The sequence below is a fragment of the Caballeronia udeis genome (assembly GCF_001544555.2).
Lineage (GTDB): Bacteria > Pseudomonadota > Gammaproteobacteria > Burkholderiales > Burkholderiaceae > Caballeronia > Caballeronia udeis.
In genome coordinates this window covers 1-57671 of sequence record NZ_FCOK02000061.1, presented here as the reverse complement: position 1 = coordinate 57671, position 57671 = coordinate 1, and the positions used below count along the sequence as shown (strand labels likewise).

The 57671-nt window shown below is 60.3% G+C and carries 51 protein-coding genes and 1 pseudogene (1 of these 52 running past the window's edge); 32 read left to right on the top strand and 20 right to left on the bottom strand.

Annotated elements, in window-relative coordinates; translation table 11 throughout:
• Positions 1–1066 carry the 5' portion of an AbrB family transcriptional regulator gene (locus tag AWB69_RS32385; RefSeq protein WP_062090903.1) on the bottom strand. 50 nt of this gene lie to the left of the window's left edge, so 1066 of the gene's 1116 nt are visible here — the first part of the coding sequence; its start codon is at positions 1064–1066; its stop codon lies off the left edge, out of view.
• Positions 1067–1365: 299 nt separating this feature from the next.
• Here AWB69_RS32385 and AWB69_RS32380 point away from each other — a divergent pair, with 299 nt between their 5' ends.
• The 15 genes from AWB69_RS32380 (at position 1366) to AWB69_RS32305 (ending at position 15740) form a co-directional block, all read left to right on the top strand.
• Positions 1366–1995: a TetR/AcrR family transcriptional regulator gene (locus AWB69_RS32380; RefSeq protein ID WP_062090902.1), complete on the top strand. Its 630-nt coding sequence runs from the start codon at positions 1366–1368 to the stop codon at positions 1993–1995.
• Between the two features lie 170 nt (positions 1996–2165).
• The gene (locus tag AWB69_RS32375; RefSeq protein WP_062090901.1) at positions 2166–2636 is read left to right on the top strand and encodes a ribonuclease; all 471 of its coding nucleotides are present in this window, start codon (positions 2166–2168) and stop codon (positions 2634–2636) included.
• A 245-nt stretch (positions 2637–2881) separates the two neighbouring features.
• Positions 2882–3382 (top strand): VOC family protein, encoded by a 501-nt coding sequence (locus AWB69_RS32370; RefSeq protein WP_062090900.1) that lies wholly within the window; start codon positions 2882–2884, stop codon positions 3380–3382.
• A gap of 225 nt (positions 3383–3607) precedes the next feature.
• Positions 3608–4576: an ABC transporter substrate-binding protein gene (locus tag AWB69_RS32365; RefSeq protein WP_062090899.1), complete on the top strand. Its 969-nt coding sequence runs from the start codon at positions 3608–3610 to the stop codon at positions 4574–4576.
• Between the two features lie 106 nt (positions 4577–4682).
• Positions 4683–6197 (top strand): sugar ABC transporter ATP-binding protein, encoded by a 1515-nt coding sequence (locus AWB69_RS32360; protein ID WP_062090898.1) that lies wholly within the window; start codon positions 4683–4685, stop codon positions 6195–6197.
• Positions 6194–7231, top strand: a complete 1038-nt coding sequence (locus tag AWB69_RS32355; RefSeq protein ID WP_062090897.1) for an ABC transporter permease — start codon at positions 6194–6196, stop codon at positions 7229–7231. The genes AWB69_RS32360 and AWB69_RS32355 overlap by 4 nt, the downstream gene beginning before the upstream one ends.
• Positions 7228–8322 (top strand): galactofuranose ABC transporter, permease protein YjfF, encoded by a 1095-nt coding sequence (gene yjfF, locus AWB69_RS32350; RefSeq protein ID WP_062090896.1) that lies wholly within the window; start codon positions 7228–7230, stop codon positions 8320–8322. Before AWB69_RS32355 ends, yjfF begins: the two co-directional genes overlap by 4 nt.
• Positions 8323–8479: 157 nt before the next feature.
• Positions 8480–10222, top strand: a complete 1743-nt coding sequence (locus AWB69_RS32345; RefSeq protein WP_062090895.1) for an IlvD/Edd family dehydratase — start codon at positions 8480–8482, stop codon at positions 10220–10222.
• 64 nt (positions 10223–10286) lie between these two features.
• On the top strand, positions 10287–11216 hold the full coding sequence (locus tag AWB69_RS32340; protein WP_062090894.1) for a Gfo/Idh/MocA family protein: 930 nt from the start codon (positions 10287–10289) through the stop codon (positions 11214–11216).
• 588 nt (positions 11217–11804) lie between these two features.
• Positions 11805–12326, top strand: coding sequence for a PAAR domain-containing protein (locus AWB69_RS32335; protein ID WP_082913674.1), 522 nt, complete (start codon positions 11805–11807; stop codon positions 12324–12326).
• Positions 12327–12380: 54 nt separating this feature from the next.
• Positions 12381–12629, top strand: a complete 249-nt coding sequence (locus AWB69_RS50925) for a PAAR domain-containing protein (RefSeq protein ID WP_063977959.1) — start codon at positions 12381–12383, stop codon at positions 12627–12629.
• 304 nt (positions 12630–12933) lie between these two features.
• Positions 12934–13590 carry a M35 family metallo-endopeptidase gene (locus AWB69_RS32320; protein WP_062090892.1) on the top strand — a complete coding sequence of 219 codons (657 nt, stop codon included), beginning with the start codon at positions 12934–12936 and terminating at the stop codon, positions 13588–13590.
• Positions 13580–14014, top strand: coding sequence for a hypothetical protein (locus tag AWB69_RS32315; RefSeq protein WP_062090891.1), 435 nt, complete (start codon positions 13580–13582; stop codon positions 14012–14014). Before AWB69_RS32320 ends, AWB69_RS32315 begins: the two co-directional genes overlap by 11 nt.
• A gap of 606 nt (positions 14015–14620) precedes the next feature.
• Positions 14621–15073 carry a hypothetical protein gene (locus AWB69_RS32310; protein WP_156529034.1) on the top strand — a complete coding sequence of 151 codons (453 nt, stop codon included), beginning with the start codon at positions 14621–14623 and terminating at the stop codon, positions 15071–15073.
• Positions 15074–15212: 139 nt separating this feature from the next.
• On the top strand, positions 15213–15740 hold the full coding sequence (locus tag AWB69_RS32305; protein ID WP_156529033.1) for a hypothetical protein: 528 nt from the start codon (positions 15213–15215) through the stop codon (positions 15738–15740).
• A 94-nt stretch (positions 15741–15834) separates the two neighbouring features.
• On the opposite strand, the gene araH is transcribed toward AWB69_RS32305, so the two are convergent.
• From araH to AWB69_RS32275, 6 genes are all read right to left on the bottom strand, one after another.
• Positions 15835–16839 (bottom strand): L-arabinose ABC transporter permease AraH, encoded by a 1005-nt coding sequence (gene araH / locus AWB69_RS32300; protein ID WP_062090888.1) that lies wholly within the window; start codon positions 16837–16839, stop codon positions 15835–15837.
• 68 nt (positions 16840–16907) lie between these two features.
• Positions 16908–18416 carry an L-arabinose ABC transporter ATP-binding protein AraG gene (araG, locus tag AWB69_RS32295; protein WP_062090887.1) on the bottom strand — a complete coding sequence of 503 codons (1509 nt, stop codon included), beginning with the start codon at positions 18414–18416 and terminating at the stop codon, positions 16908–16910.
• A gap of 91 nt (positions 18417–18507) precedes the next feature.
• Positions 18508–19512, bottom strand: a complete 1005-nt coding sequence (locus AWB69_RS32290) for an arabinose ABC transporter substrate-binding protein (RefSeq protein ID WP_062090886.1) — start codon at positions 19510–19512, stop codon at positions 18508–18510.
• Positions 19513–19618: 106 nt separating this feature from the next.
• Positions 19619–19921 carry a hypothetical protein gene (locus tag AWB69_RS32285; RefSeq protein ID WP_062090885.1) on the bottom strand — a complete coding sequence of 101 codons (303 nt, stop codon included), beginning with the start codon at positions 19919–19921 and terminating at the stop codon, positions 19619–19621.
• 253 nt (positions 19922–20174) lie between these two features.
• Positions 20175–20432 carry a hypothetical protein gene (locus tag AWB69_RS32280; RefSeq protein WP_062090884.1) on the bottom strand — a complete coding sequence of 86 codons (258 nt, stop codon included), beginning with the start codon at positions 20430–20432 and terminating at the stop codon, positions 20175–20177.
• Positions 20433–20465: 33 nt separating this feature from the next.
• Complete coding sequence (locus tag AWB69_RS32275; protein ID WP_062090883.1) at positions 20466–20963, bottom strand: lecithin retinol acyltransferase family protein; 498 nt, start codon at positions 20961–20963, stop codon at positions 20466–20468.
• A 596-nt stretch (positions 20964–21559) separates the two neighbouring features.
• Here AWB69_RS32275 and AWB69_RS32270 point away from each other — a divergent pair.
• Entirely contained in the window at positions 21560–21844 is a 285-nt protein-coding gene (locus AWB69_RS32270) for a hypothetical protein (protein WP_062090882.1), read from the top strand.
• Positions 21845–21965: 121 nt separating this feature from the next.
• On the top strand, positions 21966–22745 hold the full coding sequence (locus AWB69_RS32265) for a PP2C family protein-serine/threonine phosphatase (protein WP_062090908.1): 780 nt from the start codon (positions 21966–21968) through the stop codon (positions 22743–22745).
• Here the strand turns inward: AWB69_RS32265 and AWB69_RS32260 are convergent.
• From AWB69_RS32260 to AWB69_RS32215, 9 genes are all read right to left on the bottom strand, one after another.
• On the bottom strand, positions 22742–24034 hold the full coding sequence (locus AWB69_RS32260) for a sigma-54 interaction domain-containing protein (RefSeq protein WP_062090881.1): 1293 nt from the start codon (positions 24032–24034) through the stop codon (positions 22742–22744). The two genes, AWB69_RS32265 and AWB69_RS32260, sit on opposite strands and share 4 nt — an antisense overlap.
• Positions 24031–27090 carry a peptidase domain-containing ABC transporter gene (locus tag AWB69_RS32255; RefSeq protein ID WP_062090880.1) on the bottom strand — a complete coding sequence of 1020 codons (3060 nt, stop codon included), beginning with the start codon at positions 27088–27090 and terminating at the stop codon, positions 24031–24033. Before AWB69_RS32255 ends, AWB69_RS32260 begins: the two co-directional genes overlap by 4 nt.
• A 28-nt stretch (positions 27091–27118) precedes the next feature.
• Positions 27119–27871 (bottom strand): peptidylprolyl isomerase, encoded by a 753-nt coding sequence (locus AWB69_RS32250; RefSeq protein ID WP_062090879.1) that lies wholly within the window; start codon positions 27869–27871, stop codon positions 27119–27121.
• Between the two features lie 66 nt (positions 27872–27937).
• A complete protein-coding gene (locus AWB69_RS32245; RefSeq protein ID WP_062090878.1) occupies positions 27938–29311 on the bottom strand; it encodes an HlyD family efflux transporter periplasmic adaptor subunit in 1374 nt (457 codons plus the stop codon).
• Complete coding sequence (locus AWB69_RS32240; RefSeq protein WP_062090877.1) at positions 29289–31823, bottom strand: FHA domain-containing protein; 2535 nt, start codon at positions 31821–31823, stop codon at positions 29289–29291. Before AWB69_RS32240 ends, AWB69_RS32245 begins: the two co-directional genes overlap by 23 nt.
• Before the next feature lie 255 nt (positions 31824–32078).
• The gene (locus AWB69_RS32235) at positions 32079–33554 is read right to left on the bottom strand and encodes an efflux transporter outer membrane subunit (RefSeq protein ID WP_082913675.1); all 1476 of its coding nucleotides are present in this window, start codon (positions 33552–33554) and stop codon (positions 32079–32081) included.
• 172 nt (positions 33555–33726) lie between these two features.
• Positions 33727–33993, bottom strand: coding sequence for a hypothetical protein (locus AWB69_RS32230; protein WP_062090876.1), 267 nt, complete (start codon positions 33991–33993; stop codon positions 33727–33729).
• A gap of 276 nt (positions 33994–34269) precedes the next feature.
• Positions 34270–34704: a DUF4399 domain-containing protein gene (locus AWB69_RS32220; RefSeq protein ID WP_062090874.1), complete on the bottom strand. Its 435-nt coding sequence runs from the start codon at positions 34702–34704 to the stop codon at positions 34270–34272.
• A 59-nt stretch (positions 34705–34763) separates the two neighbouring features.
• On the bottom strand, positions 34764–35159 hold the full coding sequence (locus AWB69_RS32215) for a DUF4399 domain-containing protein (protein WP_231937306.1): 396 nt from the start codon (positions 35157–35159) through the stop codon (positions 34764–34766).
• A 447-nt stretch (positions 35160–35606) separates the two neighbouring features.
• Here AWB69_RS32215 and AWB69_RS32210 point away from each other — a divergent pair, with 447 nt between their 5' ends.
• Entirely contained in the window at positions 35607–37496 is a 1890-nt protein-coding gene (locus AWB69_RS32210; protein ID WP_062090872.1) for an SUMF1/EgtB/PvdO family nonheme iron enzyme, read from the top strand.
• Between the two features lie 13 nt (positions 37497–37509).
• On the opposite strand, the gene AWB69_RS32205 is transcribed toward AWB69_RS32210, so the two are convergent.
• Complete coding sequence (locus AWB69_RS32205) at positions 37510–39612, bottom strand: protein kinase domain-containing protein (protein ID WP_062090871.1); 2103 nt, start codon at positions 39610–39612, stop codon at positions 37510–37512.
• Positions 39613–39991: 379 nt separating this feature from the next.
• Between AWB69_RS32205 and AWB69_RS32200 the strand changes: the two genes are divergently transcribed.
• The 7 genes from AWB69_RS32200 to speG all read left to right on the top strand — a co-directional run bounded on the left by AWB69_RS32200 (position 39992) and on the right by speG (position 45235).
• The gene (locus AWB69_RS32200) at positions 39992–40258 is read left to right on the top strand and encodes a hypothetical protein (RefSeq protein WP_062090870.1); all 267 of its coding nucleotides are present in this window, start codon (positions 39992–39994) and stop codon (positions 40256–40258) included.
• An 81-nt stretch (positions 40259–40339) separates the two neighbouring features.
• Positions 40340–40615, top strand: coding sequence for a hypothetical protein (locus tag AWB69_RS32195; protein WP_062090869.1), 276 nt, complete (start codon positions 40340–40342; stop codon positions 40613–40615).
• Positions 40616–40751: 136 nt separating this feature from the next.
• Complete coding sequence (locus AWB69_RS32190; protein ID WP_062090868.1) at positions 40752–40973, top strand: hypothetical protein; 222 nt, start codon at positions 40752–40754, stop codon at positions 40971–40973.
• Positions 40974–41228: 255 nt separating this feature from the next.
• The gene (locus AWB69_RS32185) at positions 41229–42623 is read left to right on the top strand and encodes a selenium-binding family protein (RefSeq protein ID WP_062090867.1); all 1395 of its coding nucleotides are present in this window, start codon (positions 41229–41231) and stop codon (positions 42621–42623) included.
• A 49-nt stretch (positions 42624–42672) separates the two neighbouring features.
• Positions 42673–43314 carry a hypothetical protein gene (locus AWB69_RS32180; RefSeq protein ID WP_062090866.1) on the top strand — a complete coding sequence of 214 codons (642 nt, stop codon included), beginning with the start codon at positions 42673–42675 and terminating at the stop codon, positions 43312–43314.
• Between the two features lie 330 nt (positions 43315–43644).
• Positions 43645–44616 carry a LysR family transcriptional regulator gene (locus AWB69_RS32175; protein WP_062090865.1) on the top strand — a complete coding sequence of 324 codons (972 nt, stop codon included), beginning with the start codon at positions 43645–43647 and terminating at the stop codon, positions 44614–44616.
• A gap of 76 nt (positions 44617–44692) precedes the next feature.
• Complete coding sequence (gene speG, locus AWB69_RS32170) at positions 44693–45235, top strand: spermidine N1-acetyltransferase (protein ID WP_062090864.1); 543 nt, start codon at positions 44693–44695, stop codon at positions 45233–45235.
• Positions 45236–45308: 73 nt separating this feature from the next.
• Here the strand turns inward: speG and AWB69_RS32165 are convergent, their stop codons facing one another.
• Complete coding sequence (locus tag AWB69_RS32165; RefSeq protein ID WP_062090907.1) at positions 45309–46442, bottom strand: glycosyltransferase; 1134 nt, start codon at positions 46440–46442, stop codon at positions 45309–45311.
• Between the two features lie 420 nt (positions 46443–46862).
• Between AWB69_RS32165 and AWB69_RS50920 the strand changes: the two genes are divergently transcribed.
• Together AWB69_RS50920 and AWB69_RS32155 are read left to right on the top strand one after the other, a co-directional pair.
• Entirely contained in the window at positions 46863–50147 is a 3285-nt protein-coding gene (locus AWB69_RS50920; protein WP_062090863.1) for an autotransporter outer membrane beta-barrel domain-containing protein, read from the top strand.
• 272 nt (positions 50148–50419) lie between these two features.
• Entirely contained in the window at positions 50420–51364 is a 945-nt protein-coding gene (locus tag AWB69_RS32155; protein ID WP_062090862.1) for a cupin domain-containing protein, read from the top strand.
• On the opposite strand, the gene AWB69_RS32150 is transcribed toward AWB69_RS32155, so the two are convergent.
• On the bottom strand, positions 51361–52332 hold the full coding sequence (locus AWB69_RS32150) for a LysR family transcriptional regulator (RefSeq protein ID WP_062090906.1): 972 nt from the start codon (positions 52330–52332) through the stop codon (positions 51361–51363). The two genes, AWB69_RS32155 and AWB69_RS32150, sit on opposite strands and share 4 nt — an antisense overlap.
• A gap of 516 nt (positions 52333–52848) precedes the next feature.
• Between AWB69_RS32150 and AWB69_RS32145 the strand changes: the two genes are divergently transcribed.
• The 5 genes and pseudogenes from AWB69_RS32145 to mug all read left to right on the top strand — a co-directional run bounded on the left by AWB69_RS32145 (position 52849) and on the right by mug (position 56041).
• Positions 52849–53559 (top strand): SDR family NAD(P)-dependent oxidoreductase, encoded by a 711-nt coding sequence (locus AWB69_RS32145; protein WP_062090861.1) that lies wholly within the window; start codon positions 52849–52851, stop codon positions 53557–53559.
• A gap of 59 nt (positions 53560–53618) precedes the next feature.
• Positions 53619–53855 (top strand): tautomerase family protein, encoded by a 237-nt coding sequence (locus tag AWB69_RS32140; RefSeq protein ID WP_062090860.1) that lies wholly within the window; start codon positions 53619–53621, stop codon positions 53853–53855.
• A gap of 508 nt (positions 53856–54363) precedes the next feature.
• Positions 54364–55284, top strand: a complete 921-nt coding sequence (locus AWB69_RS32135) for a LysR family transcriptional regulator (RefSeq protein ID WP_062090859.1) — start codon at positions 54364–54366, stop codon at positions 55282–55284.
• A gap of 8 nt (positions 55285–55292) precedes the next feature.
• Positions 55293–55487, top strand: a pseudogene (locus tag AWB69_RS49740) (GlxA family transcriptional regulator); the annotation flags it as partial.
• Between the two features lie 8 nt (positions 55488–55495).
• Entirely contained in the window at positions 55496–56041 is a 546-nt protein-coding gene (gene mug, locus AWB69_RS32125; RefSeq protein WP_062090857.1) for a G/U mismatch-specific DNA glycosylase, read from the top strand.
• A 286-nt stretch (positions 56042–56327) separates the two neighbouring features.
• Here the strand turns inward: mug and AWB69_RS32120 are convergent, their stop codons facing one another.
• Entirely contained in the window at positions 56328–57188 is an 861-nt protein-coding gene (locus AWB69_RS32120; protein ID WP_062090856.1) for a class I SAM-dependent methyltransferase, read from the bottom strand.
• Between the last annotated feature and the right edge of the window lie 483 nt (positions 57189–57671).

The window sequence follows — 57671 nt, the reverse complement described above, 5'->3', positions numbered from 1 at the left end:
CGAGGAATCTCGCGGCGACAGGGCCAATGGCCTGCACGGCCACGAAGCGCGCCATCTGCATGGCCATCACGAAGTGGACATCGACGTTGCTCGACGCCGCGATGATCGCGACCGAATCCGCGCCTCCAGGGCTCGTCGCCAGATAAGCGGTCAGCGGGTCGACGCCGGCCACCGCGACGAGCGCCACCCCGATCCCACCGCACGCAGCAATCAAGGCCAACGAGCATGCAAGGATGCGAGGCAACGCCCTCGCCGCGTGCGCGAGGAGCGGACGCGTAAATCTCAGGCCGATCCTCCAGCCCACGAACGCATAGGCAATGGCCAGCAACCAGCGTGGCAGTTCAATCGTCAGCCAGCCATGGCGAACCAGGACGACACCCGCAACGAGCGTCACCAGCATTGAGCCCATGGGGATTCGCAACCGTCGTCCAAGGAGAGACCCAAGCACCGCGAGGGCAAGCGTCTTGATCAACGGCAACCAGGCAAGCGCAGGAAACCACGTGATCGCCGCGGCGACATGATGCAAACCTGCGCCGCTTACTTTGGCCACGACAGAGGCGACTGCCGCGACCATGAGAACCCGCAGGTATTGCATGACTGCAACCAACTGCGCGTCCGCACCGTAGGCCTCGGCCATCAGTGTCATGACGGTTGCCGCGCCCGGACTGACTCCCCACAACGCGGTGGTGCCCGGCAGGACTCGCATGCGGACCAGCAGCCATCCGAGGACGCCGCTTGCCACAATGACGGATAGAACGCCGGCGGCAAAAACGGGCCAATGGATACCGAACTCGCCTGCGATCGACGACGGCAGCATCCTGGCGATCATGCAGCCGATAAGCCCCTGGACCGGGACGAAAGCGTGCGGCGTGAGCCGTAGTTTCCCGCCGCTGCCGCTGATGACGATCCCGGCAAGCAGGGGACCTATCAACAGGGCCGCGGGTACGCCAAGCAAGGAGAGAAAGCCGCCAAAGCCGACCGAGAGACCGATGAGCGCGGTCCACTGGAAGGCCGGCGTTGAACCCTCGATCCACCCCGAAGGCTGGTGAAGCGTTTCATGAGTCATGACGGGTGAGGTGCGTGTTATGCCACCGCGACGCACGCGGATGCGAACGTAAGGCAACAGATAAACAATGTGGTCAGGCGTCGAAGTTCGGCGAGGGAAAGTGGTCAGCCTATCGAAATGATGGCAACGCACTTTTGAGAGGATATTCTCTCAAAAAATAATAGAGGACACCCTCGCATATGTCAACAGCGATGACAAAAGCCTTAAATTTGAGCCAATTTAGTGAATAATCCTCGAGTTTTGTGCCGTGTTATTATGCGAGGAATTCCTCTCAAATACTCGCATATCGGTCCGCCAGAATGATCCCGCCTACACACGTCCCAGACGCCCCGCGCGGCTCCGAACCCAAGAGGGAAAAGGGACGCCTGCGCGTCGCCGCGATCATGGAGGCCGGGGTTCAAGTGTTCACGGAAAAAGGTTATGACGCGGCGACAATGACGGAGATCGCGGCCCGATCCGGGACCGCAATCGGCTCGCTCTATCGATTTTTCCCGTCCAAGGAGTCACTCGCCGATGCGCTGCTGCTTCGTTACGCGCTTCACGTCAAGAATGGACTCGCAGAGATGGCGCAGCAGGTGGCCGACCTGGCGCTTGAAAGCGTGGCCGATGCGTTTGTCGACTTCATGTTCGTGCTTCAGTCGCAGCGCAGCTTTGCGATCGCTCTCGTGGATGCGCGTGGGGGCAGCGTTGACGAACGCGCGCGGTTTCGCGAAGTGATGCGCGGCGGCGTGGCGGACATCCTGCGCAAGGCGGTTCCCGGCATAAGTCGGGCAAAGGCCAAGGTCATGGCGATCGTTCTGCTCCAGACGCTTAAGGGAGTGATCAGTACCGCCAACGAAGAGCCTGCCATGCAAGCCATGATCCTGGCTGAAATCCGCGAACTGGTGCGCACGTATCTCGCGTCGGCATCCGGGCGGAAAAGTAAATAAGCTTCGATATGCCGATCTGCCGCTTTGCAGCAAGTTGAAGGTCTTTCATCGGCCTGGTTGTCGAGTAAAAAATTCCTATGTCCGCCGAAGATTGATTCGCTCTGCCGTTAGCGATACCCTTAAAACGTTCGTGATCGTCGAATGCTGGTCAACCCGGAGGCGACCGTATCGTGAAGCGAGCGTGGGCTTTCTCCTGCATCCTCGCCTTGAGCGCGATCCTCGACGGATGCGGCAAGAACGGATCGCAAAACGCTACTCAGGAACCGGCTGCGTCCGGGAGTCAGGCGCCGGTTCAGCTTGGGCAGGCCGCGAGCGGCACACCCGCCGCATCGGGCGCGCAGGAGCGGAGCGCGCCGGCCGCCATCACTAAGGCGCAGTTGCCGGGGGAAGCAACCGAAACACTGCGTCTGATCAAAGCGGGCGGCCCCTTCCCTTTTGGCGAGGACGGTGTCTTGTTCCGCAACAGCGCGGCATTGTTGCCGCAGCATCCACGCGGCTACTATCACGCATACACAGTTCGCACGCCTGGCTCGGCGGATCGCGGGCAGCGCCGCATCGTATGTGGTGGACCGCGCAGGCAGACCAGCGACTGCTACTACACCGACGATTACTACGCCAGTTTCAAACGCATTGCACAATAACTTGAGCCAATTAAAAACGCCCCTGGCCTCCTGTAAAGCAGGCGCCGGGGCGTTGTATTTTCAGAGACTGACCTTGGGAGCGAACCAAGCGACCGAAATGGGTCCCGTACGGCGGTTCGGCCGCCGGCAGAAAAGTGAAATTTTTCTTCCCGGCCTGTCAATTTTGATGGTCTTCCTTCGTCGTCTCAATGGAGGCATGCGGATTGCCTCCACATTTAGCCGCCACTACTGACAGGAGATTTGCCATGACGATTCAAAAGATCACGCCTTTTCTTTGGTACTCCACGGAAGCTGAGGAGGCCGCTGCTTTCTATGCGCGCATCTTTCCAGACTCACGTGTCGTTCGGGTCACTCCGGTGCCGAGCGCCGGTTCCACGAAGATCGTCGAGTTTGAGCTCTTTGGGCAGCCCTTCATCGCCATGATCTCCGGGCAACCCGAGCCGTTCAATCACTCAATATCCCTCATGGTCAGCTGTGACACTCAGGAAGAACTTGACCGTTATTGGAGCGCCCTTCTCGAGGGCGGCGGGTCGACCCAGGCATGCGGCTGGCTGAAAGACCGCTTCGGCGTCTCGTGGCAGATCGTTCCAGCCGATCTCATCCCGATGATGGTTGACTCCGATCGAGTAAAGGCTAATCGCGTTGCCAACGCCATGATGAAAATGGTGAAGTTCGACGCCGCCGCGCTGAGAGCCGCCTATTCGGGGACGGCGGATCAGGCCGCTCACCTGTCACACCTGAGTTGAGAAGCTACGAGTCCAGCCTCAGCAAGCTTGGTCAATTCCGGGGAGTGGCACGCGTCCGCCCCTTTCGCGATACCAATTCTGGTATTGCAAACACCCAATAACTGATTGGACCGCCATGAACCCCGGCGCTACGCTTCATTCCGGTACGTCCTGAAGCAGTCGACCGCGCGAGAACGCATAAGCGCGGCAGTACCGAACACAAACACAACTAAATCGGAGACAACCATGAGACATGCTCGACGCGCAGCCATTGGTGCGCTGCTGGGTTCTGCGCTATTGCTGGGCGCAAACCTGACTGCCCACGCCGATGACAACAAGATCACCCTGGGTTTCTCTCAGGTCGGCGCGGAGAGCGCCTGGCGTACCGCCAATACCGTGTCTGTCAAAGCTGCGGCCAAAGACGCCGGCATCAACCTGAAATTCTCCGACGCGCAGCAAAAGCAGGAAAACCAGATCAAGGCGATCCGCTCGTATATTGCGCAGAAAGTCGATGTGATCGCGTTCTCCCCTGTCGTGGAATCCGGCTGGGAGCCGGTACTGATCGAAGCGAAAAACGCCAAGATCCCGGTGATTCTCACTGACCGCAATATCGACGTTAAAGATACCTCGCTGTACGTGACCATGATCGGTTCGGACTTCCTCGAAGAAGGCCGCCGCGGAGGCAAATGGCTCGAAGACCACTACAAGAACGACGCCGGTCCGATCAACATCGCCGAGTTGCAGGGCACGGTGGGCTCAGCGCCCGCCAACGACCGTCGCGCAGGATTGCTTGAAGTGATCAAGAACGATCCGAAGTTCAAGGTCATCGCTTCGCAAAGCGGCGACTTCACGCTCGCCGGCGGCAAGCAGGTCATGGAAGCTTTCATCAAGACCTACGGCAAGCAGATCAACGTGGTCTACGCCCATAACGACGACATGGCGCTCGGGGCAATCCAGGCCATGGAAGAGGCCGGTATAAAGCCCGGCAAGGATGTGACCGTGGTCTCGTTCGACGCCACCAAGGGCGGCTTCGAAGCCATGGTCGCGGGCAAGATCAACGTCGACGTGGAATGCAGTCCGTTGCTTGGACCGCAACTCATGACGGCGGTGAAAGAGGTGGTGGCGGGCAAGTCCTTGCCCAAGCGTATCGTGACCGAGGAAACCATCTTCCCGATGAGCGTTGCAGCGCAAGTCCTGCCGCAGCGCAAGTATTGAGCCGCGGCAGTCACGGAAAAAACACCCGGCAACCGCGAGTCCGGCTGTAACAGCGGACTCGCGGCGCACTTTCAATCCCCCTTTCCTCCCTTTACGGCCTTCGTTCATGACCGGCTCGCCCATTCTTGAAACCATCGGTATCTCCAGGTCGTTCCCGGGCGTCAAGGCGTTACAGAACGTGGACTTCAATTTGTTTCCCGGCGAGATCCATACGCTGATGGGTCAGAACGGCGCCGGCAAATCGACGCTCATCAACGTGCTCACCGGCGTCCATGCACACGATGCAGGCGAGATACGCCTTGGCGGCGAAGCCGTCAATTTCGCGACCCCGCTCCACGCGGAAGCGGCTGGGATCAGGACGCTTTATCAGGAAGTGAACCTGTGCCCGAATCTGTCAGTCGCTGAAAACGTGTTCGCCGGCCGGCAGCCGAAACGGCGTGGCGCGATCGACTGGAAGACCATTCATGCGCGGGCCGAAGAGGCCTTGGCCGAGCTGAACGTCTTCCTGGACGTGACCAAATCACTCGATACCTATCCGATCGCCGTACAGCAGATGGTGGCCATCGCGCGTGCGGTCTCGGTGGATGCGCGCGTGCTGATCCTCGATGAACCCACTTCAAGCCTTGACGACGGCGAAGTCGCGAGGCTCTTCGACGTTCTCCGCAAGCTCAAGCAATCGGGCATGGCGATCCTGTTCGTCACGCACTTTCTCGAGCAGACCTACGCCATATCGGATCGCATTACGGTCATGCGCAATGGCGAACGTGAAGGCGAATATCTCGCCCGCGACTTGCCGGTGGAACTGCTCGTTTCAAAGATGGTGGGCCATGAACGCATGACCGAGCGCCTGAAGCACGCGGCGGACGAACCGCCTGCGCCCAAGACCGCCGTGCCGCCATTCTTCGCCATGCGCGGCATTGCCCGGCGCGGTGTGATGAATCCTGTCGATATCGACGTTCAGCCCGGCCAGATCCTCGGGCTGGCGGGTCTGCTGGGTTCCGGCCGCACCGAAACCGCCCGGCTCCTGTTCGGCGCGGAGCGTGCGGATGCAGGTTCAATGTCTATTGACGGCAAGACGGCAAAGCTTCGTTCTCCTCGCGATGCGGTGCGCCGCGGCATAGGGTATTGCCCGGAGGACCGGAAGAAGGAAGGCATTGTCGCGGATCTTTCCATACGAGAAAACATCATTCTCGCGCTGCAAGTGCAACGCGGCTGGTGGCGCGTTATCGGCCGGGCGAAACAACGCAAGATAGCGGACGACTACATCGAGCGGCTGGGCATCAAGGCGCCCGATGCTGAACAGCCCATCGGGCTTCTGTCGGGTGGAAACCAGCAGAAGGTCCTGCTTGCGCGCTGGCTTGCGACAGAACCGAAGATGCTGATCCTCGATGAACCCACGCGCGGCATCGACGTGGCGGCCAAATTCGAAATCATGGATCGTGTGCTGGCGCTCTGTGCGAAAGGACTCGGCATTGTCTTCATCTCGTCGGAGGTGAGCGAGGTCGTCCGCGTGAGCCATCGGATCGCGGTGTTGCGCGACCGGCGCAAAGTGGCGGAGGTCGAGGGACACGCGGCGTCGGAAGATCAGGTGTACAGACTCATTGCAGGGGGTAGCCGATGAATCGCATCAAGGCCGCATTGCAGCATCCCCTCATATGGCCGGTCATCACGCTCGTGCTGCTGTTCGTGCTCGACCTGAGCCAGAACGCGCACTTCCTCTCAATCACCGTGCTCGACGGTCACTGGTTCGGCGCGCCCATCGATATCCTCAACCGTGCCGCGCCGCTCGTGCTCGTCTCGCTCGGCATGACGCTGGTGATCGCAACACGCGGCATTGATATCTCTGTCGGCGCGGTCGTTGCAATCGCCGGTGCGGCAGCCGCCAGCATCCTGGCCAACGATCCCTCGCGAGTGATTGAAGCGCTGGCCGCAGCGCTCGCGGTAGGCGTGCTCGCCGGCATGTGGAATGGTGTGCTGGTGGCGTTCGTCGGCATGCAGCCGATCATCGCCACGCTGATCCTGATGGTGGCCGGCCGCGGCGTCGCGCAGTTGCTCACGGGCGGCCAGATCATCCCCATCGGCGCGCCGGGTTATCTCGTGGTGGGCGGCGGTTATCTGGCCCGCATGCCGTGTTCCGTGTGGGTCGCGGCCGGCGCGATCGCGGCAACTGTGCTGCTCATGAATCGCACCGCGCTCGGCATGTTCATCCGTGCGATCGGTATCAATCCGGTGGCGACGAAACTGGTCGGCTTGCGTTCCAGCGCAATCGTGTTCGGCGTCTATACCTTCTCCGGACTGACGGCGGCCATAGCGGGCATTCTGATCAGCTCCAATGTGCGCAGTGCCGACGGCAACAACGCCGGGTTGTTGCTCGAACTCGATGCGATCCTCGCGGTCACGCTCGGCGGCACGTCGCTGCTTGGTGGAAGGTTCAGCCTCGCCGGCACCGTGCTCGGCGCATTGATCATCCAGACGCTGACCTACACCACGTACTCCATCGGCGTACCGCCTGAAGCTACCCTCGTTGTAAAGGCGGCCGTCGTGCTGGTGGTCAGCGTGATCCAGTCGGCCACTGCCCGCACGGTCATCATGCGGCAACTGAAACGTGCCTTCCCCTTCACCCCGAAGAAGCCCCTTGCCGAGGCTGCAAAATGAGGAACCTTCTCGACCGCCTGGTCGATCCGCGCACCCTGCCGATCGTCGTCACCGTCGTCTTGTTCATTGCGCTGTTCGGGTTCGGCTCCGTGATGTACACCGGCTTTTTCTCGCTGCAAGTGCTGCTCGGCCTGCTCGTGGACAACGCCTTCCTGCTGATCGTCGCGATCGGCATGACGTTTGTGATCGTATCGGGCGGCATCGACCTGTCGGTGGGCTCGGTCGTCGCGTTGACGACCATCCTCTGCGCCGTCTTCGCCGAACACCTGCATTGGCCGATATGGGTAATCGTGCCGCTCGTGCTCGTACTGGGCGCTTTGTACGGCGCAGCAATGGGCGCGCTGATCCACTTCTTCAAACTGCAGCCGTTCATTGTCACGCTGGCGGGCATGTTCCTCGCGCGCGGCGCGTGCTTCCTGATCACCACGCAGTCGATCACCATCAACGACCCCGCCTTCCACGCACTGTCCGGCTTTCACATCGATATTCACGGCGCTTCGCTCACGGCCGGCGGCCTGATCGCCATCGCAACGCTGCTGCTCGCCATCTTCGTCGCGCACTTCACGCGCTTCGGGCGCAACGTCTATGCGGTCGGCGGCAACGAACGCTCCGCGTTGCTGATGGGGCTGCCCGTGGCGCGTACGAAGGTCGGCGTGTATGCACTGAGCGGCTTCTGCTCGGCGCTCGGCGGCGTGGTGTTCACGCTGTATGTGCTCTCGGGATACGGCTTGCAAGGCCAGGGCATGGAACTCGATGCAATCGCCGCCACGGTCATCGGCGGAACCTTGCTCACAGGTGGTGTCGGTTATGTAATCGGGTCGGTCTTCGGCGTCGGCATTCTCGGGACCATTCAGACCCTCATCACGTTCGACGGTACGCTGAGTTCATGGTGGACCCGCATCGTCATAGGAGCCCTCCTGTGCGCGTTCTGCTTGCTGCAACGCGTGATCGAACGGCATGCGGCACGCCGCAAGTCGGACGGGACGGCATCAGGTGAACGAGCGGGGACGAAGCTAAAGCGGCGGGATGCGGCACGGCAACACGATGGTGCGAACAAAGCCGATCCTGTTGCACTGGGGTCCCGGAGCTAACGCGATCCGCTTAGATCAGTAAGACAGCACGACCTCTCTGCATGTTCTATAAAACGGATAGGCCGGCGTGCTTGGCGCAATCACTAAAAAGGTCCTGAACGCCTGACGCGTTCGTGCAAATGAAGTCTTGAAATGGTAAACGGTTAAGGAAAAATCGATGTCAGACGCAAAACGCCCGCTGCGCTCCGCCCAATGGTTCGGCGCTGCCGACAAGAACGGTTTCATGTACCGAAGCTGGATGAAAAACCAGGGCATCCCCGATCACGAATTCCAGGGCAAGCCGATCATCGGCATTTGCAATACGTGGTCGGAACTCACGCCCTGCAACGCACATTTCAGGAAGCTCGCCGAGCATGTGAAGCGCGGCGTGTTCGAAGCGGGCGGATTCCCGGTCGAATTCCCCGTGTTCTCCAACGGCGAATCCAACCTTCGCCCGACCGCCATGTTCACGCGCAATCTCGCCAGCATGGACGTGGAGGAATCCATTCGAGGCAATCCCGTCGATGCCGTCGTGCTGCTCGTCGGCTGCGATAAAACCACGCCCGCGTTGTTGATGGGCGCCGCCAGTTGCGATGTGCCGGCCATTGCGGTGAGTGGCGGCCCGATGCTCAACGGCAAACATCATGGCCGCGATATCGGCTCGGGTACCGTGGTCTGGCAGCTCAGCGAGCAAGTGAAGGCGGGCAAGATCACGCTGCACGAATTCATGTCGGCGGAAGCGGGCATGTCGCGCTCGGCGGGCACGTGCAACACCATGGGCACGGCATCCACCATGGCCTGCATGGCCGAGGCGCTTGGCGTTACGCTGCCGCACAACGCTGCGATTCCGGCCGTGGATTCCAGGCGCTACGTGCTCGCACACATGTCGGGCATGCGGATTGTGGAGATGGCGCTGCAGGACATAAGACTCTCGAAACTCCTGACGAAAGAGGCCTTTGAAAACGCGATTCGCGTGAACGCGGCGATTGGCGGATCGACGAATGCGGCGATTCATTTGAAGGCGATTGCCGGCCGTATAGGCGTGAACCTTGAACTCGATGACTGGACGCGCATTGGACGCGGCACGCCTACGCTTGTGGATCTGCAACCATCGGGGCGCTTCCTGATGGAGGAGTTCTATTACGCGGGCGGCTTGCCCGGCGTGATCCGGCGCCTGGGAGAAGCAGGCTTGCTGCCCCATCCCGACGCGCTGACAGCGAACGGCCATTCGCTGTGGGAGAACTCCAAAGAAGCGCCTATCTACGACGAGGAAGTCATCCGCCCGCTCGACAAACCTCTCGTCCCCGACGGCGGCTTGTGCATCGTGCGCGGCAATCTCGCGCCCAATGGCGCGGTGGTCAAACCGTCGGCGGCAACGGCGGCATTGCTCAAGCATCGCGGCCGTGCGGTCGTGTTTGAAAACTTCGATGACTATAAGGCCCGCATCGGCGACCCCGAACTCGACGTAACCGCTGACTCTGTTCTCGTATTGAAGAACTGCGGACCGAAGGGTTATCCGGGCATGGCGGAAGTGGGCAACATGGGTTTGCCGCCCAAGCTGCTGGCGCAAGGCGTGACCGACATGGTGCGGATCTCGGACGCGCGCATGAGCGGCACGGCGTATGGCACCGTGGTGCTGCATGTGGCGCCCGAAGCGCGTGCCGGCGGACCGCTGGCGGTGGTGAAGGAAGGCGACTGGATCGAGCTGGATTGCCTTGCTGGAAAGCTGCACCTCGACATCAGCGAAGCGGAACTCACCTCCCGTCTCACCAATTGGGCCGAGGTGCAAACCGTTGCGATTGCGGACACGAGCGGGTATAGAAAGCTGTATGTCGATCACGTCCTGCAAGCCGACCAAGGCTGCGACTTCGACTTTCTCGTGGGATGTCGAGGCGCCGATGTGCCGCGGCATTCGCATTAATCCGGCGCGCTGCACGTGTCACCGTTGCACGCCACATGAACCAAGCTTTCTTTAAGGTCCAACCATGACAGAGCAAGTTGCGATAGGCATTGCCGGTGTCGGCAAGATCGCTCGCGATCAGCATTTACCCGCTATTGCCGGTCATTCCGGGTTCAAGCTCATTGCAGGAGCGAGCCGGAATGCACGGATCGACGGGGTCAACAATCATCAGAATGTCGAGGACATGCTCGCGGCAGAGCCGCTTTTGCAGGCTGTGTCGCTCTGCGCGCCGCCGCAAGTCCGCTTCTCCCAGGCACGCGCGGCCCTTGAAGCGGGCAAGCATGTGATGCTGGAGAAACCGCCTGGCGCGAGCGTGACCGAGGTTACCGTGCTCGCCGACCTGGCTCGGCAAAATCAATGCACCCTGTTTGCGTCGTGGCATTCCCGTCATGCGCCGGGTGTTGAAACCGCACGTGCGTGGCTGGCCGGAAAAGAGATTACGGCGGTGAACGTCCTGTGGAAAGAGGATGTCCGCCGTTGGCATCCGGGTCAGGACTGGATCTGGCAACCGGGCGGCCTGGGTGTATTCGACCCGGGCATCAATGCGTTATCCATCATCACGCGCATCTTGCCGCATGCGTTTTTCCTGAAGTCGGCGGAGTTGTTCGTTCCGGCAAACCGGCACAATCCGATTGCCGCAAACCTTGATTTCAGCGACGCGCTGGGCACGCCGATCCGGACGGAATTCGACTGGCGCTTTGGTCCGCAAGAGTTGTGGCAGATTGAAGTGACCACCCGCGATGGCCTCTTGCATCTGGCCCAGGGCGGGAAGTTCTTGAAGATCAATGGGGAGATGAAGGATATCGGACAGGAGAGGGAATATCCGAGCCTTTATGATCGATTCTTCGAGTTGATCTCGACAGGGGCGAGCGATGTTGATGTGAGCCCGCTTCAGCATGTTGCCGACGCGATGTTGCTCGGGGGTCGGCACGAGGTTGAGGCGTTTGAGGATTAGGGTCTCGTTCGCACTCGCGTTGGTTCTGCCGGGGCGGGTGCGGGCTAAGCGGCTCGTTGAGATTCGCGCCGCGAAAGGTATTGATGCACGGCGCAGCGCCGAAGTGTTGGAACGACGGTTTGAAAAGCAGCCCACACAATAATAGCGATAACAACGCTGCCTGGTCCCAGGTACGCCGCAAGCACCTCGTAGCGAAGCCACTGCCTAAGGCCGCTATGCTCTACGTATTCAGCCGACTCGCAGACCACAATTAATTCCGCCGCAATAGACGGCTCTAAATCAAGCACGGTAAATCTCCTCTGCCCTATCTCAGATATGAAGTGTGCAGGTTGTTTTTTGTGATTTCGTAGTCCCATCTATTTCAACTTACTACCCAACTGGTACATTGGCGGAACACCGCAAACGTCCCATCTAACATCCCTCCACAAGTTCGATTTTCTCACTGTTCCCTCAGTCGCGAATCACGTCATTATTGGCACATCCGTTCCGATTCCTAAACGTTTATTTTCGATGGCGAGAATCGTCTGATTGACTCTTAGCCGCTGTTCTCGATAAAACCATCTTGAATAGTCAAAAGAGGACGAGACGATGAGACGGTGCAACCTTAAGGAAGGGGATAAAGCTACGAGCGGCGCAACGGTGCTCGAAGGCATCGACAGCGATACGCCCCACGGCGTGCCCCTGGCGTTCATCGGCGCGACCTTGCATTGCCCAGCCTGCAAATCGCTCGGCGTCCTGGCAGGCGTTGGCCCGCGCTGGCCGGACACTTCGATGGGCAAGGAACTGGCGTTGGACGGTGATATGTGCGTCTGCAAGTGCACTCCGTCGCCGCGCGTGATCGCTTCGCAATATGACATGTATGAGGATCTTGAATCGCACGATCTTGAGTCGATGGGATATACCCCAAGCGGCATACCTTTGCTTTACTACCACGACGAACAGATTACGCTGCGCGACCGACGCACACGTCGGATATTGGCGGACGTCGACTATCGAGTGAAAGACGGTTCCAGTGTTATTGCAAGCGGCAAGACCGATGCGAAGGGTCGTACCGAGCGAGTCAAAACCGACAATAAGCAGAACTTTGTGATCGAGATCTTTCAGACATAGATACACGCCTGCTATCAATTTTCTTAACGCCCGGCTAACAAGGATATAAGTGCAATGAGACGATTCCTTATCAAACTGCATGACCAAACGACGAGCGGCGCGCGCGTCACTGAGGGGGAGCCAAAAGCGACGCATCACGGAACCCCCATCGCCTATATCGGCGGCGCGCTCTATTGCCCGGCGTGCAGGTCGACGGGGGTTATCGTTGCGTCGGGACCGCGATTGTGTATGTCGTTCATGGGCAAACAGGTAGCCCTGGAGAACGACCTTGGCATGTGTAAATGCGAACCCATACCGGCTTGATCGCATCTCAATCAACCATGTCCCAGAGCCTGGACGCTAATACACTCGCCTCGCAGGGCTATGCCCCATCAGGGGTTCCGCTCTTGCGTCATCACGATGAACAAATCACGCTGCGCGATCGCAGTACACGACGTGCACTGGCAAATGTTCGATATCGAATCAAGGACGGCTCCGGTGTCATCGCGAGCGGCACGACCGACGGCAATGGCCGAACTCAACGAATCGCGACTGACGCAGTATGGAACGTCGTCGTCGAAATCGCTCTTTGAAAACCGCTCTAGAAATTCAACACTGGGAGACACCTATGGCAGATGGAAATTGGGTTGAGATCGGTAGAGCAACGACAAACCGCATACCAGATTCGAACATTGATATCTTTCTTGATCTTGATGGGCCGCCGATATGCCCGAACATGACGGACGCCGAGTTCCGAAAGATGGTTCTGAAGAATCGCGATAGAGCGATAGCGCATGTAGAGACAAGGCTCTCGGATTTAAGGCGCTGGACCGCAAAAGACCAGGCTCGCGTCGCGTTATGGTTTGGGTCCAGCGACGGTGGCGCCCGCGAACGGCTTATAAATGGCCTCACGGCGATAGCACGGGTGCTGCACGAACTTGCGCCCAAGAACTTCGTTCGATACTCCGACGAGATGGTCAAGCATCTTGGCTGCGCACCAAACATGAAGAACCCTACGGGCGTGGTCGCCGATGTCTGCGGCCCCGACACCAGCACCCACACGATCTACATCCACATCGATTTCTGCTCGATGCGTGAGTTCTCGTGGGATAAAGACTCGATGGTCTCGACGTTGATCCACGAGGTCAGCCATTTCAAAGACACTTTTGGAACGCAGGATCACATATATTTCATGTCCAAATCATTGCAGCTTGCCAAAACTAACCCAGAGCTAACCCTCGACAACGCCGACAGCATCGCAGGATATGTCATCTATGAAGCTTAAATACTTTGTCTTGGCACTTTCATTGACCGCATTCCAGGCCTTTGCCTGCGTGGCAAGTGAAAACATTGACTTGTACTTCGCACAAAACTCGGCGCAACTCCCTAACAGTGAAATTGTGCGCCTCGCTCATTGGGTCGCTGACCAGAAAGTAACTTATGAACGACACCAGAGCGAAGAGGCAACGGCACTCAGTGGGCACGCCGACAGTACAGAGCGCGATGCTAGCGCAACAGCGAGGGCTCGTATGCTGCTTGGCGAGCAATTGTTGGTGAATATGGGTTTCACCAAGGCGCCAATCCATACCAGCACGCGCGTTTACAACAAGGGCGACGTGGAAAACGGACGAAGAATAGAGATTTCGTTCGAGCCTCAGTGCCCGAATAAATGCTGTAATGCGCCAACGCGCGACGCGACGAAACGATGAAAAACAAAGCTCCCCGCCGTTCGCGCGGCCGTCCGCCGCGAAACAAAGGCGAACCGTAATGCGGACAACACTACCGCATGTATCACATTCGATCGCTAGGACGCTGCTGTGTGCACTCGTATTTGCGGGCGCAGTCCCAACGTTCGCATGCGTGTCAATCAACCAGCACCCCGAAACTATTTCGTTTCAGTTCGAACGGAATGTCTCGACATTGACGTCCGCCGACTTGTTGCGATTCACTCAGTGGGCGAGCGATATGACCGCCAAGTACCCGCTGCAATGGGGAACCGTAGTATCGGCTTCGGCGGCCAACTACGAGCAATCCCCGTTGGAACTGGCTACTCGACGCTCACTAACCATCGCATCAAGGGCCGTGAAGTTGGGATTGGCTAGAACCCGCATTGAGACAAGCATCGAGCCAACGATTCAACTCCCCGGCGGGGTTACCGAGCGCGCTGAGGATGCGCAGTCAGGCGGTCTATCTTTTATACCCGCATGTCCGAACGACTGTTGTGACGCTCTAACAACCGATCTAACCAAGAAATGACAAACAGGGGCCCTAGCCGTTCATGCGGCCGTGCAGCGGGTACATCGTTTATGGCGAAAATGTTCGATACAGCAGCCGTGATCGTTTTCGGCACTTTTGCAGTTCCTGCCTTTGCGTGTGTCGGACCTCAAAATCAGCCGGCGCAGTATATGACAGTAATGTTCGAGAAAAATTCTTCCACGATTCACTCTAGTTCGATTGTTGCTCTAGCTTCGTGGTCGGCCGATATGAAAATCCGCTATCCAATACGGCTGTGGACGACCGTAGTTGGAACCGCTGCGCCGAACGAAGCGAACCCGTTGCAATTAGCCACGCAGCGCGCAAACAAGGTGAAAACGCTGACAGATCTATTTGATATCAGCAAAACATCGTCCGACGTAAAGCGCTATGTAAACACCGCTTATATGGCCGAAATGAATGGCGATAAGGCCACGGCGGTGTTTATTGATTTGAATCCGGGTTGTCCGAACAACTGCTGTGACGCTCTAACGACCGACTCAACCGAAAAATGAAAACAAAGCTCCCCGCCGTTTGTGCGGCCGTGTCTTCCACACTAATCCAACTATGTTCGTGTTGGTGACGTTTGCGCCCAAACCCGGCGCCGCTAACTACGTTCGCGTTTCGTGCTATCCGACGCCCGAAGGTGACGCGATGCTCACGTATCTGTCGCCCTTTGATGCCTGGATCGAAGCTGCCTATGATTCAAGACCCGGCAAGCCATGTCGCGTCGTCGACGCGTCGACGTTCGATCCTCGCGAGATGGTTTCCAACCTCGGAGGCCAACTCAACGTCGGGCTGCACCTGGGCTGGGCTGCTTGCGACGGCAAGTTACTTGCGAAACCGAGCGGTGATTTGGTCGGGTACATGGCGCTGCAAACGCTCGCCGTTGCTGCCGCCGATATGGAAGACATCGAATTCACCCTAGACGCGAGAAATCGCAAGCAGATCGACCTTTTCCACGAGAAAGCGGGACTTTTTGCGTACTCGGAATCGCTGGCAGAAAGCATGAAGTGGGGTGAACAGCGTCTGGATCAAGAGGTAGCGTTAGCCATGCAAAATGTTCCCGCAAGGTGCAAGGCATTTAGCGCTGACATTAACCAGATCGCGGTCTATGACCTGGAAGGAAAGCAATGGCATTTCGTCGCACTCGCTGACCTTAAGACGGACAGCTTCAGCTGACCTCGCTGCCACTTCGGTCTACGGCCCCGCTTATACAGTTGAACCGTTTGGACGGGGCATTTTGTTGTTAGCTGGCACCTGGTTGCTTTTGAAATCAAGCCACGCGCTTACTCCTCCGGTACTGATCGAACAACACGGCCAACAGCAAGATCCCGCCGCGAATCAGATACTGATAGAAGGTCGGTACATTCATGAGACTCATTGCGTCCTGCACCGAGCCCATGATCAGCACCCCGACCAGCACGCCGGAAATAGTGGCCACGCCGCCCGTCAGTGAAACACCGCCCAGCACGCAGGCTGAAATCACCCCAAGCTCCAGCCCGACCGACGTCTTTGGATCCCCAAGACTCATGCGCGATGCCAGCATCACGCCCGCAAATCCGGTCACAAGCCCTTGCAGCACGAACACCGTGATCTTGATGCGCATGACCGGCAAACCCGCCAGCAACGCCGCCTCGCTATTACCGCCTACCGCCAGCACGTTCTTGCCGAAGACCGTCTTCTTCAACAGAAAACCAAACAGCACAAAACCAACGATGTTCGACCAGATCGGATACGAGATCCCAAGGAACGAACCGCCGCCCAGATCGAAGAAACGTTCTTCGGAGATCATCACGGCGTCGCCGTTCGACGTGATGTAAGCCAGCCCGCGCACGACTTCCATCATGGCTAGCGTGACGATCAGCGAGTTGATCTTCCAGCGCGCGATCAGCACGCCGTTCACGAGCCCGACCGCCCCGCCCGCCAGCACGCCGCCCGCAATTCCGAGCGTGACGCTGTGCGTGGCCGTGATCAGCGTGGACGCCACCACGCCGGCAAACGCGACGATGGATGCCACCGACAAATCGACTTCACCGAGCGCGAGCACAAACATCATGGTGACGGAGATGGAGCCGATCAGCGTGACCGACAGCAGCAGGCCCTGGATGTTGCGCGAACTGATGAAACCCGGCACGGTAAAGGACAAGGCCACGAACAGGATGACGAACACCATGACGATGCCCGACTTGTTGATGAGATCCCAGGTTCGTGCAGCACGGGCGCGAGTGCCTGTGCTTTCGGCAGGGTTCGACTGATTGGTGACAGGAGTAATTTGCATGATGTCTCTTTCGTTCGCAGCGCATTGACACACGCCGCAGGTAGTCTTTGAGCCAGTGGTCGCGGCCGTCAGCCGGGGAGCGCAAGCTTGATCAGTTGATCCGGCGTGGCCTGCGCCTTGGGCAAATTGCCGACTATCTTTCCTTCGCGCATCACCATCACGCGATCCGCCACGCCAATCACTTCGGCCAGATCGCTCGACACCACGATTACTGTGCGCCCGGCTTCCGCGAGGCCATACAGCAGGCCATAGATCTCGCTGCGCGCGCCGACATCGATACCGCGCGTGGGCTCATCCATCAGGAACACGTCGATCTCTTCCGCCAGCCAGCGCGAGAGAATGACCTTCTGCTGATTGCCGCCCGAGAGCGTGCCAATAGGCGTGTTGCCGTTGCGTGTCTTGATGGCAAGTTTCGCGATGTAGTCGGTCGTGGTCGCGCTTTCCTTGCGGCTATTCAGTATGTTGAACGGGCTGAAATGCCGCCGGCAACTCATGTTCAGGTTGTCGGACACCGAAGCAATCGCGACAATGCCCTCTTGCTTGCGGTCCTCCGGACAAAGCGCCACCCCTGCACGCACCGCATCGCGCGGCGACCTGAACTTGCGTCGCGTCCCCTTGAGGACGATCTGTCCGGCAACCGGTTTCACCGCGCCGTAGATCAGCTTCATCAGCTCGGAACGTCCGGCGCCAACGAGCCCAAAGAACCCGACTATCTCGCCCTTGCGCACGCTGAACGAGGCCGGCTCCGCAAGGCCCGGTCCCATCAGTCCCTGGACATCGAGTTGCACGTCGCCTATATCGCGTGTGCGGTATCCGTACACGTCATGGATCGAGCGTCCGACCATGCAACTGATCAGCCGGTCACGCTCGAGTCCATCGACTTCCTCGAAGGTCTCGATGCGACGGCCATCGCGAAACACCGTCACGCGATCACAGAGCGCATACACCTCGTCCATCCGGTGCGTCACATAGATAATCGCGCGCCCTTCCTCCTTGAGCGCACGGATGATCTTGAACAGTTGCTCCGTCTCGCGCGACGACAGCGAACTCGTGGGTTCATCGAAGGCAATCACGCGGGCGTTGCGCATCAACGCCTTGCCGATCTCGATCATCTGCCGCTGCCCGATCGACAAATGCTTGACCTGCATGTTGGGATCGATCTTTTCCCCCAGTCGATCCAGCTCGCTGATCGCGCGCTTCACCAGCGCTTTTTCGTCGAGCACACCAAAGCGGCTTGGCATGGCGCCGAGCATCAGGTTCTCGGCCACGGTCAACTCCGGGACGAGATGCAATTCCTGATAAATGATTGCAATACCAGCTTCAATTGCCGCCTTGGTGGTCGTGAACTGCTGCTCCACGCCGTCCAGCGACAAGCTGCCGCCGCTTGTTGAATTAACGCCCGAGAGCACCTTGAGCAAAGTGGATTTACCCGCGCCGTTTTCTCCCATCAACCCATGGACTTCCCCGGTGCGCACACCCAGCGACACCGAATCGAGCGCAAGCACGCCGGGAAAGCGCACGGTGATGTTGTCGAGCAAAAGATAAGGCGCGGCCGTGGCCACTGCGGTATCCATCATTGAGCGTTCCTCGTTGAAAACTGAATCGGGGCGTTGCGCAAGTCAACGATCACAACGATCATCGAGCTGCACGACGCCCGTCGCGAAACGCTCAGATACCCAGTTCCTTGCGCACATCCTGCCAGTTGCTGCGGACCATCAGCTTGCCTGTGGTCTGCGTATCAGCAGGCGGCTGCTTGCCGGTCTTGATCCAGTCGACGAGGTTCTGCGTGCTGTCCTTGCCGTGGTTCGTCGAACTCACCGCGATGGTGCCGTAGAAACCCGTTTGTTCCTTCTTCTGGAACTCGGCGAATGCTTCGCCTGCGCCATTGATGCCCACGCCGATCACATCCGCGGACGCAATATGCAGTTGCTCGGTGGCGCGCACGGCGCCCAGCACGGTCTCTTCGTTGAGGCCGTAGATCACCCACTTCTTGATGTTCGGATGCTGCGACAACACGGGCGACGCGGCGTTGAAACCGCCTTCGTCATCGGTGGTTTTTTGCGGAGCGTCGAAGATGTTTTCCTTCTTGAAGCCGCCAGCCAGCAGCGTCTCCGTCGCGCCATCCGTGCGTTGCTTCGCCGTGGGCAGTTCGTAATCCGTAATACGCAGCGCGCCGACTTCTTCAGGTTTCCAGCCGCGCTTTTTCATTTCATCGGAGATCGCGGTGCCTACCTGATTGCCGATCTTGAACGCGGACATGCCAAGGTGCGGCACGTTCGCCAACGGCTTGCCGCTTGAGTCAACGAGCTGGTCATCCACCGTCACGAACTTCATGTTGTAGCGTTTCGCGCGTGCCTCGATAGCCGGTCCAAGGCGCACGTCGGGCGCGCAGATCACGAAGCCCTGCGCGCCTTGCGCGCCCAGATTGTCGATAGCGGAAAGCACCTTCTCACCGTCCGGCGTACCGATGTTCACCACCGAGAATTTTTCCTTCTGCCCGAGAGCCGTCGCCGCTTTCTGCTCATTGATGAACCATGCCTGTTCCGGCATCTTGACGAGGAAACCAACTTTCAACGGCTCGTCGGCGTGAGCGGACATTTGCGATGCGAACGGAATGCCGAGCACCGTGGCTGCAATAGCGGACAAGGTCAAACGGCGAAGCTTGTGATTCATGGTGGCGTCTCCTGGTGGAATAAAGGCTGCATGGCTTGAGTGTTCTGCAGCGGAGCGCAGGCTTGCCAGCCCGTTCGCCCCTTCTTGCGGTCCTGCTGGTTAATCTTTAGCCGGCGAGGCTGTTGCGGGCGCCGTGCGCGATGCTGCTGCAGCGCTGTGCGGCAGTCGTCGGCGGGCGGGCCATGGGCACGCCGCTGACGCTATTGCGCTGGAGGCGCCGCGTGTATTTCAGCGAGGTTGCGCGTACGGTGGATCCCATTTCCCTGGTGAGAGGCGGCGCGTGAGCGTAGTCGCCAACGGGGTCGTCGAAAGCGGAAGAAGGGATAAGACGACTCACGGTTGCGCTCGTCGCCCGGCCGCCGTGGACATAGCACTCGAATAGCGGGTGGACGTGCGATTCGCGTTTCATTGAAGCGGCGGTGTCTCGGAGTTTTAATATTCGAGTGGATATTAAGGAAGCCGCCGATTCCTTTCCAATCAGTTTTTTAACGATACCGATATCAAAACCGGTATGCCCGTGACTCCTTGCGGGGCGGCACGGCAGAAATGAAGATCGCAGGGCGAAATGGTGCGCTCGTCGTGCACATCGCTCCTACACTTTGGGACGACGCGGTGCTTAAACGCGTTGTTCCAGCCCCGCGGCAAGCGCATCGCGCCACGCATCACATTGCCAGGCGGCGTGGGCTCATCGTCATGCGTGCGGCTTCGGGCGGAAACACTTGCCACGATCCGTCGTCGTGACGGAAGAAAAACAGCGCGAGCACGCCGGTCGGTCGAAGCGCTTCCACGCGGACATAGCGGACATGGTTCGCCGGCATACGGAACAGGCGGATATCGCGAACCGGTGCGGCGGGTGTTGGCGCGAGCCATTTGTCGACTATCCGGCGCAGTGAATTACGTTGGGCAGGTTGGGTGTTCATGATGTTTCTCCTCGATGGTGACAGTGAACAGGTTCAAGCTGCGAGCAGGCCGCCACGACCCCTCGCCGCTATCCAGCCTTTGAGCATGGCTATTGCCACGCGGCATGCGAGACCCGGGTGAGAAAGACAGGCCTCCACTTGCGAACTGCGGTTCTCGCCGAAAAGCGCCCACGCACACAGGTGCTCGCAGTTGTTGCTAAGCAGCCGGTAATGGTCTTCACCCAGTCTTGAGCGAACCCGGCGGACCGCATCCTGTCCGGTGAACATCGCCGTGGGATGTACGCGAACACGGATCTCGCGCCCTGCGGCGAAGCGTTCAAGCGTGGTCTCTTCAATCGGACCGCGATGCATCGAGCGGCCAAAGCCCGCGTAGTGCACGACGCGGCCATTGCCGACATAGATGCCGTGATGCTCGTAACCCGGGCGTTGCGTCACGAGATGAGCACCGGAGACGGGTTCGCGGTCGATGGCGATGTCGGGAGTTGAGCGGCCTGGTCGAGCACAAAGCCTGGATGATTGATTGCCCGACATGACCGGTTTCTCCTGGAAGCGTGGAAGCCGGGGTGTTGCATGTAAGCCGGCGGTTGATCAAGTCATTGCATCAACCGGGCCAATGCGCGTACCGCCTTGTGTGACAAGGGAGAGAAGGAAATGATGGAGTTGAAGGCGGCGTAAAGGCGATGAGAGACCCAACACTTTTTCGGGCGATGTGTTGGATCAAACCCATCGCTCGACAGGCTATGAAACCCGCGAGGCGCGACAGGTCGGCGGACTGGTATTAGCGAGCCACGCGTACTCAAAACGCCGCTGTCCTTGCTGCGTTTTTTTGCTTCGGTTTTTGCTTCGTTTCCTCACATCAGCCACGAAGATGCGACGCTACGTTCCGGCCAACGTGATCCGCGAGTGTTGGTATTGCGACGACTGAACGGCCCTGGATGTTGGCTCCGGTCCAACCAGATTCATCGGCCAGGGGGCGACCGCATGCCACGCGATATGACTCAAATCCCCATGCCGAAAGGCCCGGCGGGAAAAGCACCACCACGGCTCCGCTGTCGGCATGCGCCTTGCATAAAGAAGCACATCCAGAAGCACATTCACTAACCAGGCAAGACCACCGGAGCCTCACCATGACTGCAATCGCCATTGAAGACCTTCCCTGCGATCTCACGCTCGATCGCGAAGCGATGACCTGTATCCACGGGGGTGGTGCGCCCTGGGTGTATGGCTGGATCACACCGTACGTCGCATCGCAACCCTCGATAGGGCCGGTCGTGAACCTGTACGAAACCAATAACAACTTCTATGCTGATCAGATGATCAATCAGTTCCAGACCACCAACGTGAACAACACGGGCTCGAACTCCAACATCTCGGTCAACCCGAACGAGCGCAGCCTCAACCACGCTGCCTGAAGCAGGACGCGGTACCCGGAAGGACATATGAAGCACGCCTGAAGCAGCCGGTTCTGTCTCGCCGCTAATGCGGCACCCCTTCGGCGAGGAAACACTCGCCGCAGCAGACATCGGAGGTCTTGTGAACAACACTGGTGAGTTTCGATGGACATCGGCCGCTCGCACCGACGTTGGTCTCGTACGCGAGATCAACGAAGACACCTGCCTCGAAATGCCCGAACACGGCCTGTGGGCCGTCGCTGATGGCATGGGCGGTCACGCAGTGGGCGACGTGGCGAGCCGGATGGTGATCGACTCGCTGGAGCGCTCGCCCGCACCCGGCAGACCCGTCACGCTCGACGAACGCATGCGCGAAGCGCGGGAGCGGCTCCTCGCCGTGAACGCGGAGTTGCGCTCGGAAGCCGCGCGGCGCCAAGTGCGCCGGATCGGCAGCACCGTGGTCCTTCTGCTGGCGAGCGAGCGGTCCTGCGGCTATGTCTGGGCAGGCGACAGCCGGCTCTATCTTTCGAGGCAAGGCTGCTTGCGGCAATTGACGCGAGATCACAGCCAGGTCGAGGAACTGAAGGCCCGCGGCCAGATCAGTGCGCAAGAGGCGTTGAATCATCCGGGGAGACACCTGATCACGCGTGCGGTAGGCGCCATGGACACACTCGAACTCGATGCCGACCGTATCGATCTGCATGACGGCGACATCTTCCTGCTCTGCACCGACGGCCTGAGCAACGAAGTCAGCGACGAGGAGATGGGCGGCGTCCTGGCATGCGGCGATTGCGGGCAAGCGGTAGCACAGTTGCTTGAACTCGCGCTGCAGCGTGGCGGCCGCGACAACATCTCGGTCGTCGCGGCGCAGGCCGAGGACATTTTCTGCCTCGACAAAACGCAGATCAATCCAACCCTCTAGCCAGCCTTGTCCTTCTGCGCGGCAGAGGCCGCGTGGTTGCGAAAATCCTTCGAATGCAGCCCATGCTTTTTCAACAGCATCTGCACATGCGAGCGGTTCATCTCGAAGCGTCGCGCCAATTCCGCGACCGTCCCGCCGACTTCGTGCAGGCCGCGCTCGAGAAAAGCGCGCTCTGCCTCATCGCTCGCCGTGCGCTTGGCATCGCTGAGCGAAACGGCGCTTGCGGCCAGACCGCTCATGGCCGATGTTGAATTACCGGGACGGATATCGACGGGAAGATGCTCAAGGTCCGCCGTCTCCGGCGCCAGGCAAACGATCCGGTAGACGAGGTTGCGCAACTCGCGGATATTGCCGGGATAATCGTAGGTCCGCAGGAACTCGCGCAGCCTGAGCGTCATCTTCACCGGCTGGCGCTTGAGCGTTGCCGCGGCTTCGTCGCCGAAATAAGCCAGCAGCAGCGCAATCTCGTCGCGCCGCTCGCGCAACGGCGGCAAGGTCAGGTGGATCACGCTGAGCCGGTAGAACAGGTCCTCGCGAAAGCGCCCCTCCTCACTCATGCGCCGCAGATTGCGATTTGTCGCCGCCACAATGCGTGTATCCACGGCAATGGGTTCATCGGATCCCACGCGCTGGATCTCATGGGCTTCAAGCACGCGCAGGAGCTTGACCTGGCCGCTAAGGGGCAGCTCGCCGATCTCATCGAGAAAAATCGTGCCGGTATGCGCGCTCTCGAACTTCCCCTTCCGGTCATTCGTTGCCCCGGTGAATGCACCCTTCTTGTGACCAAATAGTTCGGACTCCAGCAGGTTGTCCGGAATCGCGCCACAATTTACCGATATATACGGCCTGTCCGCGCGAGAGCCGTTCGCGTGAATGACCTTCGCCATCAGTTCCTTGCCCGTTCCGCTCTCCCCGTCCACCAGCACCGGAAGGTCGGTTGGCGCTGCCTTTTCGGCAATCTCCAGCGCCTCCAGCAATTTCGGGTTGTCGCCGAAAGTGCCTTCAAATACGAAGCTTCGCGCAAGCAACGCCTCACGGCGCTCGCGCGGCGATCCGGGCAAACGCTGCGGCTCGGCAACAGCCGCCTGCACGAAGCGCTCCCTGTGCGACAACTGCATAACTTCGTCGCGCAGCACGCTCGCCTGCCTCAGCAGCTTCTCGATTTCCGGGCGCTCCATGCGCGACGACCAGCGCAAGGTCGAGCGGAGAATTTCGATCTTCTCCAGGAGCGCCGCGTATGAGGTCGCAGGGCTGGCCGGCAGGTCTTCAATATCGTCGAGTATCTTCATGCGGTGCTCAATTGTTTTTGCACGAGTTGGTAGTACATGCCCTTGCGCGCGACAAGTTCATCGTGACGCCCCTGCTCGACAATCGCTCCTTCATACAATACGAGTATCTTGTCGGCACGCATGATCGTGCTCAACCTGTGCGCAATGATCACGGCCGTGCGGCCCTTCAGGATCTCCTGCATGTTGCCGAGGATATTGCTTTCCGACTGGGTGTCGAGTGCGGAGGTCGCTTCGTCGAAAACCAGGAGGCGCGGATCGTGATAAAGCGCGCGTGCAATGCACAGCCGCTGGATCTGGCCACCCGACAAACCCACGCCGCGCTCACCCACGATCTGCTCATAACCCAACGGCATCTTGCTGATGAACGCGTGCGCGTCGGCCATCTTCGCGGCTTCTTCAATGCGCCGGCGGTCCGGCGCTTCGTCGCCGCTCGCAACGTTCTCCGCGATCGTCCCGGAGAACAGCAGGTTGCTTTGCATCACATAACCTATCTGCGCGCGGTACACGTTCTTGTCGATCACATTCAGGTCGTAACCATCCACCACCATCTTGCCTTCGGTGGGTGTGTAGAAGCCGACCAGCAGCTTCGCAAGCGTGGTCTTGCCGGAACCGCTGCGGCCCACTATAGCGATCAGTTCGCCCGGCTTGATGTCGAAACTGATGTTTTCCAGCACGTACTCGGTGTCGCCGCCGCCATAGCGAAAATACACGTTGTTCAGGCTGATCTCGCCTTGCAGGTCGGGCAATATGACGCGCGACTGCAAATCCTCCGGCTTCTGCTCCGGCTCCATGTCGAGCACATCGCCCAGCCGCTCCATGGCTACGCCCGCGTCGTTGAGCAGGCTCCACAAACCGATCAGCCCCATCAGCGGCGTCAGCACGCTCCCCATGAACGCGTTGAATGCGATCAACTGGCCAATCGTCATCTCGTGCGTGAGGACCATGTTCGCACCGACCCAGAGAATCGCGATCGTGGTGGCCGCGTTCAGGACCTGGCTTCCGAACGACACCGCAATATTGAACCCCTGCGCGCGATACTGGACCTCAAGCGCCTTCGCGTATTTCTTTTCCCACTTCAGCCGCACCGTGCGCTCGATGCCCATGCCCTTGATGGTTTCCACACCGCCCAGCGCTTCCATCAAGAAGGACTTCGCTTCGGTCGACGCGGAGAACACCTCGCGCGCATAGTTCTTGATCTTCGGCGTGGCAAGCGCGGTCACCGCCATGATCGGAATGACAAAGCCGATCAGCAGCAGCGTCATCTTCACGTTGTACAAGAACATGATCGTGAAGTAGATGAAGACCATCAGCAAGTTGAGCGCGGTCGTCACGGTAGATTCCGTGAGGAACGCGCGGATCGTGTGGTTCTCCTGGAAGCGCGCGAAGATATCTCCGGTCTTGCGTTTGGCGAAAAACGAGAACGGCAGCGAAAGCGTATGGCGGAAGAACTGCGACATCATCGCGAAGTCCATGTTGCGAACCATGAAGTTCGCGAGATACGCACGGATAGTCGACATCAATTGTGAGAACAGGTTGGAGATGATCAGGCCGGCAATCAGCAGATGCAGCAGCCCGACGTTCTGGTGAACGATCACCCCGTCGAGAATATTCTGGATGATCAGGGGCGGAATGACACCGAGCACCTGGATCACGAACGTGGCGAGGAAGAGGTGCGCCAGGATCTTCTTGTAGGGCTTCAGGTAGCCGACGAATCGCACCCATGGCGAGCGTCCGGCAGCGGCCTGCGCGAGTTCGGGTGCAGCCGTGAACAGCAGGCAGGTGCCGCTCCAGCCGCGCTCGAATTCCTCCACATCCATCTTGCGAAAACCGACTGCCGGGTCCGCCACCCACACCTGGTTCGCGGAGATGCCATACACCACCACGTAGTGATATCCCTCCCAGTGGACGATAAACGGCAGTTCGAAACCGCGCAGCGACTCGAAGGTGCATTGAACGCCACGCGTGGTAAAGCCCAACACCTCGCCTGCCCGCGCGAGACTGTCAAGCGTCGCACCCTGGGTCGTGACGTTGGCGAGTTCGCGGAGCTTGCCGAGCGTCATGGGGATCTCATAGTGCTTGCAGATCATCGCGAGACTCGCCGCGCCGCAATCCATCTCCTCCGCCTGCTGGACCCACGCGAAGCGGCGTATCACCCGCTCGCCAAGCTCCGGTTTCGAGTGCAGGTCGAGCATGGCCGGCAACGATCGTCGTTCCTCCAGCTTTTTCTGGCGCTGCAACTCGCGCTCGGTAAAACGAATGCGGTCTTCCAGCACCTCACGCAGCTTCGGGTTGCGCTCGAGCACGAGGTGCACGGTTTTCTCGGGCACGACCAACAGTCGTGTATCCACGTTGGCGATCGCCGTTGCCTGCTGCTCCTGCCGCAGCAGGCAAGCCTTCTCTCCGAACACCTCGCCCGCCCGCAAGGTGGCAAGCAGATACTCGCTCGTGCCCTCCTTGCGGACGATCCGTACTTCGCCCTGCCGGACCACATAGAGCCGCCGGTCATCGCGCGCGTCCTGATGGATGATCTCCTTGCCCGCGGCAACCCGCTTCACACCGACGCTGCGCACCGACGCCTCCAGCTCGGCCTTGTCTATCTTGCCTCGCAGGTCGAAGAGCTTCGCGACAAAACCGCCGGCCGAACTGATCGCAACATAGCTCGTGACGAATGCGAGCGCCGCCGGATTATTAGCCACGATCGGCTCAATCACGCGACGCGGAATAAACAGCAGTTCCGTCTTGCCCGACGAACGCACCGACGATTCATGCCGGTACTCGCGCAACATGGCAATGTCCGCGAACACTTCCCGTTCGCGGCGCACGCCCATGCTGATCTCCTTGCCGTGCTCCTCCGTGAAGATCCGCACCGAGCCTGCCTTGATGACGAACAGTCCGTCCGCAATGTCACCCGCGTTGCAAACGGTCTCGCCGAATGCGTGAAAACGCGTCTCCGCCTGCTCGGCCAGCCGTTCGATTTCCTCCGCGGTGAACGGCGACAGGATCTCCACGGTCGCGAGGAATGCGGCCGGGGAATCGAGTTTCTGCGGTACGTCCATGTGCTCGCCTCCTGTCGTCCGCGACGCCCTAGCGCGCCTCGATAATGTGTTCCTGCGCCCGCGCCTGCAGCCATTGCTCGCGCAACAACCGGCGAATTTCGGCGGCGACATCGGCATCCAGCTCGGCCGGACGTTTCGCCGTCACCGCAAAGATCTCGTAGGCGGTGCCGTCGGGCGTGGGGAACGGTCCGAGCAGGTCGCCGGCCGCTGCATTGAACACCTTGGCTTCGATCTCGGGAGCGAGCGACCCGCGCAGCACCTTGCCCAGCACGCCACCTTGCTCGCGGGTGTCGGCTATGGAGTGTTCCCGCGCCATCTCCGTAAAGCTGTCGGGATCGTCCTGCAGATACGAAATCATTTCCTTCGCCTGACTGGGTGTTTCGAGCACGATATGACTGATCTCCACGCTGTCGAAACGCGGTGAGTTCAGCTTGAAGAAAGCCTCCACGTCGGCGTCGCCGCCAATCTGTTCGAGCATCTTCTCCTGATAGAGCGTGTCCGTGATGAACGTCTCGAACTCGTCGAGATTCACGCCGAGCGCGTCGAGATAACGGTTCATGTCGGCGGCGCGGTGCAGGCCGCGCACACGCCGGAACTGATCGGCGCGCACCTGGATCTCGCCCTCGGACACGTCGACACGCTGCTTCTTCGCCGCGCGCACGGTGAGCTTGTCGCGCACGAGCTGCTCGACGAGTCCCTCGAATTGCCCGGTCAGTTTCAACACCCGGATGAACTCATCGGCATCGACGACTTCATCGTCTATTCGCACAATCGCCGTCATTTCTTATGCCCCTTGTTAAACATGGAAAGCGCTCGATGAGGACCGCCCCGTCATCCCTTGGACCCATCACCCCGCCACCTGCCGGAACGGGTCAAGCCCGAGATCGATCAGGCGCCGCTCGCGCACCACGATCTCCGCGGTCGCGGTCATGCCGTAGCGCAGCGGGTAGCGCGTATCCGCCACCTGGTAATAGTCGCGGGAGAGCGTCACGCGGCCTTCATACACCGGCTGCTTGGTCTCCGGCGACGGTTTCGTCGCAGGCGAGATGAATTCGAGCGTGCCGTCGATCACCCCGTAGCGCTGATAGGGAAACGCATTGAACTTGAGCTTGACCGCCTGCCCCTCGCGCAGGAACGCGCGGTCATGTTCAGCTATCTCGATCTTCAGCACCGGCCGCGCGTCCTTGGGTGCGATGCCGCCAAGCGGCGTGTTGGCCTGGATCTTGTCGCCGGGTTGCGTCGACGTGACGTCCGTGATGACACCCGATACCGGCGCCAGGATCAACAGGAAGTTATCCTTATCGATATTCTCGAAGCGGATACGGTCAGCCGCTTCGGCGACGAGTCTCGCGGTTTGCAATTGCAGCCGCAGCTTGTCGCCCGCGCTCGCGATCTCCCGCATGGCCGACTCGTATTGCAGCTTCAGGCTGGTCGCTTCCTGGCCGCTGGTTTCGAGTTGCGCCTTGGCCTGGGAGTACTCGTGGCTCAGGCGGAAGTCGAGTTCCGTAAGTTTTGACTGGGCGATCCGGGTCGCGTTATCCGCTTCCATATACGCGTTGCGCTTGCTCTCCACCTGGATCTCCGACACCCCCCCGCCGCCCGGCAACGCCAGCAGCCGGGCGTAGCGGTCCAGCTCAAGCTTCGCCGCGTCACGCGTGCGGCGGGCGCTGTCCAGCTCGGTACGCGCCTCGGCGAGTTGGGCTTTCTGTCCCTCAGCCAGCTTGGTGGTCCCTTCGGCCACGCGTGTCTGGTGCAGATGCTCCTCCACTTCCATCTGGTCCTTCAGCGCCGCCGCCTTGCGTTCCATCAGCAGCTTTTTCTCAGGGAAATCTTTCCAGTCACGCTCCGCGTCATCGAGTTTCAACTGCGCTTCCAGCGCGTTGGTCGCGGCCTGGATAGCGCCCCGCGCGTTGAGCCGCGCGACTACGTCGTCTTTCGAAACCGGCTGTCCCTCCGCGATATAAACATCGGCCAACTCGCCGTCGATAGGCGCATAGAACCGCCGCACTTCCGACTCGGGCGAGAGTGTGCCCTGCGCCGTGACGATCACGTCCGCCCGGCCGACGAACGACCATACGAGCGCGCTCACGACCAAGGCGACCATGGTGTAGATGAGTGCGTGGGTCAATCGCAAGGGCTCCGCCACGAGAATGGAGATACCCTCCACGCTGTGGTCGCCGAGCGATTCGGCGAAGGGTTTAGGGTGCGCGTCGTTCTTCACCGTTCGCTCCCTTGTAAGAGGACTTATCCTCGCCGATCAGCGCCAGCTTGGCGCTCAGCAGCCCGGGATCCAGCACAGGACTCAACTGCAACAGCGAGCGCCGCTGCAGGTCCACTTCCGCGTTGATTTCGGCCAGCAGTTTGTCGGCGAGCGCACTGCGATCCGCCTTCAACTGGCGAAGCAACTGCGCGGCGCGTTGCGCGCCGGACCACGCGTCGGTGAGCAGCTTCGCCTGCTTCCTGAAGCCATCCGACAATCCGGTTTCAAGCCGCTGGTCGCCGCCAATCCCACCGTTGGTCCGATACTGCGTCCACGCCGTCTGCGCCCGGTTGAGCCACTCGTCCGCCCGCCCGAGCGCCTTCTGCCTGACGGCGCTTAGATCCGGCTGGATCGCATTGACGAACCAGGTATCGGCAAGAGGATCGAGTGATTCGTCAAACGACAGCACACGATCATCGTAGCCTTGCGCGCCACGCGACTTTTGCAGGTCCGCGAACTGGCTGGCCACCGCCTGCTTGTGCGCGAGCTCGGCGCTGACGGCGTCGGCCCACGGCCCACCCGCCATCGATCGAAGCCCTGTCATGGCCGGCTCCGCCTTCCCGTTCCTCCATGCATCCGACACCGCCATGTAGCGCTGCACGACATCCGGCGTTGGCAGGCCATGCGCTTCAAGCTGGCGCCGCTGTGCCTGAAACGGTGGCGTGGTAAAGCGCGCTTTCTGCATGGCGTCGATCAGCGGACCAAGCTGACGCGACTGCACGGCGTGCTTGAGCGCGAGGTATTGCCGGAGATCGTCCTGCACGCGATCGAGGCCTGCCAGGCGCGGGTATTTGTCGGCGTAATCCGCTATTTCGCCGCTTAGCGCGTCAGGGTCGCCGCCCGGCGCCAGCGCCCGGTCAATACTCCCCTTGAGGCGCTCGATGGCCGCCAGATAAACCGAGTCCTCACTCTCGAGCTTGCGCAGATGACTGAGTGCAACGGCGTACAGATCCCTGAACGCCGGTACCGTGGACGCAATCCGGTCCAGCCGCCGTTGATGGCTGCTCGGGTCGCGCTCCCACTGCGCCAGCAACTCGCTCATGCGGTTCTCATCGGCATAGATGCGAATGGGGGTATCCGCCCTCTCGCGGCTTGCCATGAACGCTTCCAGCCGTCCAATCCACGCGATTTCATCGACGAGAAAACGCGCGTCGGAGTTGGTCGCGGCCAGTGTCTCCATCTGCGAGACGACCGAGCGTGCGCCGTCGAAATTCCGGCGTTTCAGCTGGTCGAGCCAGTCCGGCAGATAACCCTTGAGAAGCGCTTCGGTACCCAGGACCATCGCATGAGGATCGTCAGGATGTTTGCCCAGGTAAGAGTTCGCGACGCTCACGGCATTGCGATAGTCGCCGTGAGCGACCAGGCTCTTCAGATTTCGCTCGGCCGTGCTACTGAAATAAAGCGCGCTGCCGATCGCGATCATTGCTGCGACAAATGCCAGGCCGCAGAAGAGCACCCGGCGCTCCACTGCCTGCCCCCCGCCGAATGCCGCGCCAAGGTCGGAAACAAAGCGCACGAACCTGCTGCGAGAGCGGCGGCGTGCCGGAACACGTTCATCAGGCAAGGTCTCGCGGTTGATCTCATCGTCAGACAGTTGACCCTGGTCGACGCAGAAAATATCCAGGAAGGAATGTGCGGTGGTGATGAAGGTGGTCTTGTCGAGATCATCCGGCGTGGCTTGAGCCGCTGGGCCGGTTGTACCCGCCGCCGTAGCGGTGATAGTGGCAGTAGTGGTTGTGATTGCACCCGGCTCCGTTTCCCGCCGCAGGCTCACGATGTACGCGAAGTGATTGCCTCCGAACGCCAGCGATGCACCATCTTGCAGCGGCACGGCGATCTCGCCGACCCGTTTGCCGTCGACAAACGTTCCGTTCGTGCTGCCGAGATCCTCGACAAACGGGATGCCCGCCTTGACAAAAATATGCGCGTGCCGCCGCGACACGTAGTTAACCTGATGAGGATAGCGGTCGCTGTATTGCGAGAACGTCTCGTCCGCCTTGCTGACGAGAAACGGAAACTCCGTGAGTTCGACCGGATGCAATCCGAGGTCGCCGCGTTCCGGCGTGAGCGTCAGGTGCACCGGTTGCGCTGCATAGGCCCGCGCTACCGCGCGCGGCTCCATCCGCACCCGGAACGTGAGCTTGCCGCCAAAGCCTATGACGTCGCCGCTCTGCAGCCGCATGGGCTTCTCGCGCAGCAACACACCGTTCACCGTCGTGCCGTTCTTGCTGCCAAGGTCGGCCGCGTATACTGCGCCGTTCTCGATAAAGATCCGTGCGTGACGCCGCGACAACTGCGCAACGGCGTCGGCTTCGTAACAGGCGAAAGGCGCTTCAAACCGCCCGACCGCAAACAGATTTTCGTCGATACGAATGACGCCGGCCGCGGGACAGGACTCGGGCTCGAGCAAGAGATCGAAGGCCTTGTGCAGCATTGGCCCGGCCTCGGCAACGGAAGCTTCTCCTGGAGCCATGGGTCCACATCTCGAAGGACGTTCATCACGCGTTGAGCGCAGGACGACGACCCCGCGTTCTCTCATTTTCCCGCCGATGAACCTTGTTGGACGAAACCGCAACGAAAGCAGTGACGCCATGAAGTGTAAGTCACGCTTGGCGGTAGTCAATCATTCAGCAACACATCTGTCGCCTGAGAACTAACACTTTGCATTCCGAACATTGATTTTGGCCGATGCGAACTATTGCCCTGAAATCGCGGCCGTCGCGTGCGCTTAGTTCGTTGCTCCCTTACTTGCAGTGAACTCACCTTGCGCACCACGCGCGGCGGTTGTGTCGCTTGCTTCGTCCGTCTTCTGGACGTCGACCGCCGGCCATCCGCCGCCCAGGGACTTATAGAGAGTGACTGTGTCGGAGAGCAGTTGCTGATGGTTTTCAAGCAACGCCAATTCTGCCGCAAGCAACGTACGCTCGGTCTCGAAGACCTCCAGTTGCGACACCACGCCTTCCTTGAGCTGCGCTTCAACCTGGGCGGCCACCACTTGCAGGTGCCCCACTTCCTCCTGCAGTTGCGCGCGCTGTTTCGTATGCGCGTCGAGGTTGACCAGCGCGTTCTCCACCTCCTCGAACGCGCCCATGACAGTGCGCCGATACTGTTGTTCGACCACGACCGTCTGCGCCTCGGTCGCCTTGACATGCGCCCTCACACCCGGGTCCAACAAAGGAATGTTGATACTGGGCAAGAAGCTGAACGTGAAGGACTTCAATAAATCGGTCAGAGCAAAACTCGCCGTACCGCCCCGGCCCGTGAGGCTGATGGTGGGCAACTGCGCGAGCTTCGCCTGTCCCACGACGTCGTACGCTTCCAGCACGCGATATTCGGCTGCCACGACGTCGGGTCGCCGCGCCATCAATTGCGCCGGCAAGCCCGCCGGCACGACGGGAATCTGCACACGCTTCTCGAGCTGCCCCGCCGGCACGATGAACTCGCCGGCCGGGACACCGATCAATGTGGCCAGCGCGTTGTTCGCCAGATCGCGGGAGCGATGCAATTCGAGCAGGTCTTTGGTCATGCGGTTGATTTCCGCGCGCTGCGTCAGGACCTGCGTGCTCGGCACAAGGCCATTCTTCGCCATGCCTTCATAGATGGTCAGGATCTGCTGGTTGGTGCGCAGCGTTTTTTGCTGCTGGTCAATCTGGTCATCGAACTGAAGAATCTGAAAGTAGGTCGTGGAGACATCGGACACGAGCGTCAGATATCCTGCGCGCCAATCCGCTTCCGTCGCGCGATATTCGGCCTTCTGCGCCTGCACGCCTTTCTCGACCGCGCCCCAGATGTCGATGTCCCAGTTCACCTGCGTGGCGACGTTGTATTGCTTCGAGAAATCCCGCCGCGTGGTTTTATCAAACTCCGCGCCCGCGCCGAGATCGGCGGTGGGAAGCGCTCCGGCACGTGCCTCGTTGATCTGTCCACCCGCGACCGATACACGCGCGGCGAGAATCTTGATATCGAAGTTTCCTGCTATTGCCCGGCTAACGAGGGAGTCGAGATACGGGTCGTGGAACTGCTTCCACCAGTCGAGCGTAATGGTGTCGGCCGGTGACACGAGCGCCTTGGCCGTTTGCGACCAGGTGGCCTTGGCGGGTGTATCAGGACGCTTGTAGTCCGGCACGTTCACGTCGATGCAACCACCGAGAAGTGTCGTGCAGGCAAGCACCGGGAGCACCATGCGCGCGAACAGGACATGCATGCTACCTGGGGATGAGAAGTTGGATGCGCGGCCCTGCAACCCGCGCGATGGCGACATGACTTGCATGATCTCACTCCGGGTAGGTGGAGTGCTGCTTGAAGACTTGCAGACCTGGGGTCCGGGCCGGTACGGCAGCGAAGGCCGGATGACCTTCGCCGCCTGCACCCGTCGATCAAAAGTTGACGGTGTTGTAGTTGTTGGCGGTCTGCGTCGGCTTGACCGTCGACGAGATACCGCTGGCAAATGCAACGTTGTTGCCGTTGTTGTTGATCGTGTTTTGCGACTGGCTGATCAACTGTTCCGCACTGAACGAGAGGCTCGTTGCCGTGCTGCTGTAGGCCGGCCAGAAGCTGGGCAGGTTGCCGCCGCGTACAGCGGACATTGCGCGGCTATCGAGTTCTTCGGTAACGGAAAGGTCTTTGATGGTGAGTGATTTCATGGCAGTTCTCCTAAGGGTCAAGCCAGGTGGCTTTAAAGGTTGGTGAGCATCATGTCTGCTCGCTGGACACTAATGCATGGCCCGTGCCAGGCGAGTCCCGAAGGCTTCACCCGATGGCTCCGAAGCTTTACCGGGAAAGGATCTGCGCGATGACACCGCGGTAGCGGAAGTTGCCGCCCGCCCGTCATCCGGCACGGTCGTGACGGGTGGCAACCAACGCTTTTTCGGGGAACTGTTGGTTCATGCGCGACACTCGCCGCGCGTGAACCGGACCAATCACTTGACGTAGATCGTGATCTTCTTCGAATAGACGGGGGGGTTGTGCGGGACGTGCATGTAGTCGCCCATCAGCAATTGCAGCGTGTGCTTGCCGGGAGGCAGATCGAGTGTGGTCTCTGTTTCACCCGCGCCAAAATGCAGGTGCTGGCGGTCGGAGGGAATCTCCTCATCGAAGGACGCGGGCAGGTCGGTGTCGATCAACAAATGATGGTGGCCGGTATTCGGATACTGCACGCCACGCGGGGCGACGCCCATGTAACGCAGCCCGAACCACACGCGAAATGGCTTGCCGGCGGGAAGCGTCTGACCATTGTTCGGGTAGCCGATATACGCATACGCATTGGGCGGGGCGGGTGTGGGGCCGGCCAGCGCGGAACCGGACACGGATATCAGCGAGACCGCGATCGCCGCGGCAGCGCAAAATCTCTTCATGGCACACGCCCTCCCGTATGATTGCAGCCCACCTGAAAAACACCACTGCGACGCACCCGTCATTTCACGGTGATCGTGATCTTCTTCGAATAGATCGGGGGATCGTGCGGCACGTGGTTGTAGTCGCCCATGAGCAACTGCAGCGTGTGCTTGCCCGGCGGCAACTCGATTCGCGCATCGGTTTCGCCCGCGCCGAAATGCAGGTGTTGGCGGTCCGAGGGAATTTCCTGATCGAACGGCGGCAACTCCGTATCGATCAGCAGGTGATGATGTCCTACATTGGGAATGTTGATGCCCTTCGGACATACGCCCATGTTGCGCAAGCCCATGCGGACCCAGAGTTTGCCGCCCGTGATGACCGCGCCGTCGGGCGGCCAGATGATGAATGCCTCCGCGCCGGGCGGAGAAGGCGTACGCGCCGCCGGGAATGAACGCGACGGTGTCAGCACGGTCATGACAGCGAGCACGCCAAGGACGGTTCTTCTTAGCATTTTTGAATTCTCCCGAACCTTATGCACGGTTTTCTTCTTGTTAGCTTAGGACGGAATCCACTAAAAAGACATGCCTTGGAGAAGGGCCAATCGACCGTTGTCAGGCCATCAGTCAATCGACCATTTCTTGAGTATCGTCTGAATAATTAGGTATCCATCTTTTATCGTGGAGATGCGTTCGTCATAAAAAGCCAATCCCCGGGCCAATCACGACACGTTGCATTGTTACGCCTTCTCGCCCACGTTGATATGAAGTAGTTGCGTGCTATGGTTGGTCGTGATGCTCGCCCATCGGACAAACGGATTCTGCGTGAGTGCTCGTGGCGCTCCCGCGGATCATGCAGCTCTGGCGCGGTTCCTTGAAGGTGCCGTCGAATACCGGTACGGGGTGTGATCATGTGGCGAAGAATCATGTGGAGAAATCTGTGGCTCGCGGTCCTGCTTGGCGCCGTGGCGCTCGGCAGCGGCGCAGCCGAGGAACAGGGTGCGGCGCCTGCGCGCCGGCTTGCGCTGGTGATCGGCAATGCGAGCTATGGAGATCATCCGCTCGCCAACGCCACGCGTGATGCGGCAGCAGCCAGCGAACTGCTGAACCGGCTAGGTTTCGATGTCGTGACGTACTCGAACCTTGACCGTACCCGCATGAACGAAGCAATTCACGAATTTAACGAGCGCCTGGCCGTTGGCGGCGTGGGCCTGTTCTATTTCGCGGGACATGGGATGCAGGTCGGCAAGTCCACCCTGCTGCTGCCCGTCGACACGCAGGGCTCGCCTGCGGCCCCGCTCACGCAGGGCATCGACTTGAACAACATAGTGGCGGGCATGTCGGCGCAGCGCAGCAATCAACTCAACCTTGTTGTGCTCGATACCTGCCTGAACAATCCGTATGACCCCGCCAACGTCAGCATGGTGCAGCCGCCCGGCCATACGATCATCGCGTATGCAACCGCGCCCGGCGCATACGCGGCCGACGGCATGCGGCATGGCATGTACACCGCGGCGTTGTTGCGCGCGATTGACCAGCCGGGACGAAATATTGAAGACGTGCTGCACGATGTCGCGCGATCCGTGAGCGTGGCGACTGGGGGACAGCAGGTGCCGTGGATGATAGCGGGACCAGCCGCGGAGGCAGACCGCTTCAAGTTCGAGTTCACCCCATCCGCACTGCAAGCGGGAAACAGCAGCCCGAGCTCCTTGAGAGCTCAAACCGTGGTCGCGTACCAGAGCCGGGGAATTCTTCCCAAGGATAGCAACGAGCAATACGAACTCACCTTCTGGGAGTCGATCAAGGACAGTACCTATCCAAGCGACTATGAAGCCTACTTGAAGGCCTATCCGAACGGACGCTTTGCCACGCTCGCGCACGCTCGTATCGACCGGCTTCGTGCTGCTGCTGCCTCCGCGCCGAAGGCGCAAGCGCCCGCTCAGGTCAACCAGACGCACGCGGCAACTCCGCCTGCCTCACCCGCTACGCCCGTACCGGCGCCAGCGGAAAAATCCGCGGCCGCACCCACGCCGCCGCCCACCCCCGCGCCGGCTGCCGCTCCTGCTCCGGCTGCAGCCCTCAAGACAAGCACGTCCGCCGCAAGCGAGATCAAGGACTGTGCCGCCTGTCCGGCGCTGATTGCATTACCGGGCGGCACGTTCGAAATGGGCAGCAATTCCGACGATCCTGCCGAACGTCCCGTGCATAAGGTCAGCATTGGCCGGCCGTTCGCCATCGGCAAATACGAAGTGACCATCGAGCAGTGGAACGCTTGCGCGGACGCAAGCGGGTGCCCACGCATCGATATTGAAGGCAACAACTCGAAGTCCGCGCCGGTGCGCAATCTAAGCTGGGACGATGCACAGGTCTACGTCAAATGGCTCAGCAAGACGACTGGCAAGACGTATCGCCTGCCGAGCGAAGCCGAGTGGGAATATGCCGCACGCGGCGGTACCACCACGACCTACTGGTGGGGCAATGAAATGCGCAAGGGTTACGCCGACTGCAAGGACTGCGGCGAGCCATGGCGCAAGGATGGCCCGGTGAACGCAGGGTCCTTCTTGCCCAACCCCTACGGCCTCTTCGACATGAATGGCAGCGTGTGGGAATGGGTCGGCGACTGCTGGCACGGTTCGTACAAGGGCGCGCCGCCAGATGGCCGTGTGTGGGACGAAGCAGGCTGCCCGATGCGCGTGATCCGCGGCGGTTCCTGGCCCGACGGCGGCGCCTACATGCAGTCGGCCACGCGGTTCAAATACAGCGCCAGCGTACGGCAATCGCAAAACGGCATGCGCGTGGCGCGCGACATGAAATAGCGGGAAGCGCCCGCTATTTTTTGCGGGGATGCGTATCGATCTGAACAAGGTCCACGGCGATCTTGTCGCGCCCGAATTTATTCGCGATCTCGGCAAGCCGCTTCGCGACAGCGGGCAGATAGTCCCCTCGCGACTCGCTGTCGGGCCTGGCCGTATCGAACAGGGCTGCGGGCGTCACGAGCAGCACGATCATCTCCGTGCCGAACGGTTTCGACACGATCCAGTCGCCCGCGCTGCCAATTGTCGCGGCGTAGTTCGGCGGAGCCTGGTTGTCCCTCGAACGTGCATTCGGCAGCAGGTGGACCACGCTACCGTCGAGTTGGTAGTAGTCGATATTGACCCATGAATCGTAGGGCGGCGTAGTGATCTGGACGACCAGCGGCTGACCCTCGGTCAACTGGGTATTGCGATCCCGGGTTTGAATCGTTGCGGGCCGGTTCGCAGTCAGGTAGGGCGCGATCAGCTTGAGCATGTCGCACTTGTCGTCGTCGACTTCCTGGACCTGTACGGCGGAATTGGCGACGCCCGGAATCTGGCTCAGCGTCGTGCGCAATTTCTGCGTGCCATAGCTACGGCCAAGATAGCCGCTCACGCCAAGCGCCTGATCCCGGACCGACGCCACCAGCGCCGAACACGGCACGCTCGCGAGCACTGGCGCGACCGTCGCGAGTGAAAGCGCCGGGACAACCGGGGTGGCAGGCACCGCGGCGACTGTCTCGGGTGGCGTGGCGGATTTTTCCGATGACGTGGCGACTTGTCCCGGTGACGCTGCGGCTTGCTCCGGTGACACTGCGGCTTGTCCCGGTGACACTGCGGCTTGCTCCGGTGACGCTGCGCGATGCGACGACGCATAGAAATAGCCGCCCGCAGCCACCACGGCCAGCACGCCCGCCGAGACAGCCGCCTTGAGCGCGGCGCCCGGCATGCCGGTGTGCTTTTCCGTACCGCCGAATTCCTGCAGAAAGCGCGTGACCGTCGGCATGCGCGCTTCGCGCTCGAACGCCAGCGAGGTCCTCAGCGCCCGCCATTGCCGCGTCCCCAGCCCCTCGGGACGCTGAGGCTTGAGGCCCAAGCTGCCCGCCTGGGTTGCGGGTACGCGGTCGAACGGATGCCGCCCGGTCAGCAATTCGTAGGTGGTGCAGCCGAGCGCGTAGATGTCGTCGCGTGGATCCGGCTCACGATGCTCCAGCATCTCCGGACTCGCATAAGCGGGTGTCAGCGCGCCGAGACTGCCGGGATCGAAGATCGTTGCGTCGGTTTCCTCTTCAGGCCGCTGGAACACGCGGGCAATACCGAAGTCGATGACCTTCACCTCCCCGGTATCGGTGAGGAACACGTTGGCGGGTTTGAAGTCGCAATGCACGAAACCACGCTCGTGCGCATAGGCGAGCGCGTTCGCCATGCCCGTGAAGATCGGCAACGCCTCCGCATACGGCATGCCCTTGAACTCCGGGGCCCGCAGGATCCGGCTCAGCGGCTTGCCGGACAAATACTCCATGGTCAGGTAGACCACCGGGCCGTCGCGATCGAAGTCGTACACCGTCACGATGTTTCGATGCCCGAGCGCCTGCGCTTTTTTCGCTTCGCGCTGCAGTGCAATGAGCGATTTCGGATTGCCGCGAAACTGCAGATTCAGCACCTTGATCGCAATGTACGGACGGCGATCCGATGCTTCGAGCTTGCGCAGGTCGAGCGCCTTGTAGACGGTCCCCATGCCGCCCACACCAAGACATTCCTCGAGCACGAAACGGCCGTTGAGGGTGTCGCCCACCTCCTTGACCTGGGCCGTGTCCGACATCACGAAGTCACGCGCAGGCGGCGGGAATTGGGAAGAAGGTGTCGAGCGCTGGTGCAACGCGCCTGGTGAAGTTTGCAAGCGCGTCTCGTCGGCATTCGCGCCATGGCTTGCCAGCGACGCCTGCTCTATCCGCCGGTGCACAACCGCATAAAGATCGGCTGGCAGCGGCGTCCTGGCTTGTTCTTCGCGGAGTATTTCGAGCAGGCGCCCGGGCGACGTGTCATCGGCGGACAACGCGCTGTCGACGAGCACTAAAAACTCATCACGCGACGCACCACTGTTCTGGAAGGTTCGAATAGCTTGCGCAAGACTGGTCATCTCGACGGCTCGTACGCGGCTCCATAGTAAATATATTGTCTGTAGTTACCCGCACTCGCAGTGATTCGATACTAGGTGACAGCCCTGCCTTTCGCAATATGGTTTCGCCGCGGGTGTTCGATCGGGCACATGTTGTTCCAGGCCCAACAGATCGGGTTCCCGCTGTTGGCCCGAAGCCGTCATCCGCTTCGAATGCCAATGAAAGAGCACGCAAGCCGTGCACTTCTCCGATTCCGCCAAGCCTTATTCCATAAGCCTTTGAGCATTATTTTATTGCTCGGCGGCGCTTCTGGCACAGCCCATGCATTAGTGTCCAGCGAGCAGACAAGATGCTCACCAACCTTTAAAGCCACCTGGCTTGACCCTTAGGAGAACTGTCATGAAATCACTCACCATCAAAGACCTGTCCGTGACCGAAGAACTCGACAGCCGCGCCATGTCCGCCGTACGCGGTGGCAACCTGCCTGGCTACTGGCCTGGCGTGAACGTGTCCTCGTACGAGGCTTCGTTCGATGCCACTCAACTGATCAGCCAGTCGCAGAACACGCTGAACAACAACGGCAACAACGTGGCGTTCGCGAGCGGCATTCACTCGACGGTCGACCCGAAGCAGACCGCCACCAACAAGAACACGATCAACTTCTGAAGCTGCGCGGCAACCCGGAGGCCTCACGGTCTCCAGGTTGCCCGTTCAGGCCGCCCTTACTTTTCACCTTGGAGCACCGCCATGTCGTCCATCACGATTCAAGATTTATCTCACAGCCGGGAGCTGGACCGCCACGCCATGTCGGACGTGCGCGGCGGTAACGCGTTGCCTGTCAACCCCGGTGCATTTGCCAACGTCAACGTCGCGGTAACCTCGAACGCGAACATCATTCAGTATCAAAACGTGGAGGTCAACGCGCTCAACAACGTCGGCGTGATCGGCGCAGACTTCGGACCGCTACGCCTGAGCGTCAATCCGGCGCAGTATGCGAGCACGGGTTCAGCGATCGCTGTATGAAGCAACCGCAATGCAGGTCTGGTTGCGTCGACGTCCGCTGCGGGAAGATTCTTCCCGCAGCGGATCAGGCGTTTCTAAACGCCTGAATTGCCTATACTGGAATGAATGGAAACCCTAACCTACCCTGGATGACACCATGGCTGCAATTCTGATCAAGGATCTACCCGACAGCGTGGAACTCGACAAGCAGGCAATGAGTGCGATTGCCGGCGGCGCGAGATCCAGCTCCCGTCAGGCGCTTCGCTCGTACGCAAGGCCGGCGGGCAGCACGAGGATCGTCAATTTCCCGGCCAGCCAGATTGGCGTGGCCGCGGCTCAACCGGCGGCCAAAACCGCAGGTCGGAAAGCGCGCAAATAGACTGCTCCTACGCACTCGCGCTTTGAACGCCCGGCAAGGAGCAGCCGGGCGTTCGTGTTTACACCCATGCTTGCGGCAAGCAAGCGAGCGCATATCGCCATACGGTATTCGCTTAGAAGAAATCAAGCTTTGGGCGCCAACCGGCTCGGGCAATCGGATGCGGTAAACAAGGTATATTTGCCCGGTAGGTCTGCGGATAATCCTTGCGCGGCTTCCACCGGGCCACCAGGGAAAAACGTTTCCTGGAGAAATGGCATGGCTACCTGGACACCGGATCCAACGTTCTATCCCTCCCCGCGGATGGCCATGAAGACCCCGCACGAAACCATTGCGTACGTTGCGAGTTTCGATCCCACGCGACAGGTGCCGGATGCCATCGCCGTCGTGGACGTAGACCCCGCCTCGGCCAGCTATTCGCAAGTGATCAGCAACGTCGCCATGCCCAACACAGGCGACGAGCTTCATCATTTCGGCTGGAACGCCTGCAGTTCCTGCCTATGCCCGAACGCACCCCACCCGCACGCCGAGCGTCGTTATCTGGTCGTGCCCGGTTTGCGATCGTCGAGAATTCATATTCTCGATACCAAGGCTGACCCTCGCAACCCCAAGATCGTGCGCGTGCTGGAGCCCGGCGAAGTCGCCGAGAAGGCGGGTTATACCCGACCTCATACCGTTCACTGCGGACCCGAAGGTATCTACGTGGCCGCATTGGGGAATGCGCAAGGCGAAGCGCCGGGCGGCATTTTCCTGATGGACCATGAGACCTTCGACATTCGCGGCCAATGGGAAATAGATCGCGGTCCTCAGCAACTAGCCTACGACGCCTGGTGGCACCTCGGACACGACACCCTGGTCACGAGCGAATGGGGCTTGCCTGCTACATTCGAAAACGGCCTCGTGCCGGAAATCCTGCTAGGCGGCCAATACGGCCACAAGCTGCATTTCTGGGACCTGCATACACGCAAGCATCAACAGGAGATCGATTTCGGCAAGGAGAACCAGCTCGTGTTCGAACTGCGTCCGGCTCACGATCCGACCAAGGCATACGGCTTCGTCAACTCCGTGATCAGCCTGAACGATTTATCCGCGTCTATCTGGACCTGGTACCGCGATGGTGACAAGTGGGCCGTCAAGAAGATCATCGAGATTCCAGCCGAGCCCGCTAACCCCGATCTGCTGCCGCCCATGCTGAAGGGTTTCGGTGCAGTGCCTCCGCTTGTCACGGACATCGACCTGTCCATGGACGACCGCTTCCTCTACGTTGCGTGCTGGGGAACCGGCGACTTGCGGCAATACGACGTCTCCGATCCCTTCGCGCCCAAGCTCACCGGGACCGTGAGAATCGGTGGCATCGTATCGCGCGAGTCACATCCGAAGGCTGACGGCCGCTCCCTGAACGGCGGACCGCAGATGGTCGAAGTCAGCCGCGATGGCCGCCGCGTGTATTTCACCAATTCGCTATACGGCGCTATCGACGAACAGTTTTATCCCGATGGTCTCAAAGGCTGGATGGTGAAGCTGGATGCGTCGCCGGAGGGCGGTATCGAGTTCGATCCGCGCTTCCTGGTCGAGTGGCCTTCCACGCACCGGCCGCATCAGGTGCGGCTCGAGGGCGGTGATTGTTCGTCCGACTCGTATTGCTATCCATGAAGTTATCCGCGACCTGCGACTCTCATGGAGCGCTCACGCCGGGCCCATCATGAACACAGCATGGGCAGGGTCGGGCCACGCATGGGAGTGGTTCGCGATTGCAGGGCTTGGCGTGTTTCATGGACTCAACCCCGCCATGGGCTGGCTGTTCGCGGTCGCCCTCGGTTTGCATCGACGCAGCCGGCAAGCCGTCCTTCTTGCCATCCCTCCAATGGCGCTGGGCCACGCGCTCTCTATCGGCATAGTCGCCGCGCTCGTGGCCACCACAGGGATGGTCGTGGACAGCCACCTCATTCGCATTGCAAGCGGCGCCCTGCTGGTCGCCTGGGCGGTGTACCAGGTTCGCTACGGGCATCGGCACCGCGTGCGGGTTGGCATGACGACAGGTTTTGCCGGTCTCGTCCTCTGGTCGTTCCTGATGGCGACCGCACACGGAGCCGGCCTCATGCTGATTCCGGCGCTGATCCCCCTGTGCGGGTCCATGGCAGGCGGATCATCCGGGCCGCTGCTGGTCTCGCTCGCCGCCGTCGGCCTGCATACGCTGGCCACGCTGTTCGTCACAGCGGGTATCGCAATGCTGGTGTACGACTGGCTGGGCGTGGGCGTCCTCAGGCGCGGCTGGATCAACTTCGACCGCCTCTGGTCCATCGGGCTCGCGGGCACCGGCGTGCTGCTGATCGCCACGGCTTGACCTTACCGTCGGCTTACCCCGCCCGGCTTCGGCCAAGCGCCTGTCATTGCCCACCCGTACGCTAAATCTGGCAACCGCAGCCAAGCGGCGATAATGTGGCTTGCGCGGCCTCTCTGCCCGACGGCCATGATCGGCTACGATTAACGTCCAAAGCCTGCCGGACGCGTTCGCCGCTGCGGGTTTGGCCTGATCCCGATAGAGAATCCGCACTTTCCCGGAACCACGACCTTGTTTGTCACCAAGCGAAAACGATAATGAAAAAACCGCCCGCATGCCCAGTAAGCAAAGAAGCTTTCAGTGTCGTTTTAATTCACGCATAGGCGCGCGGCGATGGCTCAAAGCTACTCGAACTGGTTCGTGCGCGCGCGTCTCAAGACGCGGCAGTTGATGCTGCTTGCGGCCATGGAGGAAGAAGGCAACGTCCGCCGCGCCGCCGATGTCCTCGGCATGACGCAGCCGGCCGCGTCGCGTCTGCTGAAGGAACTGGAGGACATGCTGGAGGTGCGGCTTTTCGACCGCACGCCGCACGGGATGCACGCCACGCTGTATGGCGAAGTGATGATCCGGCATGCGCGCATGGTGCTCTCGAATCTGAACCAGGCGCACGACGAGATCTCCGCGTTGCGCGCGGGGCTCGTGGGCCAGGTGCAGATTGGCGCGATTGCCGCAGCAGCCGCGACCATGGTGCCAATGGCCATCGCACGCGTGAAAGCGCTTTATCCGCAATTGCAGATCTGGCTGCAAGTGGAAACGTCAGACGTGATGCTGCCGCTGGTTGCCGAGGGCCACCTCGACATCATGATTGGCCGCGTACTCGAGCGGCAGGGCCAGTTCAAGGATGCGGTACGTTACGAGCCTATTGCCGAGGAACCGCTTTGCGTAGTCGTGCGCCCCGGGCATCCGCTTGAACACGCGACCGGCCTGACCATGCACGACATTGTCAATGCAGGCTGGGTCCTGCATCCGCCGGGCAGCGTGCTGCGGCATAGATTCGACATGGTCTTTTCACAGATCGGCCTCAGTTCGCCGCAGAATGTGGTGAACACCAACAACATCGTTGCAATCTCCGGCATCTTGCTGCAAAGCGACATGCTCGCCGTCATGCCCGAAGAAGTCGCGCGGCAATATGAGGAGTTCGGCACGCTCAAGCGGCTGGCTATTGAATTGCCGTGCCGCATGGATGCATTCGGCATCATTACGCGGCAAACGCAATTATTGTCGCCCGCGGCAAACGTTGTGCTTCGAGCGCTGCGCGATGCCGCGCTCGAAGTCTATGGCGCACGCCTGGAGGCCGTCCCTTAAGGCCTGTAAGCAACCAGGCACGTGCAGGCGCTTAAGTTATATTGCAGGTCGATCCATCATTCGCGGAGTGTCACCCATGATCATCGAAGAGAACAATCAGCTCATGCTGCGGCCGCTCGAACGTACCGATCTCCACTTCGTCCACAGTCTGAACAACAACGCAAAGATCATGCGTTACTGGTTCGAAGAACCCTATGAAACGTTCTCCGAGTTGTCCCAGCTATACGATCGCCACGTCCACGACCTGCGTGAACGGCGCTTCGTCGCTGTCGACAAGGTCGGCGAGACCGTAGGGCTCGCGGAATTGATCGAGCTTGATTACATCCATAGACGCGGCGAATTCCAGATCATCATTGCACCCGGCGCCCAAGGCCAGGGATATGCAACAAGCGCGACCCTGCTCGCCACGGACTACGCGTTCTCAGTGCTCAATCTGCGCAAGCTGTATCTGATCGTGGATGTGTCGAATCAGTCGGCTATTCATGTCTACGAGAAGTGCGGCTTCAAACAGGAAGCGGAACTGATCGAAGAGTTTTTTGGTAATGGCCGGTATCACAACGTGTATCGCATGTGCATTTTCCAGCACGATTTCCTTAAGCGAACACAGGCTGGCAAGTAAGGGCGGGTTGCTCGCGTCAGCGAACGGGGTATTGAGCCGCCGTTTGAGTCACTTGAGTCACTTGACCTGCGGCTTACACACGCGCAAGCGATTCCGCCCGTTCGTTCGACCGTGCCTGGCGCAGCATCTGATGCGTCAGCATGACATGTTGCCGGGCGAAACCGCGCGTCGTCAGATCCTTCGATACCAACTCCTGCTGCGCGCGCCGAATCCGCTCGGTCGTGCCTTCGGGATCGGCCCCTAGCGCGGCGACAGTCTCGCGCAAGCTCGGTGCATCGTGGACCGGTACATAGGAGACGGCGTCACCGGAGAAATAGTCCGACAGACCGCCTATGCCCGTTGCGACCACTACCTTGCCGGCCATCACCGCTTCCAGCAAAACCGTAATGCCCGATGCATGGTGATTGGGATGAAGCGGTACGACGATCACATCGGCCCAGTCATAGAGCGCACGCTGCTCCGCCAGCCCCGACACCGGTGCAATCACAATGTTGTCCGCCTGATCAGGACGCGCGACCTTACGCTGGGTCGCCAGCCTCGCGCTAAAGCGCGGGTCGTTTTCGAACGCAGCCATGAAGGTCTGCCAGTCCCGATCACGATCGTTACCAATGGCCGCCACGCGCAAGGGTCCGTGAGGGCGCCACTCGGACACCGGCTGCAAAGGGAAATCGTCTGTACTGATGCCGTAGAGAACCACCGTTGCTTCGCGGTTCCAGAACTTTTTCGCTAGTGCGGCGTTGTCGTGAGTCAGGGTCGTCAGCAAGGTCGCCTGGCTTAGCAGCCGCTTGAACATTGCGCGCTTGAACACGCCAAGCGATTCCCAGATGTCCAGCAACCACACGCTTTGCGCCAGCAGAAGCGGCTTGCGCGGACCGCGATTGAGCATGAGCAGCAACGCCGCCGAGAGGTACTCCCGCTCCGTATGCGTCCAGATCACGTCCGCTTCAAGCAGCGCAGCGCGGTTGCGAAAGGTATGGATGAGATCGCAGCCGAGAAGCGCTTTCAAGCCGCGTCGAATAGTGCGAAGGACACGGCCTTCAGGGTGATCCTGGGAATATGAAAGCGTCATCGACTCCGATTGGGCGTAGTGATAGCCGTACAAGCACCCGACGTTCTCGTCCTTGCGATACCGGCCTGGATCGACGCCGTAGTAAAGATGAACATGAACGTTCGTCGGCCTGCTCTCCACCGTACTTTTCGCTCCCATATATCCCCCGATATCAGCGCTTGCCCAAGCGCGTGAAGCGCCGAAAAACGCATCGTACCGATGCATGGACGCAGAGGGAACGCCCTGAAGCAAGACATTCGCGCTTGAACGATGGGTAACCCACACAACGCGCTGCATCTGCGCTGCATGTTCGCCAGCGCTCATAGATCAAGAGCGGATTCTGCTATTAAGCACGCGCGGCTAGCGACCCGGCGTCACGTCACTCAATGACTTCTCACCGACTTAACAACAATTGACAGTTACCCAACTCCTTTCTGCTGTTTAAAGCGCGATGCTGCACAAAGCATGTGTTACTCGGTAAGGTTTCCGGGCTCGTTCGTTCGGCTAGCCACATTCACCAGAAAGCCTGCTTGTTAAATTCCGCCCGCTTTTACAGATAACAAACACCGGGGGCGGTTCATGACTCATCAAGTTCGTTCGCGAGCGATCTCGCTTGCACCATCACTGCTGCTGATTCCTTTTCTCCTGAGTCCTATTGCGGCGGCAGCAGCGTGTGCCGTGAACGGCCTCGATACGGTCTGCAATTCAGCCTCGCCGAACCCATGGGCCACACCCATCGGCACCGGCTATGTACCGGGCAACGACAATCAGACCGTCACTGTCCAGAACGGCGCGACGATTGCCACGGGCGACGCATCGGCAATCAGCCTGGCTAACAACGCCAACATCACGGTTCAGTCGGGCGGCACGGTCAGCAACAACGCCGTCAATTCACACGGCAACTATGGCACCGGCGCGAATACCATCGAGTTCCAGGACAACGGCACGCTGACCGTTCAAGCTGGCGGCCAGGTGCTGTCCAACGGCACTCAGGGCATTGCCGAGGCCGTGAACATACAAGGCCAGGGCAACGTCATCATCAACAACGGCCTGATCCAGGCGATCAACGCCGACGCCATCTGGTTCCAGAACAAGGTCGGCGGCAACACCGTCATCAACAATGAAACCGGCGTGATCCAGTCACCCGGCAGCGTGATCGGCTCGAGCGGCGACGCTCCCATCGATTTCACCAACAAGGGCAAGGTGATCGGCGACATCATATTTTCAGGTGGCGACGACATCATGCGCATCTACACCGGCTCGTCGGTGACGGGCACGATCGACGGCGGCGCAGGCAACAACCAGTTGTTCCTGAGCGGGCTCGGCGTGGACACACTGACGGGCAACATCGCCAACTTCCAGACGCTCATCAAGACGGACACCGGTACGTGGACCGTCAACGGCATCCTGCCGGACGTGCAAAGTGCGGAAGTTGCAGGCGGTACGCTGATCCTGACGGGCGATAACAGCACCTACACGGGCCAGATGCTTGTTGATGCCGCGGGCACGCTTCAAGCGCGGGCGCAGAGCCTCCCGGCCGCGATTACCGACAACGGGCTGGTCCGCTTCGCGCAAACCGATGACGGCACCTACGCGGGGTTGTTGAGCGGCACGGGCTCGATCGAGAAAACCGGTGCGGGCACGTTGTTCCTGGCGCCCACGGCAACCGGCGGCAACACGTATTCGGGCGGCACGCTGATCACGCAGGGCACGCTTAATATCGCAGCCGACAATGCATTGGGCGCGACCACGGGCGGTCTCACCTTCAACGGCGGCACGCTGCAACTGGCCAACGACCTCGACCTTGCTGCGACCCGCGCAATCTCGATCGGCGATAACGGCGGGACGATCGACACGCAGCAGTATTCGTCGACGCTCTCACAAGGCGTGACCGGTACCGGCTCGCTGACAAAGCTCGGCAGCGGCGTACTCACGATGAACGGCGTAAGCACCTACGGCGACACGGACGTACTGGCGGGCACCCTCGCGGTCGGCGATGCACAACACAATCTGGCCAGCACCGGTACAGGCACGACGACTGTTGCGCAAGGCGCCACGCTCGGCGGTTTCGGTACCGTGCTGGGCTCGGTGGTCAACTCGGGAACGATCGCTGCGGCGAACGCATTGCCGGCTTTCTCGGCATCGTCGACCGGCACGTTCACGATTCACGGCGATCTCACCAACAACAACACGATCAACCTGGCGGCCGCATCGGGCGTGACCGGCAACGTGCTGAATGTGAGCGGCAACTACGTGGGCGGGACCAACGCGCAGTTGATCGTGAACACCGTGATGAACGCCGGCGGCGCAGCGTCCAATCAGTTCACCGATCAACTGGTCATTGGCGGCAACGCAAGCGGCAGCACGACCGTGACGGTGCGCCCGAGCGGGCTGGGCGCGCTGACGGCAGGCGACGGCATCAAGGTCGTCCAGGTGAACGGCACCGCTGCTGCCACGACTTTCCATATGCTTGCGCCGGTTCAGGCCGGGGCATACCAGTACTTGTTGTATCAAGGCGGCTCGGGTCGTCCTGACGACTTCTACTTGCGCTCGTCGCTCAATAGCGTGCCGGTTACGCCTCCTGTGACACCGCCGGTTACGCCTCCCGTGACACCGCCGGTTACGCCTCCTGTGACGCCGCCGGTTATGCCTCCCGTGACGCCGCCGGTTACGCCTCCCGTGACACCGCCGGTTACGCCTCCCGTGACGCCGCCGGTTACGCCTCCTGTGACGCCGCCGACCACGCCTCCCGTGACGCCGCCAACGACACCCACCACGCCGACCACGCCGACCACACCGACCGCCCCTGGCGCTGTCGTTACGCCGGTGACGCCGATCGTGTCCGCGGGTACGCCCAACACCACCTCGCCCGCCACTCAGCCTTCGGTCATCGCATACCGTCCTGCTGTGATCGGCTACACCATGACACCGTCGCTCAACCTCGACTACGGTTTCTCGATCATGAACCGGTTGCATGAGCGTGTCGGCGATGTCGCGAGTCTCGAGAACGCACAGGGAACGTATGGCAACGGCGTGTGGGGACGCATTGGCGGGCAGAGCCTGAACGCCAACTCGGGCGATCGTTTCTCCGCCGATGAACGCACGTTCTTCGCGCAGTTCGGCAAGGACTGGACGCTCTCGACAAACCCGGCTGGCGGCAGCACGCATGCGGGCGTCACGGTGACTATCGGCTCGTCGTCGGCGACGTTCGAAGACAGCGCGCGCGCGCTGAATCCGACGCTGACGACCGCGACCGGTTCAGTCGAAACGCAGGCGCAATCGCTCGGCGGCTACTGGACCAGGTACCTGAAGGACGGCAGCTATTTCGACGCCGTGGCGCAACTCACCCACTATCACAACAAGTACGGCGATGTGTATGGTGGCGGTGCTTCGCAGAATGGCGTTGGCACGGGCCTGTCCGGTGAAGTGGGCAAGCCGTTGCTGATCGGATCGACGAGCATCGCCATCGAGCCGCAAGCCCAGTTGATGTACCAGTACCTGCATCTGAACGGCTTCAACGACGGCATCTCGCCGGTATCGAGCACATCGAGCAACGCGTTGCGCGGACGGGCCGGCTTCCGGATCTTCAAGGCGAACCTGACCAATGACACGAAGTCGGGAACGGCAACGCCCTACTTCACCGCCGACGTACTGCACGACTTCCTGACGCCGGGTAACACGTCAGTGGACGGCGCGCCGTTCAACAGCGGCCTGTCGAAGACCTGGTATGAAGTGGGTGTGGGCGTCACCATGAGCATGGGTAAAGCGTCGGAAACGTACGCCAACGTCAAGTACTCCCGCAACATTGGCGGTGATTATCGTCAGGGCGTGTTCGGTCAGGTTGGATACAGATATAGCTGGTAAGCGCTGCGCCCAGGGCTGGTTGTTCAGTCAGCCGCTTGTCAGAAAAGCCGCGCTCCGAAAGGAGCGCGGCTTTTCTGTATTGGACGGCCTGTGTTTTTTATCCGGTCTTCCCCGCAGCGGACGTGTCATACACCCCATTGCGCAACAGTGATTTCGATTTCGGGCACTTCTGCGGCCGGTGACCTGCGCCTACAGTGAGTGCAGGTTTCCGACGCAAGCCACCACGCATAACAAGGCCTGCGCGAAGCTTTCCGAACTCACAGGAGCAGATCATGTTGAATAGAACGTCCCAAGCCACCCTCGCTGAAACGTCTCCCGCAACCAGGGACGCGCAATACTTCGAGTACACGTCGTCAGCCAACCCGATTGGCGCAAAGCTCATCTCGCGCGTGCCGTTCCGCAATTTCCCCCCTTCGCTGTACTCGAACGGCGCAACCCGCGTGGTGCCGCTCGACCTTTCGGCGGAACTGGGTTGCCCGAGCCCCGCTACCGGTCCCGGCCTGAGCGCGAATTTCCTGCGCATCAACACAGGAGATGACCTGACGCTCGATCCGAACGCGACGTCCCAGGTTTTTTACGTAATCGGCGGGTCGGGCAGCGTGACACAAAGCGAGACGTCATTCCCGTTCGCCCGGGGCGACTTTTTTACGCTGCCTGGAGGTGCGGCTGCTGTGCTCTCGGCCAACGCGACCGCCACGCTCTACTACGTCAACGACGCCCCTCTGCTGACCTATCTCGGCACAACCGGCGTGAATGCGCGCTTTGCACCCACGCTGTATCCAGCCGCACGGGCACAGGCCGAATTGAGCCGGGTCTCGGATGAACCCAATGCGGGCCGGCGCAACCGCATCAGTGTGCTGATGGGCAACGCCAACTTCCCGCAAACGCGAACGGTGACCCATGTGCTGTGGGCCATGTTCGGCATTGTGCCGCCCAACTCGACGCAGAAGCCGCACCGCCACCAGTCGATAGCGCTCGACTTCATTGCCGGTGGCAATCCGGGCGTCTATACGCTGGTGGGCACCGAGCTGGATGAGAAGGGCGACATCGTGAATCCAACCCGTGTCGACTGGGAAACCGGGATGACGTTTGTGACGCCGCCGGGATACTGGCATGCGCATTTCAATGAAACGAACGAGAACGCCTATGTGATTCCGATCCAGGATGCCGGCTTGCAAACCTGGCTGCGCGCGCTCGACATCCGCTTCGCCCGCTAAGCCGGCTGCATCAACGCGAGTCCGTCGTCCCAGTACGGCGGCTCGCCAATCACATCGACGTAGAAATCGACGAACGCACGCACCTTCGACGAAACAATTTTCTTCGGCGGATAAACCGCCCAGATCGCCGGTTCTGCCCGCCCCGTGCGCGCCTCCCATTCGGGCAGCACGTGCACCAGGCGCCCCTCACGCAGGGCCGGGCCTATCAGCCAGGTCGGCAGCAACGCAACGCCGCATCCGGCCAGTGCGAGCTCCAGCAGCACCTCGGAGTCGTCCCCGCGCAAACGTCCTTTCAATTCCACGAGCACGTGCTGCGGCCCCGTGCGTTTGTGTGTGCGTTTGCGTGTGTCCCCAATTCGGGTGAAGGACCATTTGTCGTCTGGTAACAGGGACAAGCGAAGCGAATCGTGTGCGCTCAGATCTTCAGGAACGGCAGGCGTCCCGTTGCGCTTGAAGTAAGCGGGGCTGCCGCAGGCGATGCGCCGGTGCGAAGCCACGCGTTTGGCCATCAATGACGAATCCGGGAGCACGCCAATGCGAATCGCAACGTCGATGCCGGCTTCGATCATGTTGAGCGTTTCGTCGGCCGACACGATGTCGAGGTCAATGTCCGGATAGCGCTTCATGAAAGCGGGGAGATGCGGCACGATGTGCCGGCGCCCAAATGCGGGAGGTATCGTGACGCGCAGCAGGCCCTGCGGTGTGCGATTCAGCGACGACGTGACATGGCGCGCATCATCGAGCGCCTGTAGTGCAACCAGCGCATGCTCGCGAAATACCCTGCCGCCCTCCGTCAGGACAAGACCGCGCGTCGACCGGTTGAACAGGGCAATGCCCAGATCCTTTTCGAGTTCACTTACGTAGCGTGAAACGGTCGAGGTCTTGACTGCCATTTCATGCGCGGTCTTGCTGAAGCTTTGCAGTTCCGCTGCGCAAACGAAGGCGCGTACCGCCGCAAAATAGTCCATGAGGTTCTGGTGCGAATCGAGTGTTCTGAAGAGACCTTCACGAAGTGAAGTGCGAAATCCGCTGAGGTCCTTGCCCGAAAGACCTGGCGCATGCGGCAGACCGGAAGCGCCGGTTTGCTGCTGGAACGCGTAGTGTACTGTTCCGGCGTTCCAGCACCACACCCGCGTGGGATACGAATGCCGCCTTCCGGCGCGGGAATCACCCGGTCACCGCATCATCAACTCGCCTGGATGGCTTCTGCCACGCGCACGATCAACAGTGCCGCGGGAATCAGCATTGCCTGCGCGAGGACGGTGCCGACCAGACGAGCGCCTCGCGCTCAATTCTCCAGATGTTTATCCGGCACGGCCGACCGGCAAGCGCAGCCGCCACAGAACTCATTTGTACTTGGCAAGCACGACTGTTTGTCCAAGGCGGGTATTCGAATTCAGCGCCAATGCGCATAGATTTCATACCATCGGAGCCAGCGGCCCGATCAGCATCTGATCCCAAGCATCTAATCTGGAGGTTTCATCATGAACACATCACAAAAAGTCGTTGTTGTTACCGGTGCATCGCAAGGCATTGGCGCCGAACTGGTCAAGGCGTTCCGCAAGCTCGACTACCGCGTCGTCGCAACCGCACGGTCGGTCAGCCCGTCGGACGACCCCAATATTGTGACCATCGCCGGCGATATTGCCGACCCGGCTACCGCGCGCCGCGTGATTTCGGAAGGCGTGGCCCGCTTTGGCCGCATCGACACGCTGGTCAACAACGCCGGTATCTTCATCGCCAAGCCTTTCACCAATTACACCACGGAAGACTTCGCAGCCATGACCGGCGTGAACGTCGGCGGCTTCTTCTACATCACACAACTGGCCATTGCCGAGATGGAAAAGAATGCCAGCGGTCACGTGGTCAACATCACGACCAGCCTGACCGATCATGCCGTCGATGGCATACCCTCGGTGCTGGCGTCGCTGACCAAGGGCGGACTGAACGCCGCCACGAAATCGCTCGCTATCGAATACTCGAAAAAGGGGATCCGCGCCAACGCCGTCTCGCCGGGTATCATCAAATCGCCGATGCACCCGCAGGAAACCCATGCGGCGCTCGACGCAATGCATCCGATGGGTCACATGGGCGAGATGAGCGATATCGTGAACGCTGTCCTGTATCTGGATGCAGCACCGTTCGTGACGGGCGAAATCCTGCACGTCGATGGCGGCCAGAGCGCCGGTCACTGATCATCCCGGGCGGCGCCGACCGCCGCCCTTGAAGTCAACCGACCATTACGGAGGACGACATGCCTATCGTCACAATTCAGGTGACCCGCGAAGGGTCCAGGCCCGGCAACAATTCCGTCACTGCCGACGAAAAAGCCCAGCTCATCAAAGGCGTCAGTCAGTTGCTGCTCGACGTGCTGAACAAACCGCTCGAAGCAACCTTTGTTGTCATTGAAGAGGTGGACACCGAGAACTGGGGCTGGGGTGGATTGCCAGTCGAGCTCTATCGCAAGCAGCTAGCCCGGAAGCCGGCCTGAACATCGGGACGCGTCCGGTGATTCGGGCACGGGAGTCTTCCTCGAATTGACATCGGGCGCAAGGGGCGTTGGCGTAGAGGCCTTTCTGTACGCCCTGTCCTATTTGCACGTCGATCGCCTTGCGTTGCCCGCTAGCCTGCAAGCTACTGCCGGCTGGCACGTTTTTCATTTCGAACGCTAGTTGGATCATCACCCCGGCTGCTGGCAACCACCCAGCCAGAGCCGATGCCTACGCTGCGCACCGTATCCAAACTCCCCCTGCGTTTCGCTACGAAACTACGCACCTTCCCTGCGTCCCGCGCGACGGTACAGGCGCACGGCTTCAGTGATCACGCGCTGGTCACGTCGCTTCCTCCTGGATGCTCCTCGCGTTATATCCTGATATTCTGTATCGCCCCTTGTTGCGCACTGAAGGCGACCGCGCCGTCCGCTGCGTACACTTTGCGCCCGTTCCGGGTGCCTTTCTGCCAGCGCAAGAAAGCGCGATACCGAAGGTTGTCGAAAGCCCATGCAGCGTCAATTTGAAGATCTTCTCCTGGGCAGTATTGAACTGTTCTGCCTTGCGGCTGAACTCGAGAGCTTTACGGTTGCCGCGAACGCCGCAAGCGTTACGCCGGCCGCCGTCAGCCGTTCAGTCGCGCGTCTGGAGACACGCCTGGGTGTGCGCCTGTTTGTGCGGACAACAAGACAGATCCGCCTGACCGATGCAGGAAGGCGCTACTTCGAACAATGCCGGCAGGTGCTGAGCCTGCTTGCCGACGCCGAGCGTGAAGCAACCGGCCAGCAAACCACACCGACCGGTGTGTTGCGGATCAGCATGCCGACCCCGTATGGCCACTATCGAGTGCTTCCCCTGCTTGCCGAGTTTCGTGCCCGCTATCCGGGTGTCACGATCGAAACGCACCTTAGCAACCGCAATATCGACTTTGCGGAAGAAGGCTTCGACCTGGCCATTCGCGGACGTGCGCCGAGCGACTCCGGTCTGATCGCGCGAAAGATCGAGGATGCGGAACTGGTGGTCGTCGCTTCGCCGGCTTATCTGCGCAACGCCGGCAAACTGGAAACGCCGGATGATCTGGTCAATCACGACTGCATCCAGTATGCGTTGCCAAGTACCGGCCGCAATCTCCCGTGGGTGTTCAACCAGGAACACGAGGAAGCGGAGATGATGACGCGCGGCGGCTACGCGTCGTCGGGCGACGTGCTTGCCGGAGTGACCCTGGCGCGCCATGGGGCGGGCATTTTCCAGACCTATCGTTTCATTGTCGACAAAGACATCGCAGAAGGAACGCTCAAGGAATTGCTGATTCCTTATGGCGGTTGTTCGCGGCCCTTCGTCCTGATCTATCCGCATGCGCGGCATCTGTCGTCGCGTGTGCGGAGCTTTGTCGACTTCCTGATGGAAAGACTGGGCCGTAGTTGTGCGTGATTTGCATCGTTTGCAACGGGGCATTCGCGCTTGCCCATGCGGGACTGCTTGACGACAAGGACGTGACAACTCACTGGGCGGACGCTGACCGCCTCGCCCACGAATTTCCGCAAATGTCAGTGCAGCCCGACACAATCTTTGTTCGTGACGGGCGCCTCTTTAAAAACTGGGGACACGAGCTGGCGGCGCGTGTCGCAAAACGTTCCTATCAATGACTCTTTCATCTGTCACTTACGTTGATTCCCCGCAATCGCTTCCTGATGTCCTTGAACCGGGGTTGTCGATAATATTCTGCGGGATCAATCCAGGTATGCGTGCGGCATCGACAGGTCATCATTTTGCGGGCAGAGGCAACCGGTTCTGGCGGGTGATGCATCTTGCCGGCTTTACTCCCGAGCAGATTCGTCCCGAAGACGACCGCACGCTTCTTCAATATGACTGCGGTCTCACGACGGTGGTCCCGCGGCCAACAGCGCAAGCCGCCGATCTGTCGCGATCCGAGATTGAACTGGCCGGCGATGATTTTCGGCGCAAGATCGAACACTACGCACCGCGGCACATCGTGTTCCTTGGAAAGATCGCGCTCTCGGGAATCTCCGGCACGCGCAATATCAGTTGGGGGCTGCAAACCAGGCCATTCGGCGGCGCGCGCGCGTGGGTCGTACCCAATCCAAGTGGACTGAACAGGGCGTTCGACCTCGATGCACTGGTGGCCGCCTACCGGGAAGTTCGCATTGCAGCAGCGTCCACGCCCTGAAGGCGCGCGTTCTTGCGCAGTGTCTCGGTAACGAATTCGACGAAAGCGCGAATCTTGCCGCTGGTGCTTTAAAGCAACTGCTGGACGGTCAGAGCAATCTGGAACAAAGCAAGGCGACCGCTGCAGCGAACCTCATCACCCTCTGCAAGGCGCTCGGCGGCGGCTGGGAATCGAATTACCCCAATGAATACGTCTCGCGTTGACGGGCGTTGGGGCGGGCGGATGGTGCGTCTCTCGTATGCGTTACCGGTTGCGTAGAGACGTCTGCGGCAGCTTCCAGGGGCAGCTATGTACTTGCCACCAGCAGTTCCTCCGCGTTGTTCGGCGGACGCAGACCATCTGTCCGGCCCCCAAAGTAGCGCTGGATAAGATCAGCTGCCGAGACATGCTGTGCTTGTCCAAAGCCGTTTTCGCGGGCCAGCGCCAGTATCTCCGGCGGGGTGAAGAAGCTGAGGAAAGGTGTCCCGCTTGCTCGCGCTCCCCTCTCGGCCATCTCAAGCCCGGGACGTACCTCGGTGTCGGCAAGCTCCAGCGGAAGCAGGAACGTCATGGCGAGCGTGGATCCTTGCGCGAGGGCCGCGACCTCGCGCAACGTAGCGGCGTTCGCCTCCTTGGTGAGATACATGCTGACGCCCGTGGAGACCACGACCGCCGGCTTGCTGTTGTCGAAGCCGGCCGTCACGAGCTCGTCCTGCCAGCACCCGCCCGCCTCGAAATCGACCGGCACGAAGCGTAGCCAGTCCGGGACGCCTAAGCCCAGTTCGATCAGACGCTGGCGCTTCCATTCCTGAGGAGCCGGCTGGTCGACCTCGAACACCCTGAGGCGCGACGCTATCTCCGGCCGCCGCTGTGCGAAGCTGTCAAGGCCGGCGCCGAGGATCACATACTGACTCAGCCCGTGGCCGACCTGCTCGACGACCAGGTCCTCAATGAAGCGGGCACGAGCCACGATCGATGCGCGAAAGGGCCGCGTGAATTGCGGGTCCATGTCCCCGCGACTACGCCAACCCTCGTCCGGGGACAGCAGCTTAAGACCGATCCGATCTTCCAGCACATGTGGCGGCGGGTCGGCCTCGACATGCAGAGCACGCCACAAGGCGACTCGCGCTGCCGTGCTGTCTGGCGCCATATCTCGCTTGTCGTTCATGACTTTCTCCTGGTTGTTCGCCTTCGGCTAGACGCCTGAAGGTGAGCTGCTAGTAGTGTGCCCGCTATGCAAGAGGTGTTGCTTCAGTCTCTTGGCAATTGACAGAGAGCATTTCACACAGCATCTGCATTGGGAAATGCAGTGAACGCAAGAATATCACTGGCCGAACTTGGCGACGGATTGCGCCGATGAACCGTCGTGCCAGTTGGATCGTTCGTTATCCTTGATGATTGAAACTCCCGCAGGTTGCGATGACCGTGGTCATCGATGCACCTCGTTATCGTAGTTAGGTACTTAGGTACTTAGGTAGTTAGGTAGTTAGGTAGTTAGGTAGTTAGGTAGTTAGGTAGTTAGGTAGTTAGGTAGTTAGGTAGTTAGGTAGTTAGGTAGTTAGGTAGTTAGGTAGTTAGGTACTTAGGTACTTAGGTACTTAGGTACTTAGGTACTTAGGTACTTAGGTACTTAGGTACTTAGGTACTTAGG

What these genes read in the sequence shown, in the direction of transcription:
- AWB69_RS32380 (WP_062090902.1), top strand. Translation starts at nt 1,366, where the DNA reads ATGATCCCGCCTACACACGTCCCAGACGCCCCGCGCGGCTCCGAACCC.
- AWB69_RS32370 (WP_062090900.1), top strand. Translation starts at nt 2,882, where the DNA reads ATGACGATTCAAAAGATCACGCCTTTTCTTTGGTACTCCACGGAAGCT.
- AWB69_RS32365 (WP_062090899.1), top strand. Translation starts at nt 3,608, where the DNA reads ATGAGACATGCTCGACGCGCAGCCATTGGTGCGCTGCTGGGTTCTGCG.
- AWB69_RS32360 (WP_062090898.1), top strand. Translation starts at nt 4,683, where the DNA reads ATGACCGGCTCGCCCATTCTTGAAACCATCGGTATCTCCAGGTCGTTC.
- AWB69_RS32355 (WP_062090897.1), top strand. Translation starts at nt 6,194, where the DNA reads ATGAATCGCATCAAGGCCGCATTGCAGCATCCCCTCATATGGCCGGTC.
- yjfF (WP_062090896.1), top strand. Translation starts at nt 7,228, where the DNA reads ATGAGGAACCTTCTCGACCGCCTGGTCGATCCGCGCACCCTGCCGATC.
- AWB69_RS32345 (WP_062090895.1), top strand. Translation starts at nt 8,480, where the DNA reads ATGTCAGACGCAAAACGCCCGCTGCGCTCCGCCCAATGGTTCGGCGCT.
- AWB69_RS32340 (WP_062090894.1), top strand. Translation starts at nt 10,287, where the DNA reads ATGACAGAGCAAGTTGCGATAGGCATTGCCGGTGTCGGCAAGATCGCT.
- AWB69_RS32335 (WP_082913674.1), top strand. Translation starts at nt 11,805, where the DNA reads ATGAGACGGTGCAACCTTAAGGAAGGGGATAAAGCTACGAGCGGCGCA.
- AWB69_RS50925 (WP_063977959.1), top strand. Translation starts at nt 12,381, where the DNA reads ATGAGACGATTCCTTATCAAACTGCATGACCAAACGACGAGCGGCGCG.
- AWB69_RS32320 (WP_062090892.1), top strand. Translation starts at nt 12,934, where the DNA reads ATGGCAGATGGAAATTGGGTTGAGATCGGTAGAGCAACGACAAACCGC.
- AWB69_RS32315 (WP_062090891.1), top strand. Translation starts at nt 13,580, where the DNA reads ATGAAGCTTAAATACTTTGTCTTGGCACTTTCATTGACCGCATTCCAG.
- AWB69_RS32310 (WP_156529034.1), top strand. Translation starts at nt 14,621, where the DNA reads ATGTTCGATACAGCAGCCGTGATCGTTTTCGGCACTTTTGCAGTTCCT.
- AWB69_RS32305 (WP_156529033.1), top strand. Translation starts at nt 15,213, where the DNA reads ATGCTCACGTATCTGTCGCCCTTTGATGCCTGGATCGAAGCTGCCTAT.
- araH (WP_062090888.1), bottom strand. Translation starts at nt 16,839, where the DNA reads ATGCAAATTACTCCTGTCACCAATCAGTCGAACCCTGCCGAAAGCACA.
- araG (WP_062090887.1), bottom strand. Translation starts at nt 18,416, where the DNA reads ATGATGGATACCGCAGTGGCCACGGCCGCGCCTTATCTTTTGCTCGAC.
- AWB69_RS32290 (WP_062090886.1), bottom strand. Translation starts at nt 19,512, where the DNA reads ATGAATCACAAGCTTCGCCGTTTGACCTTGTCCGCTATTGCAGCCACG.
- AWB69_RS32285 (WP_062090885.1), bottom strand. Translation starts at nt 19,921, where the DNA reads ATGAAACGCGAATCGCACGTCCACCCGCTATTCGAGTGCTATGTCCAC.
- AWB69_RS32280 (WP_062090884.1), bottom strand. Translation starts at nt 20,432, where the DNA reads ATGAACACCCAACCTGCCCAACGTAATTCACTGCGCCGGATAGTCGAC.
- AWB69_RS32275 (WP_062090883.1), bottom strand. Translation starts at nt 20,963, where the DNA reads ATGTCGGGCAATCAATCATCCAGGCTTTGTGCTCGACCAGGCCGCTCA.
- AWB69_RS32270 (WP_062090882.1), top strand. Translation starts at nt 21,560, where the DNA reads ATGACTGCAATCGCCATTGAAGACCTTCCCTGCGATCTCACGCTCGAT.
- AWB69_RS32260 (WP_062090881.1), bottom strand. Translation starts at nt 24,034, where the DNA reads ATGAAGATACTCGACGATATTGAAGACCTGCCGGCCAGCCCTGCGACC.
- AWB69_RS32255 (WP_062090880.1), bottom strand. Translation starts at nt 27,090, where the DNA reads ATGGACGTACCGCAGAAACTCGATTCCCCGGCCGCATTCCTCGCGACC.
- AWB69_RS32250 (WP_062090879.1), bottom strand. Translation starts at nt 27,871, where the DNA reads ATGACGGCGATTGTGCGAATAGACGATGAAGTCGTCGATGCCGATGAG.
- AWB69_RS32240 (WP_062090877.1), bottom strand. Translation starts at nt 31,823, where the DNA reads ATGGCTCCAGGAGAAGCTTCCGTTGCCGAGGCCGGGCCAATGCTGCAC.
- AWB69_RS32235 (WP_082913675.1), bottom strand. Translation starts at nt 33,554, where the DNA reads ATGCATGTCCTGTTCGCGCGCATGGTGCTCCCGGTGCTTGCCTGCACG.
- AWB69_RS32230 (WP_062090876.1), bottom strand. Translation starts at nt 33,993, where the DNA reads ATGAAATCACTCACCATCAAAGACCTTTCCGTTACCGAAGAACTCGAT.
- AWB69_RS32220 (WP_062090874.1), bottom strand. Translation starts at nt 34,704, where the DNA reads ATGAAGAGATTTTGCGCTGCCGCGGCGATCGCGGTCTCGCTGATATCC.
- AWB69_RS32215 (WP_231937306.1), bottom strand. Translation starts at nt 35,159, where the DNA reads ATGACCGTGCTGACACCGTCGCGTTCATTCCCGGCGGCGCGTACGCCT.
- AWB69_RS32210 (WP_062090872.1), top strand. Translation starts at nt 35,607, where the DNA reads ATGTGGAGAAATCTGTGGCTCGCGGTCCTGCTTGGCGCCGTGGCGCTC.
- AWB69_RS32205 (WP_062090871.1), bottom strand. Translation starts at nt 39,612, where the DNA reads ATGACCAGTCTTGCGCAAGCTATTCGAACCTTCCAGAACAGTGGTGCG.
- AWB69_RS32200 (WP_062090870.1), top strand. Translation starts at nt 39,992, where the DNA reads ATGAAATCACTCACCATCAAAGACCTGTCCGTGACCGAAGAACTCGAC.
- AWB69_RS32195 (WP_062090869.1), top strand. Translation starts at nt 40,340, where the DNA reads ATGTCGTCCATCACGATTCAAGATTTATCTCACAGCCGGGAGCTGGAC.
- AWB69_RS32190 (WP_062090868.1), top strand. Translation starts at nt 40,752, where the DNA reads ATGGCTGCAATTCTGATCAAGGATCTACCCGACAGCGTGGAACTCGAC.
- AWB69_RS32185 (WP_062090867.1), top strand. Translation starts at nt 41,229, where the DNA reads ATGGCTACCTGGACACCGGATCCAACGTTCTATCCCTCCCCGCGGATG.
- AWB69_RS32180 (WP_062090866.1), top strand. Translation starts at nt 42,673, where the DNA reads ATGAACACAGCATGGGCAGGGTCGGGCCACGCATGGGAGTGGTTCGCG.
- AWB69_RS32175 (WP_062090865.1), top strand. Translation starts at nt 43,645, where the DNA reads ATGGCTCAAAGCTACTCGAACTGGTTCGTGCGCGCGCGTCTCAAGACG.
- speG (WP_062090864.1), top strand. Translation starts at nt 44,693, where the DNA reads ATGATCATCGAAGAGAACAATCAGCTCATGCTGCGGCCGCTCGAACGT.
- AWB69_RS32165 (WP_062090907.1), bottom strand. Translation starts at nt 46,442, where the DNA reads ATGGGAGCGAAAAGTACGGTGGAGAGCAGGCCGACGAACGTTCATGTT.
- AWB69_RS50920 (WP_062090863.1), top strand. Translation starts at nt 46,863, where the DNA reads ATGACTCATCAAGTTCGTTCGCGAGCGATCTCGCTTGCACCATCACTG.
- AWB69_RS32155 (WP_062090862.1), top strand. Translation starts at nt 50,420, where the DNA reads ATGTTGAATAGAACGTCCCAAGCCACCCTCGCTGAAACGTCTCCCGCA.
- AWB69_RS32150 (WP_062090906.1), bottom strand. Translation starts at nt 52,332, where the DNA reads ATGGACTATTTTGCGGCGGTACGCGCCTTCGTTTGCGCAGCGGAACTG.
- AWB69_RS32145 (WP_062090861.1), top strand. Translation starts at nt 52,849, where the DNA reads ATGAACACATCACAAAAAGTCGTTGTTGTTACCGGTGCATCGCAAGGC.
- AWB69_RS32140 (WP_062090860.1), top strand. Translation starts at nt 53,619, where the DNA reads ATGCCTATCGTCACAATTCAGGTGACCCGCGAAGGGTCCAGGCCCGGC.
- AWB69_RS32135 (WP_062090859.1), top strand. Translation starts at nt 54,364, where the DNA reads ATGCAGCGTCAATTTGAAGATCTTCTCCTGGGCAGTATTGAACTGTTC.
- mug (WP_062090857.1), top strand. Translation starts at nt 55,496, where the DNA reads ATGACTCTTTCATCTGTCACTTACGTTGATTCCCCGCAATCGCTTCCT.
- AWB69_RS32120 (WP_062090856.1), bottom strand. Translation starts at nt 57,188, where the DNA reads ATGAACGACAAGCGAGATATGGCGCCAGACAGCACGGCAGCGCGAGTC.